Annotated in this window: 61 protein-coding genes, 1 pseudogene and 1 riboswitch (1 of these 63 running past the window's edge); of the genes and pseudogenes, 40 read left to right on the top strand and 22 right to left on the bottom strand. The window is 73.7% G+C overall.

Features of this window, described 5'->3' with window-relative positions:
* Positions 1–189 carry the 3' end of a hypothetical protein gene (locus tag ABT006_RS27010; RefSeq protein ID WP_350710828.1) on the top strand. Its footprint begins 252 nt before the window's first position, so only the last 189 of its 441 coding nucleotides appear in the window; the start codon falls outside the window, past its left edge; its stop codon occupies positions 187–189.
* Between the two features lie 192 nt (positions 190–381).
* Here the strand turns inward: ABT006_RS27010 and rpsT are convergent, their stop codons facing one another.
* Positions 382–648: a 30S ribosomal protein S20 gene (gene rpsT / locus ABT006_RS27005; RefSeq protein ID WP_091104033.1), complete on the bottom strand. Its 267-nt coding sequence runs from the start codon at positions 646–648 to the stop codon at positions 382–384.
* A gap of 326 nt (positions 649–974) precedes the next feature.
* A complete protein-coding gene (locus tag ABT006_RS27000; RefSeq protein WP_502891027.1) occupies positions 975–2186 on the bottom strand; it encodes a phosphotransferase in 1212 nt (403 codons plus the stop codon).
* On the opposite strand from ABT006_RS27000, the gene ABT006_RS26995 reads away from it, so the two are divergent.
* From ABT006_RS26995 to ABT006_RS26960, 8 genes are all read left to right on the top strand, one after another.
* On the top strand, positions 2068–2604 hold the full coding sequence (locus ABT006_RS26995) for a DUF4240 domain-containing protein (protein ID WP_350710824.1): 537 nt from the start codon (positions 2068–2070) through the stop codon (positions 2602–2604). The genes ABT006_RS27000 and ABT006_RS26995 overlap by 119 nt on opposite strands.
* A 178-nt stretch (positions 2605–2782) precedes the next feature.
* Positions 2783–4660 carry a translation elongation factor 4 gene (gene lepA / locus ABT006_RS26990; RefSeq protein ID WP_350710822.1) on the top strand — a complete coding sequence of 626 codons (1878 nt, stop codon included), beginning with the start codon at positions 2783–2785 and terminating at the stop codon, positions 4658–4660.
* A 330-nt stretch (positions 4661–4990) separates the two neighbouring features.
* Complete coding sequence (locus ABT006_RS26985; RefSeq protein WP_350710820.1) at positions 4991–5278, top strand: GlsB/YeaQ/YmgE family stress response membrane protein; 288 nt, start codon at positions 4991–4993, stop codon at positions 5276–5278.
* Between the two features lie 325 nt (positions 5279–5603).
* Positions 5604–5891 (top strand): GlsB/YeaQ/YmgE family stress response membrane protein, encoded by a 288-nt coding sequence (locus ABT006_RS26980; RefSeq protein WP_350710818.1) that lies wholly within the window; start codon positions 5604–5606, stop codon positions 5889–5891.
* A gap of 215 nt (positions 5892–6106) precedes the next feature.
* Positions 6107–7396, top strand: a complete 1290-nt coding sequence (locus ABT006_RS26975; RefSeq protein ID WP_350710816.1) for a sugar ABC transporter substrate-binding protein — start codon at positions 6107–6109, stop codon at positions 7394–7396.
* Positions 7393–8379: a carbohydrate ABC transporter permease gene (locus ABT006_RS26970; protein WP_350710815.1), complete on the top strand. Its 987-nt coding sequence runs from the start codon at positions 7393–7395 to the stop codon at positions 8377–8379. The genes ABT006_RS26975 and ABT006_RS26970 overlap by 4 nt, the downstream gene beginning before the upstream one ends.
* 23 nt (positions 8380–8402) lie before the next feature.
* Positions 8403–9233 (top strand): carbohydrate ABC transporter permease, encoded by an 831-nt coding sequence (locus ABT006_RS26965; RefSeq protein ID WP_350710906.1) that lies wholly within the window; start codon positions 8403–8405, stop codon positions 9231–9233.
* A 102-nt stretch (positions 9234–9335) separates the two neighbouring features.
* Entirely contained in the window at positions 9336–9977 is a 642-nt protein-coding gene (locus tag ABT006_RS26960; protein ID WP_350710813.1) for an MOSC domain-containing protein, read from the top strand.
* Positions 9978–10110: 133 nt separating this feature from the next.
* On the opposite strand, the gene ABT006_RS26955 is transcribed toward ABT006_RS26960, so the two are convergent.
* The 3 genes from ABT006_RS26955 to ABT006_RS26945 form a co-directional block, all read right to left on the bottom strand.
* The gene (locus ABT006_RS26955) at positions 10111–11046 is read right to left on the bottom strand and encodes a phytanoyl-CoA dioxygenase family protein (RefSeq protein ID WP_350710905.1); all 936 of its coding nucleotides are present in this window, start codon (positions 11044–11046) and stop codon (positions 10111–10113) included.
* Positions 11047–11234: 188 nt separating this feature from the next.
* Complete coding sequence (locus ABT006_RS26950; protein ID WP_350710811.1) at positions 11235–12098, bottom strand: hypothetical protein; 864 nt, start codon at positions 12096–12098, stop codon at positions 11235–11237.
* A 233-nt stretch (positions 12099–12331) separates the two neighbouring features.
* Positions 12332–13129 (bottom strand): enoyl-CoA hydratase family protein, encoded by a 798-nt coding sequence (locus ABT006_RS26945; protein WP_350710809.1) that lies wholly within the window; start codon positions 13127–13129, stop codon positions 12332–12334.
* Between the two features lie 19 nt (positions 13130–13148).
* Between ABT006_RS26945 and hemW the strand changes: the two genes are divergently transcribed.
* A complete protein-coding gene (gene hemW, locus ABT006_RS26940; protein WP_350710903.1) occupies positions 13149–14372 on the top strand; it encodes a radical SAM family heme chaperone HemW in 1224 nt (407 codons plus the stop codon).
* Between the two features lie 95 nt (positions 14373–14467).
* Here the strand turns inward: hemW and ABT006_RS26935 are convergent, their stop codons facing one another.
* Positions 14468–15130, bottom strand: coding sequence for a DUF4870 domain-containing protein (locus tag ABT006_RS26935; RefSeq protein ID WP_350710807.1), 663 nt, complete (start codon positions 15128–15130; stop codon positions 14468–14470).
* Positions 15131–15375: 245 nt separating this feature from the next.
* Here ABT006_RS26935 and hrcA point away from each other — a divergent pair, with 245 nt between their 5' ends.
* The 3 genes from hrcA to ABT006_RS26920 all read left to right on the top strand — a co-directional run bounded on the left by hrcA (position 15376) and on the right by ABT006_RS26920 (position 18448).
* Positions 15376–16398 (top strand): heat-inducible transcriptional repressor HrcA, encoded by a 1023-nt coding sequence (hrcA, locus tag ABT006_RS26930; RefSeq protein ID WP_350710805.1) that lies wholly within the window; start codon positions 15376–15378, stop codon positions 16396–16398.
* A gap of 73 nt (positions 16399–16471) precedes the next feature.
* Entirely contained in the window at positions 16472–17617 is a 1146-nt protein-coding gene (gene dnaJ, locus ABT006_RS26925; RefSeq protein WP_350710901.1) for a molecular chaperone DnaJ, read from the top strand.
* Positions 17618–17713: 96 nt separating this feature from the next.
* The gene (locus ABT006_RS26920; RefSeq protein WP_350710803.1) at positions 17714–18448 is read left to right on the top strand and encodes a 16S rRNA (uracil(1498)-N(3))-methyltransferase; all 735 of its coding nucleotides are present in this window, start codon (positions 17714–17716) and stop codon (positions 18446–18448) included.
* Between the two features lie 3 nt (positions 18449–18451).
* On the opposite strand, the gene ABT006_RS26915 is transcribed toward ABT006_RS26920, so the two are convergent.
* On the bottom strand, positions 18452–19213 hold the full coding sequence (locus tag ABT006_RS26915; RefSeq protein WP_350710802.1) for an SDR family NAD(P)-dependent oxidoreductase: 762 nt from the start codon (positions 19211–19213) through the stop codon (positions 18452–18454).
* A gap of 95 nt (positions 19214–19308) precedes the next feature.
* On the opposite strand from ABT006_RS26915, the gene ABT006_RS26910 reads away from it, so the two are divergent.
* The 8 genes from ABT006_RS26910 (at position 19309) to ABT006_RS26875 (ending at position 27002) form a co-directional block, all read left to right on the top strand.
* On the top strand, positions 19309–19668 hold the full coding sequence (locus ABT006_RS26910; RefSeq protein ID WP_350710800.1) for a histidine triad nucleotide-binding protein: 360 nt from the start codon (positions 19309–19311) through the stop codon (positions 19666–19668).
* Positions 19665–21041, top strand: a complete 1377-nt coding sequence (locus tag ABT006_RS26905; protein ID WP_350710798.1) for a serine hydrolase domain-containing protein — start codon at positions 19665–19667, stop codon at positions 21039–21041. The genes ABT006_RS26910 and ABT006_RS26905 overlap by 4 nt, the downstream gene beginning before the upstream one ends.
* Before the next feature lie 308 nt (positions 21042–21349).
* Entirely contained in the window at positions 21350–22408 is a 1059-nt protein-coding gene (locus ABT006_RS26900) for a PhoH family protein (RefSeq protein ID WP_350710796.1), read from the top strand.
* Between the two features lie 18 nt (positions 22409–22426).
* Complete coding sequence (ybeY, locus tag ABT006_RS26895; RefSeq protein ID WP_350710794.1) at positions 22427–22897, top strand: rRNA maturation RNase YbeY; 471 nt, start codon at positions 22427–22429, stop codon at positions 22895–22897.
* Positions 22873–24285, top strand: a complete 1413-nt coding sequence (locus tag ABT006_RS26890; RefSeq protein WP_466023965.1) for a hemolysin family protein — start codon at positions 22873–22875, stop codon at positions 24283–24285. Before ybeY ends, ABT006_RS26890 begins: the two co-directional genes overlap by 25 nt.
* Positions 24278–24664 carry a cytidine deaminase-like protein gene (locus tag ABT006_RS26885; protein ID WP_350710790.1) on the top strand — a complete coding sequence of 129 codons (387 nt, stop codon included), beginning with the start codon at positions 24278–24280 and terminating at the stop codon, positions 24662–24664. The genes ABT006_RS26890 and ABT006_RS26885 overlap by 8 nt, the downstream gene beginning before the upstream one ends.
* 40 nt (positions 24665–24704) lie before the next feature.
* On the top strand, positions 24705–25601 hold the full coding sequence (gene era / locus ABT006_RS26880) for a GTPase Era (RefSeq protein WP_350710789.1): 897 nt from the start codon (positions 24705–24707) through the stop codon (positions 25599–25601).
* 168 nt (positions 25602–25769) lie between these two features.
* On the top strand, positions 25770–27002 hold the full coding sequence (locus ABT006_RS26875) for an acyltransferase family protein (protein ID WP_350710787.1): 1233 nt from the start codon (positions 25770–25772) through the stop codon (positions 27000–27002).
* Here ABT006_RS26875 and ABT006_RS26870 read toward each other — a convergent pair.
* A complete protein-coding gene (locus tag ABT006_RS26870) occupies positions 26989–27819 on the bottom strand; it encodes a DUF4097 family beta strand repeat-containing protein (RefSeq protein ID WP_350710785.1) in 831 nt (276 codons plus the stop codon). The genes ABT006_RS26875 and ABT006_RS26870 overlap by 14 nt on opposite strands.
* Before the next feature lie 101 nt (positions 27820–27920).
* Here ABT006_RS26870 and recO point away from each other — a divergent pair, with 101 nt between their 5' ends.
* The 5 genes from recO (at position 27921) to ABT006_RS26845 (ending at position 31159) form a co-directional block, all read left to right on the top strand.
* Positions 27921–28763 (top strand): DNA repair protein RecO, encoded by an 843-nt coding sequence (recO, locus tag ABT006_RS26865; RefSeq protein WP_350710784.1) that lies wholly within the window; start codon positions 27921–27923, stop codon positions 28761–28763.
* 8 nt (positions 28764–28771) lie between these two features.
* Positions 28772–29572, top strand: coding sequence for an isoprenyl transferase (locus tag ABT006_RS26860; RefSeq protein ID WP_350710899.1), 801 nt, complete (start codon positions 28772–28774; stop codon positions 29570–29572).
* 64 nt (positions 29573–29636) lie between these two features.
* Positions 29637–29822, top strand: coding sequence for a hypothetical protein (locus ABT006_RS26855; RefSeq protein ID WP_350710782.1), 186 nt, complete (start codon positions 29637–29639; stop codon positions 29820–29822).
* A 283-nt stretch (positions 29823–30105) separates the two neighbouring features.
* Positions 30106–30327, top strand: coding sequence for a thioredoxin reductase (locus ABT006_RS26850; RefSeq protein WP_350710780.1), 222 nt, complete (start codon positions 30106–30108; stop codon positions 30325–30327).
* Positions 30328–30397: 70 nt separating this feature from the next.
* Positions 30398–31159, top strand: a complete 762-nt coding sequence (locus ABT006_RS26845; RefSeq protein WP_350710778.1) for a pirin family protein — start codon at positions 30398–30400, stop codon at positions 31157–31159.
* Positions 31160–31200: 41 nt separating this feature from the next.
* Here ABT006_RS26845 and gnd read toward each other — a convergent pair whose 3' ends face one another.
* Positions 31201–32643: an NADP-dependent phosphogluconate dehydrogenase gene (gene gnd / locus ABT006_RS26840; protein ID WP_350710776.1), complete on the bottom strand. Its 1443-nt coding sequence runs from the start codon at positions 32641–32643 to the stop codon at positions 31201–31203.
* Between the two features lie 403 nt (positions 32644–33046).
* Here gnd and ABT006_RS26835 point away from each other — a divergent pair, with 403 nt between their 5' ends.
* Complete coding sequence (locus ABT006_RS26835; protein WP_350710774.1) at positions 33047–33283, top strand: hypothetical protein; 237 nt, start codon at positions 33047–33049, stop codon at positions 33281–33283.
* A gap of 145 nt (positions 33284–33428) precedes the next feature.
* Here the strand turns inward: ABT006_RS26835 and ABT006_RS26830 are convergent, their stop codons facing one another.
* Positions 33429–34124, bottom strand: coding sequence for a hypothetical protein (locus ABT006_RS26830; RefSeq protein ID WP_350710772.1), 696 nt, complete (start codon positions 34122–34124; stop codon positions 33429–33431).
* A 156-nt stretch (positions 34125–34280) separates the two neighbouring features.
* Between ABT006_RS26830 and ABT006_RS26825 the strand changes: the two genes are divergently transcribed.
* Complete coding sequence (locus tag ABT006_RS26825; RefSeq protein ID WP_350710770.1) at positions 34281–35483, top strand: sensor histidine kinase; 1203 nt, start codon at positions 34281–34283, stop codon at positions 35481–35483.
* Complete coding sequence (locus tag ABT006_RS26820) at positions 35480–36139, top strand: response regulator (RefSeq protein ID WP_350684807.1); 660 nt, start codon at positions 35480–35482, stop codon at positions 36137–36139. The genes ABT006_RS26825 and ABT006_RS26820 overlap by 4 nt, the downstream gene beginning before the upstream one ends.
* Before the next feature lie 55 nt (positions 36140–36194).
* Here ABT006_RS26820 and ABT006_RS26815 read toward each other — a convergent pair whose 3' ends face one another.
* The 3 genes from ABT006_RS26815 to ABT006_RS26805 form a co-directional block, all read right to left on the bottom strand.
* Positions 36195–36995 carry an energy-coupling factor transporter transmembrane component T family protein gene (locus ABT006_RS26815; RefSeq protein ID WP_350710768.1) on the bottom strand — a complete coding sequence of 267 codons (801 nt, stop codon included), beginning with the start codon at positions 36993–36995 and terminating at the stop codon, positions 36195–36197.
* Positions 36996–37089: 94 nt separating this feature from the next.
* The gene (locus ABT006_RS26810) at positions 37090–38505 is read right to left on the bottom strand and encodes an ABC transporter ATP-binding protein (RefSeq protein ID WP_350710766.1); all 1416 of its coding nucleotides are present in this window, start codon (positions 38503–38505) and stop codon (positions 37090–37092) included.
* Positions 38506–38615: 110 nt separating this feature from the next.
* Positions 38616–39206, bottom strand: coding sequence for an ECF transporter S component (locus ABT006_RS26805; protein ID WP_350710764.1), 591 nt, complete (start codon positions 39204–39206; stop codon positions 38616–38618).
* Positions 39207–39278: 72 nt separating this feature from the next.
* Positions 39279–39384: riboswitch (TPP riboswitch) on the bottom strand.
* 131 nt (positions 39385–39515) lie between these two features.
* Here ABT006_RS26805 and ABT006_RS26800 point away from each other — a divergent pair.
* From ABT006_RS26800 to ABT006_RS26770, 7 genes are all read left to right on the top strand, one after another.
* Positions 39516–39779 (top strand): hypothetical protein, encoded by a 264-nt coding sequence (locus ABT006_RS26800; protein WP_350710762.1) that lies wholly within the window; start codon positions 39516–39518, stop codon positions 39777–39779.
* Between the two features lie 202 nt (positions 39780–39981).
* Positions 39982–40980: a permease gene (locus ABT006_RS26795; RefSeq protein ID WP_350710897.1), complete on the top strand. Its 999-nt coding sequence runs from the start codon at positions 39982–39984 to the stop codon at positions 40978–40980.
* Positions 40977–41705: a TIGR03943 family putative permease subunit gene (locus ABT006_RS26790; RefSeq protein ID WP_350710760.1), complete on the top strand. Its 729-nt coding sequence runs from the start codon at positions 40977–40979 to the stop codon at positions 41703–41705. Before ABT006_RS26795 ends, ABT006_RS26790 begins: the two co-directional genes overlap by 4 nt.
* Positions 41706–41734: 29 nt before the next feature.
* The gene (locus tag ABT006_RS26785) at positions 41735–42565 is read left to right on the top strand and encodes an alpha/beta fold hydrolase (RefSeq protein ID WP_350710758.1); all 831 of its coding nucleotides are present in this window, start codon (positions 41735–41737) and stop codon (positions 42563–42565) included.
* Positions 42566–42630: 65 nt separating this feature from the next.
* Entirely contained in the window at positions 42631–43380 is a 750-nt protein-coding gene (locus ABT006_RS26780; protein WP_350710756.1) for a sugar isomerase domain-containing protein, read from the top strand.
* A 157-nt stretch (positions 43381–43537) separates the two neighbouring features.
* Positions 43538–44041 (top strand): DUF6328 family protein, encoded by a 504-nt coding sequence (locus ABT006_RS26775; RefSeq protein ID WP_350710755.1) that lies wholly within the window; start codon positions 43538–43540, stop codon positions 44039–44041.
* Positions 44042–44155: 114 nt separating this feature from the next.
* A complete protein-coding gene (locus ABT006_RS26770; RefSeq protein WP_502891026.1) occupies positions 44156–46270 on the top strand; it encodes an acyl-CoA dehydrogenase family protein in 2115 nt (704 codons plus the stop codon).
* Positions 46271–46316: 46 nt separating this feature from the next.
* Here ABT006_RS26770 and ABT006_RS26765 read toward each other — a convergent pair whose 3' ends face one another.
* The 8 genes from ABT006_RS26765 to ABT006_RS26730 all read right to left on the bottom strand — a co-directional run bounded on the left by ABT006_RS26765 (position 46317) and on the right by ABT006_RS26730 (position 50835).
* The gene (locus tag ABT006_RS26765) at positions 46317–46484 is read right to left on the bottom strand and encodes a hypothetical protein (RefSeq protein WP_350710753.1); all 168 of its coding nucleotides are present in this window, start codon (positions 46482–46484) and stop codon (positions 46317–46319) included.
* Positions 46485–46493: 9 nt separating this feature from the next.
* The gene (locus tag ABT006_RS26760; protein ID WP_350710751.1) at positions 46494–47099 is read right to left on the bottom strand and encodes a hypothetical protein; all 606 of its coding nucleotides are present in this window, start codon (positions 47097–47099) and stop codon (positions 46494–46496) included.
* A 100-nt stretch (positions 47100–47199) separates the two neighbouring features.
* Positions 47200–47592: a Fur family transcriptional regulator gene (locus ABT006_RS26755; protein ID WP_350710749.1), complete on the bottom strand. Its 393-nt coding sequence runs from the start codon at positions 47590–47592 to the stop codon at positions 47200–47202.
* Positions 47589–47888, bottom strand: coding sequence for an ArsR/SmtB family transcription factor (locus ABT006_RS26750; protein ID WP_350710747.1), 300 nt, complete (start codon positions 47886–47888; stop codon positions 47589–47591). Before ABT006_RS26750 ends, ABT006_RS26755 begins: the two co-directional genes overlap by 4 nt.
* Before the next feature lie 43 nt (positions 47889–47931).
* Positions 47932–48798, bottom strand: coding sequence for a metal ABC transporter permease (locus ABT006_RS26745; protein ID WP_350710745.1), 867 nt, complete (start codon positions 48796–48798; stop codon positions 47932–47934).
* 1 nt (position 48799) lies between these two features.
* Positions 48800–49561, bottom strand: coding sequence for a metal ABC transporter ATP-binding protein (locus tag ABT006_RS26740; RefSeq protein ID WP_350710744.1), 762 nt, complete (start codon positions 49559–49561; stop codon positions 48800–48802).
* Complete coding sequence (locus ABT006_RS26735; protein WP_350710742.1) at positions 49558–50523, bottom strand: metal ABC transporter substrate-binding protein; 966 nt, start codon at positions 50521–50523, stop codon at positions 49558–49560. The genes ABT006_RS26740 and ABT006_RS26735 overlap by 4 nt, the downstream gene beginning before the upstream one ends.
* 54 nt (positions 50524–50577) lie before the next feature.
* Positions 50578–50835: a hypothetical protein gene (locus tag ABT006_RS26730; RefSeq protein WP_350710740.1), complete on the bottom strand. Its 258-nt coding sequence runs from the start codon at positions 50833–50835 to the stop codon at positions 50578–50580.
* A 26-nt stretch (positions 50836–50861) separates the two neighbouring features.
* Here ABT006_RS26730 and ABT006_RS26725 point away from each other — a divergent pair, with 26 nt between their 5' ends.
* From ABT006_RS26725 to dusB, 4 genes are all read left to right on the top strand, one after another.
* Positions 50862–51203 (top strand): antibiotic biosynthesis monooxygenase family protein, encoded by a 342-nt coding sequence (locus ABT006_RS26725; RefSeq protein ID WP_350710738.1) that lies wholly within the window; start codon positions 50862–50864, stop codon positions 51201–51203.
* Positions 51204–51329: 126 nt separating this feature from the next.
* The gene (locus tag ABT006_RS26720) at positions 51330–51803 is read left to right on the top strand and encodes an Rv0361 family membrane protein (protein ID WP_350710893.1); all 474 of its coding nucleotides are present in this window, start codon (positions 51330–51332) and stop codon (positions 51801–51803) included.
* A 116-nt stretch (positions 51804–51919) separates the two neighbouring features.
* Positions 51920–53299 carry a glycine--tRNA ligase gene (locus ABT006_RS26715; protein WP_350710736.1) on the top strand — a complete coding sequence of 460 codons (1380 nt, stop codon included), beginning with the start codon at positions 51920–51922 and terminating at the stop codon, positions 53297–53299.
* A gap of 63 nt (positions 53300–53362) precedes the next feature.
* A complete protein-coding gene (dusB, locus tag ABT006_RS26710) occupies positions 53363–54535 on the top strand; it encodes a tRNA dihydrouridine synthase DusB (RefSeq protein WP_350710734.1) in 1173 nt (390 codons plus the stop codon).
* Between the two features lie 183 nt (positions 54536–54718).
* On the opposite strand, the pseudogene ABT006_RS26705 reads toward dusB, so the two are convergent.
* Positions 54719–54806 (bottom strand): annotated as a pseudogene (locus ABT006_RS26705) (C39 family peptidase); the annotation flags it as partial.

Below are 54806 nucleotides of genomic sequence, written 5' to 3'. Positions count from 1 at the left end.
GTGGTCCGGTCCGCGGCCCTCGTGCCGGAGCAGGAGCGGGACCGCTTCCGCCAGCAGATGCAGCCCGTGGTCGGGCGGGCCAGGGTCGACTGGATCACGCACAGCGTGCCCGGCGTGGTCGTCACGGCCGAGCCGGTGGCGCGGGCGGCCGGTGACGGGACGGAGACCCGCCGGCCCGTCCAGCCGTGACCGTCCGCCTGTTTCGGCCGTGATCCGCAGCCCGCTCAGCCGTGATCGTCGGCATGCGCAGCCGTGATCCTCGGCACGCCGGAAGCCCGGCCGGTTTCTCCCGGCCGGGTGGCGGTGCGGAACGCAGAAGGGCAGACAGCCGGAAGCCCCGGGGAGTGCCCGGGGCTTCCGGTCGGGTCTGAGGTCGCCGCGTCAGGCGGAGAGCGACACCACGCGCTTGGCGATCGCGGACTTGCGGTTCGCGGCCTGGTTCGAGTGGATCACGCCCTTGCTGACTGCCTTGTCCAGCTTGCGCGAGGCGTCGCGCATGAGGATGGTGGCCTTCTCGACGTCACCAGCCTCCGCGGCCTCGTGGAACTTCCGGACGGCGGTCTTCAGCGACGACTTGACCGACTTGTTACGCAGCCGGCGCTTCTCGTTCTGCCGGTTGCGCTTGATCTGGGACTTGATGTTCGCCACGCGACAGCCTCGTCTTGATAGCTCGGGTTGGTCTGCTTTTGCGCGCGACGAGCAGGCGTCATCGCTGCGCGAAAAGCCAGGTTACCAGGTCGCCCGGGACGAGCCAAAACGGCTCCGCCCAGGCCCTGGTGGGGCGGCTCCGCTCGGGCGCGGGCCGGACAGGCACGGGCCGGACAGGCCGGTCGGGCGCGGGCCGGACAGGCCGGTCGGGCGCGGGCCGGACAGGCCGGTCGGGAGCCGGACACCGGCCGGGCACGGGCAGCCGGGGCGGGGAGTCCGGCCGGCGCGTGCGGAGAGGCCCGGGTGCCGGCCGAGGGCACCGGGGGTCAGGCCCAGCCCTGCCGGCGGGCGAGCCAGGCGAGTGACTGCTCGCCGCTCCACCGCTGGTGCGCCGGCAGGTGCGGCGACGCCGTCGCGGGCGCCGAGGCGGCCGTGGTGAGGAAGTAGCCGGACAGGGCGGCCAGCGTGACGTCCAGTGCGTCCGGGGGCGCGCCCGCCGCCGCCGGATGCCGGGCGAAGAGCGCGTCGGCGTCCAGGCCGCCGGCGTACGCGGTGAGGAGCAGGCTGGCCAGGTCGAACCAGGCGGGACCGTGGCAGAGCCAGGTCCAGTCGCAGAGCCAGGCCCGGCCGGTCCCGTCGATCAGCACGTTGTCCAGCCGGAGGTCGCCGTGGATCAGGCCGCTCGCCCCGGCGGCGTACCCGGGGAGGCGGGACTCCAGCGCGACCAGGTCGGGCAGGCGGTCGCGCACCTGCTCGGGCAGCGGTGGCGACGGCTCCCGGCCGGCGGCCACCTCGCCCCACCAGAGGATGTCCTCGCGGGCCAGGTCGGCGAGGTGGGGCAGCCCGAGCGCGGCCAGCGGGGCCGGGGGCGCGGCCAGCGCGGCGGCGACCTCGGCGTATCCGGCGAGGGTGGCGGTCAGCTCGGCCGGGTCCCAGGGCAGCCGGGGCGTGTGGCCGTCGACGGCGTCCAGGCAGAGCGCGAACCAGCCGGCCTCGTACAGCGTCCAGCGGGGGCGGGGAGCCGGCAGGCCGTCCGGCAGCCGGTCGAGGATCGCGGCCTCCCGGGCGTACCAGTCGACCAGGCGCGGTTGCTCGGCGGCGGACGCGGCCTTGACGAAGGCCCGGTCCCCGGCGGCGGTGGTGAGGACGGCGGCGAAGCCCCGGGTGAAGCCGGCGCCGGCCACGCGGGCGGCGACCACCGGGGCGCCGATCCGGGCGGCGATCGCGGTGCGCAGGGCCGCGGGCAGCGTCTCCCACGCCGGCCGGCGGGCGGTGGCGTGGTACGGCACCGGGGGCGGGAACGTCGGGGTCACGTCACCATGCTGCACGAGGCGCGGGGCACCGTGACCCGGGCCGCGACTCGTCGGGGTGTTCCCGCTGCGGCGGGACGGGCGGCGCGGTCTGCCAGACTGCCAGGCCATGAGGACCGACGACTTCTGGCAGTTGATCGACCGGGCCCGGGCGGGCGGCGGGGGAGAGCCGTACGCGGTCGCCGCGCGGGCCGTCGCCCTGCTCGCCGAGCGCGACCCGGACGACATCGTCGGGTACGCCCGCCACCAGGCCCGGGTGCTGTCGGCCTCGCACAAGGCCGACCTCTGGGGTGCGGCCTACCTGATCAACGGCGGGGTGTCCGACGAGGGCTTCCACCACTTCCGGGGCTGGCTGATGGCCCAGGGCCGCGAGGTCTTCGCCCGCGCCGTCGGCGACCCGGACTCGCTGGCCGGGCTGCCGCAGGTGCGGGCGGCGTCGGTCAGCGGCGAGGAGTTCTCGGCCGAGGAGATGCTGGCGGTGCCGTGGGACGCCTACCGCAGGGCCACCGCCACCGAACTGCCGGCGGACCGGGAGCCGGCGCCGGTGCCGGACCTCAACGACCTCTGGGACTTCGACGACGAGGAGGAGGCCAGGCGGCGGTTGCCCCGGCTCGCCGCCCTCTTCGTCGAGCCGCCCGCCGAGTGACGTCGGCCGGGGCGTCGGCGCAGTGACGCCGTGCGCCGGCGTGCCCGGCGTGGGGTCCGCAGGTGATCCTCGGCGGCGGGGATCGCCCGCGCAGTGGGCGCGCGGCGGGGACGTGGGAGCATAGAGGGGGCCGGCGTCGTGCCGGCCCGCTCACGTCAGCCGACCAGAACGGACCGCTGTGCCACCGACGCTCGATTCCGGCGCGAACGCTCCTGGTGCCACCGACCCGGCGCGCATCAGGAACTTCTGCATCATCGCCCACATCGACCACGGGAAGTCGACCCTGGCCGACCGGATGTTGCAGCTCACCGGCGTGGTCGACCCCCGGCAGATGCGTGCGCAGTACCTCGACCGGATGGACATCGAGCGCGAGCGCGGCATCACGATCAAGAGCCAGGCCGTCCGGATGCCCTGGACCGTCCGGGAGGGTGACCGGGCCGGCGAGACCGCCGTGCTCAACATGATCGACACTCCGGGCCACGTCGACTTCACCTACGAGGTGTCCCGGTCGCTGGCCGCCTGCGAGGGCGCGATCCTGCTGGTCGACGCCGCGCAGGGCATCGAGGCGCAGACCCTGGCGAACCTCTACCTGGCGCTCGAGAACGACCTGCACATCATCCCGGTGCTCAACAAGATCGACCTGCCGGCCGCCCAGCCGGAGAAGTACGCCGAGGAGCTGGCGCGCCTCATCGGCGGCGACCCGGCGGACTGCATCAGGGTCTCCGGCAAGACCGGCGAGGGCGTGCCGTACCTGCTCGACGAGATCGTCCGGCAGTTCAAGCCCCCGGTCGGCGACGCCGAAGCGCCCGCCCGCGCGATGATTTTCGACTCGGTCTACGACGTCTACCGGGGCGTGGTCACCTACGTCCGGGTCATCGACGGGCGGATCAGCGCGCGTGACCGGATCAAGATGATGTCCACCGCCGCCGTGCACGAGCTGCTGGAGATCGGCGTCATCTCGCCGGAGATGGTGAAGGCCGACGCGCTCGGCGTCGGCGAGGTGGGTTACCTGATCACCGGCGTGAAGGACGTCCGCCAGTCCCGGGTGGGTGACACGGTCACCATCAACTCCCGGCCGGCCGCCGAGGCCCTGGGCGGCTACAAGGACCCGAAGCCGATGGTCTACTCGGGCCTCTACCCGATCGACGGCTCCGACTACCCCAACCTGCGCGAGGCGCTCGACAAGCTCAAGCTCAACGACGCCGCGCTCGACTACGAGCCGGAGACGTCGGGTGCGCTCGGCTTCGGCTTCCGCTGCGGCTTCCTCGGCCTGCTGCACCTGGAGATCATCCGGGAGCGGCTGGAGCGCGAGTACAACCTCGACCTGATCTCGACCGCGCCGAACGTGGTCTACCGGGCCATCACGGAGGACGGCCAGGAGATCGTCGTGACGAACCCGAGCGAGTACCCCACGGGCAAGATCGCCGAGGTGTACGAGCCGGTCGTGCGCGCCACCGTGCTGACCCCGAACGACTACGTCGGCGCGGTGATGGAGCTCTGCCAGGGCCGCCGGGGGAGTCTGCTCGGCATGGACTACCTCTCCGCCGACCGGGTGGAGCTGCGCTACACGCTGCCCCTCGCGGAGATCATCTTCGACTTCTTCGACCAGTTGAAGAGCCGCACCAAGGGCTACGCCTCGCTGGACTACGAGCCCTCGGGCGAGCAGTCGTCCGACCTGGTCAAGGTCGACATCCTGCTGCACGGCGAGCCGGTGGACGCGTTCAGCGCGATCGTGCACAAGGACAAGGCGTACAACTACGGGGTCACCATCGCGGCGAAGCTGCGCAACCTGATCCCGCGCCAGCAGTTCGAGGTGCCGATCCAGGCGGCCATCGGCAGCCGCGTGATCGCGCGGGAGACCATCCGCGCGATCCGCAAGGACGTGCTCGCCAAGTGCTACGGCGGTGACATCAGCCGCAAGCGCAAGCTGCTGGAGAAGCAGAAGGAGGGCAAGAAGCGGATGAAGATGGTGGGCCGCGTGGAGGTCCCCCAGGAGGCCTTCATCGCCGCGCTCTCGTCCGACTCCGGGGACGGCAAGGCCCCCGGCAAGAAGTGACGCGCCGCCGGTCCGCCGGCGGATGACGACGTACGACGGCCGGCGCCCCGGCCGGGCAGCGGACCTCGGTGGTCCCGCCCGGGCCGGGGCGCCGGCCGTTCGCGTCCGAAGAGTTTCGCGGTCCGCCCCGAGGGCGGGCCGGCCCGCGACGGGACGGGCCGCCACCTGCGCGGACGGTTCCGCGGCGGTATTCACCGCGGCGCGCCATTGACGGCCGACGCCGCCTGTCCGGGTACGAGCCGGTTTGGCTTTTCGACGCTTCGGGCACATTGCGGTCACGACAGGAACACCACAGACCGTGGAATTGATTATCCGCAGAAGGAGGGCGACGTGGAGCTCACCGTTTGGGGCATCATCACTGCGCTCATCGTTGGTCTGATCGTCGGCGCTCTGGGTCGCCTGATCGTGCCGGGCCGCCAGAACATGCCGATGTGGCTGCACATGCTGATCGGTGTCGGCGCCGCGCTGCTGGGCACCGTCCTGGCTCGGGCGATGGGCATCGCCACCGAGACCGCCGGTATCGACTGGGGGGAGTTGCTGGTCCAGGTCGTGCTGGCCGCCATCGCCGTGGCGCTGGTCGCGGGTGTGGGTCGTCGCCGCAGCGTCACCCACCGGTAACCCCCGCACCGCGTTCGACGGGCGTCCGACCACCGGGTCGGGCGCCCGTTTCGCGTCCGCCGACGGTCCGGTCGGCCTCCCGTACGCCTGGGGTGGGGCCGACCGGCGGGGGCGCGGGCTGCGTGAGCAGGTGTCCGGACTCCGCATTCCGGGGCGTTGACGTCGCCCGCCCGGCCTTTTTCCGCGTCGGCGTCCCGTCTGGGCGGGCGGGCCATCCGGTGTCCCGGAAAGCCGGTTTGGGGCTGTGGCGGGCAGGGAACCTATCGGTCACGACAGGAACACCACAGATCGTGGAACTCATTTCTTTCATCCGAAGGAGGGCGACGTGGAGCTCACCGTTTGGGGCATCATCACTGCGCTCATCGTTGGTCTGATCGTCGGCGCTCTGGGTCGCCTGCTCGTGCCGGGCCGCCAGAACATGCCGATGTGGCTGCACATGCTGATCGGTGTCGGCGCCGCGCTGCTGGGCACCGTCTTGGCTCGGGCGGTGGGCATCGCCACCGAGACCGCCGGTATCGACTGGGGGGAGCTGCTGGTCCAGGTCGTGCTGGCCGCCATCGCCGTGGCGCTGGTCGCCGGCGTGGGTCGTCGCCGCAGCGTCACCCACCGGTAACAATCACAGCCTGAACTCGACGGGCGTCCGACCGGCAGGTCGGGCGCCCGTTCGCGTGGGTACGACCGGATTCGCCCCGGTGCCGACCCCCGCAGGATCCTGCCCTGCGGTACCGTCGCCTCTCTTCCGCCGAACCGCCCACTGTCGTAAAGGATTTTTTCCTACTAAGGTGCGGCGGAGAAGGTTAGTGCCAAGTGGCGCGAGGGAGATATGGCGTGAACAGGTGGAAGCGGCTGGCCCCGGTCACCGCCGTCGTGGCCTCGGCCGCGATGGTGCTGGCCGGCTGCGGTGGCTCCGATGACGAGAAGGCCGCAGACAACAGCAAGCTGACGGTCTGGATGATGGGCGAGGGAAGCGAGGCCCAGACCAAGTTCCTCGACGGCGTCGAGGCCGAGTTCCGGCAGAAGCACCCGGACACCGACGTGGTGGTCCAGTACATCCCCTGGCTCGAGGCGCCGAAGAAGTTCCAGGCCGCCCTCGCCGGCGGTGAGGGGCCGGACGTCACCGAGCTGGGCAACACCGAGACCCAGGGCTGGGCGGCGCAGGAGGCGCTGGCCGACGTCACCGACAAGATGAACGGTTGGGCCGAGGGCAAGGACATCCTCCCCGACCTGGTGAAGAACGCCCAGCTCGACGGCAAGCAGTACGGCGTGCCGTGGTACGCCGGCGTCCGGGCGATGTACTACCGCACCGACTGGTTCGCCGAGGCGGGCGTGAAGCCGCCGACGAACTGGGACGAGCTGGTGGCCGCCGCCAAGGCCGTGCAGGCCAAGAAGCCGGGCAAGTACGGCATCGCCCTGCCGGGCAACTCCGAGCTGCCGTTCTACTCGTTCCTCTGGGGCGCGGGCGCCGAGATCGCCACCCAGCAGGGCGACACCTGGAAGTCCGGCTACACCACGCCGGAGGCGCAGAAGGCCGTCAAGTTCTGGACCGACCTGGTGACGGTGCACAAGGTGGCACCGACGGCCGCCGCGGGCTGGAACGAGATCGACGCCCGGACCCAGTTCGCCACCGGCAACGCGGCGATGGCCTTCGGCGGCAGCTGGCAGCAGGGCGCCATCAAGAAGGACAACCCGGAGATCGAGAAGGTCTGGGGCACGTTCCCGATCCCCGGCCCGGACGGCAAGGCCGCGCCCGGCTTCGCCGGCGGCTCCGACATCGCGATCTGGAAGGACAGCGAGCGGCAGAGCCTCGCGTGGGACTACCTGACCGTGCTGCTGAGCAAGAAGAACGACCAGGCCTTCGCCGACAGCCTCGGCTTCTTCCCGGTCTACAAGGACCTGGTCGGTGGCGACAAGTACGCCAGCGACAAGATCATGGCGGCGTTCGCCACCACGATGCAGAACACCAAGCTCACGCCGCTCACCCCGAAGTGGGTGGAGGTCAGCCGCACCAAGACGGTGACCCAGGCGATGAACAGCTCGGTCATGAAGGGTCAGAAGACGGTCGAGAAGGCTACCGCCGACGCGGCCGCGGAGATGGAAAGCATCCTCAACGCCAAGTGACCACGCTGACCGAGGCGCCGGAGGCGGCCGCCGCGCGGGAGACCCCCGCGCGGCGGCGCCGCCGGGTGGACCGCCTGCCCTACCTGCTGCTCCTGCCCTGCCTGGTGATCATCGGCGTGCTGCTGCTCTGGCCGCTCGGCCAGGTGGTGGTGATGTCCTTCCACCAGCTCAACAACGTCCGCCAGCTGCGCGGTGACCGCGAGTGGCCGTGGGTGGGGCTCGGCAACTACACCGAGATCCTCGGCGACCCGTTCTTCCTGACGGTGCTGCGCAACACCGTCCTCTTCGCCGCCGCCAATGTCGTGCTCACCATGATCCTGGGCACCCTGGTCGGGCTGCTGCTCAACCGGCTCGGCAAGCGGATGGCCACCTTCGTCGCCAGTTGCGTGATGCTCGCCTGGGCCACCCCGGCGCTGACCGGCACGATCGTCTGGAAGTGGATCTTCGACGACACCAGTGGCCTGGTCACCTGGCTGTTCAACGCGCTGCCCGACGGGCTTTCGCAGAGCCTCTTCGGGCGCAGCGACTGGACCGGGTACGGCTGGTTCAACTCGCCCCTGTTGTTCTTCTCGATCCTGACCCTGGTGGTGGTCTGGCACTCGTTCCCGTTCATCGCTGTGAGCGTGCTGGCCGGGCTGAAGAGCGTGCCGAGCGAGCTGCACGAGGCGGCGCGGGTCGACGGCGCCGGGCCGTGGCGGGTGTTCTGGAAGATCACCTTCCCGCTGCTGCGGCCGGTGTTCGGGATCCTGATCGTGCTCTCCACCATCTGGGACTTCAAGGTCTTCACCCAGCAGTTCGTGCTGGCCGGCGGCACGCAGGACCGGCCGACGTTCATGCTCTCCATCTACTCGTACGCGGAGGCGTTCTCGCCCCCGCCCAAGTACGGCCTCGGCGCGGCGATCGCGGTGATCCTCACCCTGATCCTGCTGGTGGTGACCGGCCTCTACGTCCGCATGGTGCTCAAGCAGGAGGAGGACGCGTGACGCGACGTGGAGGCGGTGCAGGCGTGAAGCGGATCGCCCTCAACGGCGCGGGGCTGCTGGTCGCGCTCTTCGCCGCGTTCCCGGTCTACTGGATGATCGCCACCTCGCTGAAGCCGAGTTCGGAGATCTTCTCGTCCACGCCCCGGCCGGTGCCGTCCGAGCCGACGCTGGAGCACTACCGGCAGATCCTCACCGGCAACCTGATCCCGGGCGTGACCTTCGCCGACTTCTTCCTCAACAGCGCGCTGGTCGCGGTCTCCACTGTGCTGCTCAGCGGCCTGGTCGCGCTGCTCGCCGCCACCGCCGTGGCCCGGTTCCGGTTCAAGCTGCGGACGTCGTTCCTGATCATGCTGCTGGTGGTGCAGATGATCCCGCTGGAGGCGCTGGTCATCCCGCTGTTCCTGATGATCCAGCGGCTCGGGCTCTACAACACCCTGCCCAGCCTGATCCTCACCTACCTCGGCTTCTCGCTGCCGTTCGCGGTCTGGATGCTGCGGGGCTTCGTCGCCGCCGTGCCGAAGGAGCTGGAGGAGGCCGCCGCCATCGACGGGGCGAGCCGGGCGCAGACCTTCCGGAAGGTCCTCTTCCCGCTGGTGGCCCCCGGCCTGGTGGCGACGAGCATCTTCTCGTTCATCACCGCCTGGAACGAGCTGATCTTCGCGCTGACCTTCATCAACGACCAGGAGAGCTACACCCTGCCGGTCGCGATGACGTTCTTCTTCGGCCGCGACGACACCGCCTGGGGCCCCGTGATGGCCGCCTCCACGCTGTTCACCCTGCCGGTGATCATCTTCTTCCTGCTGGTGCAGCGGCGGATGGTCTCGGGCCTGGTGGCCGGCGCCGTCAAGGGCTGACGCCCGCGTGAGGAAGGGTCCCTGGTCAACGCACAGCGTCGACCAGGGATCCTTGTTTTGCCCCCTCCGGGCGCGTCCGCGGGGCGGGCTAGGCTGACCGCCATGACGGGCAGGCTGGCAGCGGTGAATCTCGGCGGTGTGACCGAGGCGGAGTGGGCGGGCGACGCGAGCGGGCGCACCGGCATCGACAAGCGGCCGGTGAACGGCCCGGTGCTGCTGCGTGCCGACGGGGTGGCCGGCGACTTCATCGGCGAGCGCGCCCACCACGGCGGCCCGGACCAGGCGGTCTACGCGTACGCCGAGGAGGACGCCGGCTGGTGGGCGACCGAGCTGGGCCGCGCCATCCGTCCCGGCGGGTTCGGCGAGAACCTGACCACGTACGCGGTCGACGTGACCGGAGCGGTGATCGGCGAGCAGTGGGCGATCGGGTCGGCGCTGCTCCAGGTGACCAAGCCCCGGACGCCGTGCACCACCTTCGCCGGCTTCTGGGGCGTACCGGACCTGATCAAGCGGTTCACGGTGCGGGCGAAGCCCGGGGCGTACCTGCGGGTGCTGCGCGAGGGAGAGGTCGGCGCGGGTGACCCGGTCGAGGTGGTCGACCGGCCCGCGCACGGGGTGACGATCGGCGAGGTGTTCCGGGCGTTGAACCTGGAGCCCGACCTGCTGCCCCGGCTGCTCGACGCGCCGGAACTGCCCGAGCCGATCCGGGAGAAGGTGCGCCGCCGCCTCGCCCGCCGCCGCTGACCCGCCGCCTCGGCGGCTGACCCGCCGCCTCGCCGGCGGGACGGGTGCCGGAGGGGTGGGAACGCGGAACGGGCCCCGTCCCGTGGGGGAGGGGCCCGTCCGGTGTCGCCTCGGCGGGAGCCGGGTTACCGGCTCAGCGGAGCCAGGGGATGCTGCGGTCGAGCAGGCCGCGCTGCTTGAGCTCCTTGCGCAGCGGGATCTCGTCGTCGATGTACCCGTCCCAGTTGATGCCCCAGTAGTTGGCGGTGTGGGTGCCCTCGCCGCAGAGCTGGCGCTGCACCGGCGTGCGGTTGGCCCACCACTCGCCGTCCTTGTCGATGTGCAGCTCGTCCAGGGGGCGGATCCACCGGTAGGTGTAGCCGACGAAGAGCATCTTGCGCGTGATGGTCGACAGGTTGGTCGACCGGGAGTGCCACTGGCGGCGGTCGAAGATGAAGGCGTCACCGGGGTTCGCGGTGATCTCCACCGTGCCCTCCGGGTCCGGGTTGTGCACGGAGGTGTCCTCCGGGCGCGGCAGCGAGTTCCACAGGTGGCTGCCCGGGATCACCTTGGTGGCGCCCCGGCCGTTCTCCGACAGGTCGGAGAGCACGTAGGCCACCTTGAGGGAGAACATCGGCCGGGGGAGGTTCGGGTCCATCGTCTCCGGGTCGGAGTTCTGCCGGTACCCGTCCTGGTGCCAGCCCCAGTACGGCTTCTCCGGCTCCAGCGCCGGCGGGGTGACGTCCAGGTGGTTGTGGTGGGTGTAGATGTTCCAGCCGGCGAGGCCCCACATGTACGGGAAGGCGATCGGGTGGGTCAGCAGGTCGCCGAAGAGCTCGTCCCGCTCCAGGAAGCCCAGCAGGTGCAGGGTGCCGTCCTTGGTGGTGTTGCCCTTGGCCTTCTCCTCGGCGTAGACGCGGTCGACCGCCGCCTCCAGCGCCGCCCGGTGGTCCTCCGTCAGGACGTTGCGCAGCAGGAGGAAGCCCTGCTCGTGGAACTCCTTGCGGTCGGTGTCACTGATCGGTTCGTAACCGGTCCGGTCGCCGTAGTCGAACACCTCGACGTCCCCTCCCCATCGGGCGAAAACCATTGCTGGCACAGGCCGCCGATCGTAACGCGCTGGTTCCGGTGCGAGGTACTACCCCGCGTGATATGCGACCGTTGCCCGAACCGTGAGGAGTTGAGCCGCTACAATCCGTTGCCCTGAGGGGGATCGCCGGGCCTTCTGTCCTGGAATGACGGATTGTGCGGTGACTGCCGGTAAGGAGATGGGAGTCCCTACGCCTCGGCGAAGACCTCGGCGACCACCCGGTCGCCGGTGGCCGCATCGTCGCCGACCTGGTTCCAGGTGCCGTCGCGGGCGGTCCACTCCAGGCCGCCGAAGCGCACCCGCTTCACCCCGTGGTCGTGCGCGTGGGAGACGAGCCAGTGCGCGTAGCGCCAGCCCCGGCGCTCGTCGGCGGCGGGGACCGTGAGGCCGGTCAGGTCCGCCGCGGAGGTGGCGGCGGCCAGGCCCCAGTCCAGCGACAGCCCGCGGGTCAGCGCGGTCGCCGCAGCCGCCCCGCGCATCGCCGGGTCGCGGCCCACCGTGCAGGCCACCGCGCCGGTGGCGTGCCCGAGCAGGGCCCGCGTCAGCACCTCCGACTCGTCCGCCCACTTCTGGTACGCCTCCGGGAAGGCGGAGCGCTGCACCTTCTGCGCCGCGTCGGTGACCCGCATCCGCTCCCAGCCGCGCACCTTCTTCAGCGCGGCGTAGAACCGGTTCGCCGCGTACCGGGGGTCGCGGATCTCCTCCGGGCTGCCCCAGCCCTGGCTCGGGCGCTGCTGGAACAGCCCCACGGAGTCGCGGTCGCCCCCGGCGAGGTTGCGCAGGCCGGATTCCTGGTACGCGGTGGCCAGCGCCACCACGACGGCCCGCTCGGGCATCTTCCGCTGGATGCCGATCGCCGCGATCGTCGCCGCGTTGGCCATCTGGTCGGCGTCCAGGGCCACCCGGCCGTCCGCCTGCACCGTGCACGTCCGGCTGGACAGCGGCAGGCGCAACTGCCCACCCACCTGCCGGATGACGAGCCAGATTCCGACCACGGCGACGAGGACGAGGACGACGCCGCCCGCCACGACTGCCCGAGTTCGCACCCACACCCCCTGTTCGACAGTCCGACAAGCGTACGTCCCCCGTGGTGCCTGCCGGGTCGTCCGACCGGTTCCCACCGGCCCGCCGCGCGTGGCACCGCCCGGCGGGGCGCGCCCGCGAGCGCCGAACGGCCCCGGGGGCGGGCCCGGATGTTCCCGTTTCCCGCGCGGCCTCACCTATCCCGAACGGCCGCGGCCGACGGCGTTCCCCACCGCCTACCGGCCGACGGCGTCCCGCCCGCCTACCGGTCGACGGCGTCGTCGGCGGGAACCCAGCGGGCCGGCCGCTTCTCCCGGAACGCCAGCACGCCCTCGCGGCCCTCCTCGGAGAGGAAGTACCCGGTCGAGAGGGTGGACAGCCCGGCGATCTCCTCCCGCAGATCGGTCGCGGGCGGGCGGCGCAGCAGTTGCTTCGCCCCGGCCAGCGCGCCCGGCGCGCCCCGGACCAGCGAGTCGCAGTAGGTGGCGACGGCGGCGTCCAGCCCGTCGGCCGGCACGGCGGCGGTGACCAGGCCGATCTCCGCGGCACGCCGGCCGTCGAAGGTGTCCCCGGTCAGGTAGAGCTCGGCCGCCGCGCGGGGGTGCAGCCGGGGCAGCACGGTCGCGGAGATCACCGCCGGGATCACCCCGATCCGCACCTCCGTGAAGGCGAACGTCGCCTCCTGCGCGCACACCGCCAGGTCGGCCGCCGCGATCAGGCCCAGCCCGCCGGCCCGCGCCGGGCCGGCCACCCTCGCCACCACCGGCTTCGGGCACTCCCAGACCGCCGCGAGCACGTCACCCAGCATCCCGGCCGGCACGCTCCCGCTGGCGTACGCGGCGGCGGTCTCCTTGAGATCCGCGCCCGAGCAGAAGACCGGCCCGGTGTGGTCCAGCACGACCACGCGTACGGCGTCGTCGGCGACCGCCTCGGACAGGCCGGCCAGCAGCTGGGTCATCAGCGGCGTGGAGAGCGCGTTGCGGTTGTGCGGGCTGTCCAGGGTGAGGGTGGTCACCCCACGGGCCGTGGCGGCCCGCACGAGCACGTCGGGAGAGGTCATGCCGGGCACACTAGTGGCCATGCCCGGCGTCCTTCCAGAAGGCGAATCCGTTCCCGTCGACGGCTCGCTGCCCGCCGCCGCCACCCGCGCGGTCGGCGCGCGCGGCTTCGGCGTGTACGTGCACGTCCCGTTCTGCGCCAGCCGCTGCGGCTACTGCGACTTCAACACGTACACCGCGGCCGAGCTGGGCGGTGGGGCGAGCCGGGAGGGCTACGCCGACACCGTGCTGGCCGAGCTGGCGCTCGCCGGCCGGGTGCTGGGCGACGCCCCGCCGCCCCGGGTCGACACGGTCTTCGTCGGCGGCGGCACCCCGACCCTGCTTCCCGCCGACGACCTGGCCCGGATCCTCGACGGCATCGACCGCACCTGGGGGCTCGCGCCCGACGCCGAGGTGACCACCGAGGCCAACCCGGAGTCGGTGACCCCGGAGTCCCTGCGGGCCCTGCGGGCGGCCGGCTACACCCGGATCTCGCTGGGCATGCAGTCCGCCGCGCCGGGGGTGCTGGCGATCCTCGACCGCACGCACAGCGCCGGCCGGGCCACCGCCGCCGCCCGGGAGGCCCGCGACGCCGGGTTCGCGCACGTCAACCTCGACCTCATCTACGGCACGCCGGGGGAGAGCGAGGACGACTTCGCCGCCTCCCTCGACCAGGTCGTCGCCGCCGGGGTGGACCACGTCAGCGCGTACGCCCTGATCGTGGAGGACGGCACCCGGCTCGCCGCCCGGATGCGGCGCGGCGAGCTGGCGTACCCCTCCGACGACGTCGCCGCGGACCGCTACCTGGCCGCGGAGGCCGCCCTCGACGCGGCCGGTTTCTCCTGGTACGAGGTGTCGAACTGGGCCCGCGGCGACGCGGCCCGGTGCCGGCACAACCTGCTCTACTGGACCGGCGCCGACTGGTGGGGGCTCGGCCCGGGGGCGCACAGCCACGTCGGCGGCGTGCGCTGGTGGAACGTGAAGCATCCCACGACGTACGCGAAGCGGCTGGCCGGCGGCGAGTCGCCCGGCCTGGCCCGGGAGGTGCTCACCGCCGACGAGGCGCACATGGAGGACGTCATGCTCCGGCTGCGGCTCGCCTCCGGGCTGCCGCTGGACGCCTTGGACGACGCCGGCCGGGCCGGCGCCGAGCGGGCGCTCGCCGACGGCCTGCTGGCCGGCCCCGACCACGCGGCGGGCCGGGCCGTGCTGACCCTGCGGGGGCGGCTGCTCGCCGACGCGGTCGTCCGCGACCTGCTGCCCTGAGGCGCGGAGGCCCCGCCGTGCGGTGGCGCGGGCGGGGAGGCCCCGCCGTGTGGCGGCGCGTGGCCGGGCCCGGCCGGGGGAGCGGCCGGCCCGGCTCACCTGGTGAAGCTGTAGGCCATCGGGTAGCGGTAGAGCAGGCCCTCGTTGGCCTTGACCCCGGCGACGATCCCGAAGATCAGCGGCACCAGCCAGACGAGCATCGGGACGAAGAACAGGATCCCGCAGGTGATCAGGGTGAGCACCCAGCTCAGCACGCCCACGATCGCCCAGGTGATCTGGAAGTTCAGCGCCGCGACGGCGTGCGCCCGGACGGTCGGCGACTGTTGCCCCCGGGCCATCAACGCGATGAGCGGCGCGACCCAGCCGAGCAGGCCGCCGCCGACGATCACCCCGGCCGCGCCGCCGAAGTGGGCGATCAGGGCCCAGTTCTTGTCCTCGTTGTTGGCGTAGCCGCCGGTGGGCGCGCCGTAGCCGCCGCCGGTCGGATAGCCGGCCCCCGGCGGGGGGTAGCCGCCCGGCGGGGGATAGCCCCCGGGCGGCGGGTAGCCACCCGGCGGAGGGTAGCCGCCCGACGGCGGTTGGTCACCGGTGGGCGGCGGATAGCCGCCGGGCGGGGGATAGCCGCCCGGGCCCGGTGCCCCGGACAGTGGTGCGGTGGGTTCGTCGGAGCCGGCCGGCCCGGGAACCCCCGACGGAGCGGCCGGGTCCGGCCGGTCGCCGGGGTCCCCCGCTCCGGGAGGGCGAGGTGGTTCAGTCATGGACGTCACGGTAGGGGCCGCGGGCAAGGTCGCACCAGAGCGACTCCGACCGGGATGTCCGGATGATCGGCTCTGGCGCCGCCGCCTCCGCGGGCCGTGTGGCGCCGGTCGGATCGCCGTCCCAGGTTGATCATCGCGTCGGCGGGCGCGCCGACGTAGACTGGCACTCGTCCGTAGCGAGTGCCAGCAACCCGCCCGCCCCTCGGGGCGCGGGGGGTCCGACGTGCGACAGGAGGTGGGGAACGATGGGTCTCGACGACCGCAAGCTCGCCGTGCTGCGCGCGATCGTCGAGGACTACGTCGCCACGCAGGAGCCCGTCGGCAGCAAGTCGCTGGTCGAGCGGCACCAGCTCGGGGTCTCCCCGGCGACCGTCCGCAACGACATGGCCGTGCTGGAGGAGGAGGGCTACATCCGCCAGCCGCACACCAGCGCCGGCCGGGTGCCCACCGACCGTGGCTACCGGCTCTTCGTGGACCGGCTGTCCCGGGTCAAGCCGCTCAGCCCGGCCGAGCGCCGCGCGATCGAGCGCTTCCTGGTCGGCGCGGTCGACCTCGACGACGTGGTGCACCGCACCGTACGACTGCTGGCGCAGCTGACCCGGCAGGTCGCCGTGGTGCAGTACCCGAGCCTGGCCCGCTCCTCCGTCCGCCACCTGGAGCTGGTGCCGATCTCCACGACCCGGCTGATGCTGGTCATGATCGCCGACACCGGCCGGGTCGAGCAGCGGCTGGTCGAACTGCCCGGGCCGATCCCCGCCGACGACGTCACGGACCTGCGTCGGCTGGTCAACGAGAAGCTGGTCGGCACCCGGCTGTCCGAGACCCCGCCGCTGGTGCAGGCGCTGGTCGACGAGTCGGTGCCGCACCTGCGGCCGGCCATGACCACCCTCTCCACCGTGCTGCTGGAGACGCTGGTCGAGCGGCACGAGGAGCGGATCGCGTTGGCCGGTACGGCCAACCTCACCCGCGGCGGCCTGCTCGACTTCCAGGGCTCGCTGCGCCCCATCCTGGAGGCGCTGGAGGAGGAGGTCGTGCTGCTCAAGCTCATCGGCGAGGCGGAGCCGAGCACGACCCGGGTGCTGATCGGCGACGAGAACGAGATCGACAACCTGCGCGCCGCCTCGGTGGTCAGCACCGGCTACGGGCCGGGCGCGACGATCGTGGGCGGGCTCGGCGTGCTCGGGCCGACCCGGATGGACTACCCCGGCACCATCGCCACGGTGAGGGCCGTGGCACGCTACGTGGGCGAGCTGCTGGCCCAGAACTGACCAGTCAGGGCCGACGGCCGGCTCCGGCCGACGACCGGCGCAACGCGAGACGAACATGAGGACACGGAACGCAGTGGCCAGGGACTACTACGGCATTCTCGGGGTGAGCCGGGAAGCCTCCGACGACGAGATCAAGCGCGCCTACCGGAAGCTGGCGCGGCAGTTCCACCCGGACGTCAATCCGGACCCGGAGGCACAGGAGAAGTTCAAGGACATCAACGCCGCGTACGAGGTCCTCTCGGACGACCGGAAACGGCAGATCGTCGACCTGGGCGGCGACCCGCTCGCCCCCGGCGGCGGGGGCGCGGGCGGTCCGGGCGGTCCCGGCGGCGCCGGCCCGTTCGTCGGCTTCCAGGACATCATGGACGCGTTCTTCGGTGGCGCGGCCGGCGGGTCGCGGGGCCCGCGACCGCGGACCCGGCCGGGCGCCGACGCGATCCTGCGGCTGGAGCTGGACCTGAACGAGACCGCGTTCGGCGTCGAGGCGCCGATCACCGTCGACACCGCCGTGCTCTGCACCACCTGCTCCGGCGCCGGCACCGCGGCCGGCACCCACCTGGCCACCTGCGAGGCGTGCGGCGGCCGTGGCGAGGTGCAGTCGGTGCAGCGCACCTTCCTCGGTCAGGTGGTCTCCGCCCGCCCGTGCACCGTCTGCCAGGGCTACGGCACCACCATCCCGCACCCCTGCCCGACGTGCGCCGGCGACGGCCGCGTCCGCACCCGGCGTTCGCTGACCGTCAAGATCCCCGCCGGGGTCGAGGACGGCATGCGCATCCGGCTGGCCCAGCAGGGCGAGGTCGGCCCGGGCGGCGGCACCGCCGGCGACCTCTACGTCGAGATCCACGAGCGGCCGCACGACGTCTACTCCCGCAAGGGCGACGACCTGCACTGCCGGGTCACCGTGCCGATGACCGCCGCCGCCCTCGGCACCCGGCTGACCATCAAGACGCTGGACAGCGAGGAGACGGTCGACGTCAAGGCCGGCACCCAGCCGGGCAGCACGCTGCGGCTGCGCGCCCGAGGCGTGCCGCACCTGCGCGGCACCGGCCGGGGCGACCTCTACGTCCACCTCGACGTGCGCACCCCGACGAAGCTCGACGCCGACCAGGAGCGGATGCTGCGCGACTTCGCCAAGACCCGGGGCGAGGAGGTCGCCGAGCTGACCAAGCAGGGTGGCTTCTTCTCCCGGATGCGCGACGCCTTCAACGGCCACGCCTGACGCCCACGCCCCCGGGCCGCCGCGCTCCGCGGCGGCCCGGTCGGCTCCACCGCCCTCGCCGCCCCGGCGGTCGCCGGGGCGGCTAGCCTGATCGTCGTGTCCGCGCCGCTGTTCCTGGTCGAGTCGCTGCCCACCGCCGACCGGCTGACCCTCGACGGCCCCGAGGGGCATCACGCCGCCACCGTGCAGCGGCTCCGCGTCGGCGAGGAACTGCTGCTCGCCGACGGGCGGGGCGGCACCGCCGCCGCCGTGGTCACCGCCGTCGGCCGCGGCACCCTCGACCTGGAGATCACCTCCCGGGGGTACGTCGACGCCTCCGTCCCGCGCCTGGTGGTGGTGCAGGGCATCGCCAAGGGCGACCGGGGCGAGCTGGCCGTGCAGGCGATGACCGAGGTCGGGGTGGACGAGATCGTGCCCTGGGCGGCGGCCCGCTCGGTCACCCAGTGGCGCGGCGACCGGGGCGTACGGGCGCGGGAGAAGTGGGCGGCGACCGCCCGGGAGGCGGCCAAGCAGGCCCGCCGCGCCTGGCTGCCCGTGGTGGCGGGGACGCCGGACGAGTCCACCGCCCGGGTCACGCGCCGCATCGGCGGGGCCGCCGCGGCGTTCGTGCTGCACGAGGAGGCGCAGGAGCGGCTGACCACCGCCGAGCTGCCCGCCACGGGCGAGATCGTGCTGGTCGTCGGGCCGGAGGGCGGGATCGCCGACAGCGAGCTGGACACCTTCACCGGGGCCGGGGCCCGCGCCGTCCGCCTGGGCCCGTCGGTGCTGCGCACCTCGACGGCCGGCGTGGCCGCCCTCGCGGTGCTCGCCACCCGCCTCGCCCGCTGGTGACGCTCAGCTGCGCAGGTAGGAGGCGCCGTTCAGGTCGACGATGGTGCCGGAGGCCCACTCCGACTGCGGGGAGGCGAGCCAGTGCACGGCGGCGGCGATCTCCTCGGGGCGGGCCACCCGGTTGAACGGGCTCTGCGCCCGGATGGCGGCGCCCCGCTCCCCGCGCAGGTGCTCCGTGGTCATTTCGGTCTCCACGAAGCCCGGGGCCACCGTGGCGACGGTGATGCCGTACGGGGCCAGGGCCACCGCCAGCGACTGCCCCAGCGCGTTCAGCCCCGCCTTGCTCGCCCCGTACGCCGGCTGCTCCGGCTCGCCCCGGAAGGCGCCCCGGGAGGAGACGTTGACGATCCGGCCGCCCCGGTCGCGCATGTGCTGGGCGGCGCACCAGATGACGTTGCCCGCGCCGGTCAGGTTGGTCTCCAGCACCTGCCGCCACTGCGCGCGCCACTGCGCGTAGGAGGCGCCGAAGACCGGGTGGGGGGCGTTCCGGTCGCCGTACACCCCGGCGTTGTTGACCAGCACGTCCAGCCCGCCCAGCAGGCCGGCCGCCTCGTCCACCATGGCCCGTACGGCGTCCGGGTCGGTCAGGTCGGCGCGGACCACCACGTGCCCCTCGCCGGGCAGTTCGGCGCGCAGCCGCCCGGCCGCCTCCGCCGAGTCGCGGTGGTGGATCGCCACCCGGTCCCCGCTCGCCGCGAACGCCGTCGCCACCGCCCGCCCGATGCCGCCCGAGGCCCCCGTCACCAGTACCGCCCGTGAAGTCACGCCGGCCATCATGCCGCGCCGCCCCGTCCGCCGTGCTGACGGGCCCCCTCGTCCACGGCGGGCGTGGGCAGGGGGCCCTTCCTTACACTGCCCCGATGGGAACCGACTGCCTGTTCTGCCGCATCGTCGCCGGGGAGATCCCGGCCACCGTCGTGCGGGAAACCGCCACCACGCTCGCCTTCCGCGACATCGGCCCGAAGGCGCCGGTGCACGTGCTGGTCATCCCGAAGGAGCACTACGCCGACGTGGCGACGCTCGCCCAGGGCGACCCGGCGCTGGCCGGCGAGGTGCTCGCCACGGCCGCCGCGGTGGCCGAGGACGAGGGGCTGCTCGGCGACGGCTTCCGGCTGATGTTCAACACCGGCGCGTACGGCGGCCAGGAGGTCTTCCACGTGCACGCGCACGTGCTCGGCGGGGCGCCGCTGGGCCCGATGCTGGCCCGGGACCTCGCGTGACGGCGGTCGACGACCGCCTGGCCCGGCTGGTGCGCACGGTCCAGGCGCAGGCCCGGGTGCCGGCGGTCTCGGCGGCCCTGCACCGGGCCGACCGCCCGCTGTGGACGTGCACGGCCGGCGGCACCGGCAACGACACCGAGCTGGGGCCGGGCACCCGGTTCCGGATCGGCTCGGTCACGAAGACGTTCACCGCCGTGCTGGCGCTCCAGTGCCGCGACGACGGCCTGCTCGACCTGGACGACCCGCTGGGCCGCCACCTGGACCTGCCGGCCCACGGCGAGCTGACCGTGCGCCGGCTGCTGTCGCACACCGCCGGCCTGCAACGGGAGCCGTACGGCGACGTCTGGGACAGCTTGCGCGCGCCCGACGTCGACGAGTTGGTCGCCGACCTCGCCCGGGCCGAGCGGGTGCTGCCGCCGGGCCGCCGCTACCACTACTCCAACCTCGGCATGGCGCTGCTCGGCCGGCTCGTCGGCCACCTGCGGGGCGGCACCTGGGCGGAGGTGCTCGCCGAGCGGGTGCTGACCCCGCTGGGGCTGGCCGACACCTCGGTGACGCCGGGTCCGCACGCCGCGACCGGTTTCCTGGTCGACGCGTACTCCGACGAGGCGCACCCGGAGCCGCCCACGGACTTCGGCGCGGTGGGGCCGGCGGCCCAGCTCTGGAGCACCGCCACCGACATGGCCCGCTGGGCGGCCTTCCTCGCCGACCCGGCGGCGCTGGACCCGGCGGGCGCGGTGCTCGCCCCGGCCACGCTCGACGAGATGCGCTGGCCGGCGACGGTCACCGACGAGACGCTCTGGTCCGGCGGCTTCGGGCTGGGGCTGATCCTGGTGCCGCAGGGCAAGCGGATCATGCACGTCGGGCACGACGGCGCGATGCCCGGCTTCCTGGCCGGCGTCTACGGCCGGCGCGGCGGCGAGGGGACTCCGGGCGCGATGGGCGTCGCCGTGCTCGGCTCCTCCGGCACGGCCGGCGAGGTCCTCGACCTGCCGCACCGGTTGCTGGCCGCCGCCGTCGAGCACGACCCGGCCGACGTCGCGCCGTGGCGGCCGGGCCCGCCCGCCCCCGAGGGCGTACGCGGGCTGCTCGGCCGCTGGTGGGGCGAGGGCTTCGAGTACGTCTTCTCGTGGCACGACGGCGCGCTGCGGGCCCGGGGCGCCGACGACCCGGCGGGGAAGCCGCCGGCGGTCTTCGCGCCGCTGCCCGACCAGCCGGACGTGTACCGCACGGTCTCCGGGCGCGAGGTGGGCGAGCTGCTGCGGCTCACCCGGGACGAGCACGGCGCGGTGGTCCGGATGCACTGGGCGACCTACCGGTTCACCCGTACCCAGGAGACCTTCGACCGGTACGACTTCCGCGCCAGCTCCTGACGGCGGCGCGCACGGGCGGGGCGGGGCCGACGCGGGCCGCGTCCCGTCCGTGCCGTCGTGTGCCGTTCCGGCGTCGAACGGCAGCGTCCCGCACAGGATCGCGGCGCGTGCCCGGCCGGCCGGTGTCGTCGTGCCCCGGCGTGCCCGGTCCGGGGCGGTCACGGCGGGCGGGCCGTCCCGTGCGCGCGGAAATGGGCGCGGTGCCGCCGCTGTTGAGCAGATACGATGGGAGCAACGTCAGCGCGCCGCGCCAGCAGGCCCGGCGCCGAGATCGAGAGCAGGTGGCGCAGGGCCCCTCGGCCCGACCTATGACCGGCACCCCACCTCCCGGCCCGCCCCGGGTGCAGACCAGGATCACCGTTCCGGATTCCAAGATCATGGTCAACCTGCTCGGCGCGGGCGACGAGATCCTGCGACTGGTCGAGCGCTCGGTCAACAGTGACGTGCACGTCCGGGGCAACGAGATCACCATCACCGGCGCCCCCGCCGACAACGCCCTCGCCGAGCGGATCTTCAGCGAGCTGCTCGAACTCATCGAGAAAGGCGAGACCCTGACCACTGACGCCGTCCGGCGTACCGTCGGCATGCTCGAGCAGGGCGGCGCCGAGCGGCCCGCCGAGGTCCTGACGCTCAACATCCTCTCCCGGCGCGGGCGCACCATCCGCCCCAAGACGCTGGGGCAGAAGCGCTACGTCGACGCGATCGACGCGCACACCATCGTCTTCGGCATCGGCCCCGCCGGCACCGGCAAGACCTACCTGGCCATGGCCAAGGCCGTCCAGGCCCTGCAGGCCAAGCAGGTCAACCGGATCATCCTCACCCGGCCGGCGGTCGAGGCGGGGGAGCGGCTCGGCTTCCTGCCCGGCACGCTCAACGAGAAGATCGACCCCTACCTGCGCCCGCTCTACGACGCGCTGCACGACATGCTCGACCCCGACACCATCCCCAAGCTGATGGCGGCGGGCACGATCGAGGTCGCCCCGCTGGCGTACATGCGGGGGCGTACCCTCAACGACGCGTTCATCATCCTCGACGAGGCACAGAACACCACGCCCGAGCAGATGAAGATGTTCCTCACCCGGCTCGGCTTCGGTTCCAAGATCGTCGTCACCGGTGACGTCACCCAGGTCGACCTCCCCGGCGGCACGACCAGCGGCCTGCGGGTGGTCCGGGAGATCCTGGAGAACGTCGAGGACGTGCACTTCGCCCAGCTCTCCAGCTCGGACGTGGTCCGCCACCGGCTGGTCGGGGAGATCGTCGACGCGTACGCCCGCTGGGACGCCGAGCGGGAGAACCAGCAGGCGCAGAGCGTGCACGCCGTGCCCGGGCGGACAGCCCAGGGCGGCCGGGCCGGCCGGCGCCGCTAGACCACCGAGGGAAGACTGTTGTCCATCGAGATCGCCAACGAGTCCGGCGTCGACGTCGACACCGACGCCGTGCTCGCCGTCGCCCGGCACGCCCTCGACGAGATGGGGGTCAACCCCCTCGCCGAGCTGTCCGTGCTGCTGGTCGACATCGACTACATGACCGAGCTGAACCACCGCTGGATGGGCGGCGACGGCCCGACCGACGTGCTCGCCTTCCCCATGGACGAGGGCAGCGTCGACCACGGGCCCGGCGAGTCGAACGCCGCCGGCGAGCCGGCGCTGCTCGGCGACATCGTGCTCTGCCCGGAGGTGGCGGCCAAGCAGGCGGCCACCGCCGGCCACTCCGCCGCCGACGAGCTGCACCTGCTCACCGTGCACGGCGTGCTGCACCTGCTCGGCTACGACCACGCCGAGCCGGAGGAGGAGCGGGAGATGTTCGCGCTCCAGGCCCGACTGCTGGCGAGCTGGCGGTCGACCCGGTCCCGGTGATGGACACCCCGACACTGGCGGCCGGCGCCACCGGCCTGCCCGACCTGCAACTGCTGGTCTCCGCGGCCGGCCTGGTGGTGCTGGCCGGCCTGATCGCGATGACCGAGGCGGCCCTCGCCGCGGTCTCGCCCGCCCGCGCCGCCGAGCTGGCCCGCGACGGCGTACGGGGCGCGCGCACGCTCCAGGCCGTCGCCGGGGACGTGGTCCGCCACCTCAACCTGCTCCTGCTGCTGCGGCTGCTCGCCGAGCTGACCGCCACCACGCTGGTGGCGCTCGTCGCGGTGGACACCTTCGGCGCGGGCTGGCGCGCGGCGCTGGTCACCGCCGGCGCGATGACCGTGATCAGCTTCGTGGTGGTCGGAGTCGGTCCGCGCACCCTCGGCCGGCAGCACGCGTACGTGGTCGGGCGGTCCGTCGCGCCCCTGGTCCGCTGGCTGGGCCGGGCGCTGAACCCGCTCGCCTCGCTGCTGATCCTGATCGGCAACGCGGTCACCCCGGGGCGCGGCTTCCGGGAGGGGCCGTTCGCCACCCAGGTGGAGCTGCGCGAGCTGGTCGACCTCGCCGAGCAGCGCGGCGTCGTGGAGCACGGCGAGCGCCAGATGATCCACTCCGTCTTCGCGCTCGGCGACACGATCGCCCGCGAGGTGATGGTGCCGCGCACCGAGATGGTGTGGATCGAGGAGCGCAAGACGCTCTCCCAGGCGCTGGCGCTCTTCCTGCGCTCCGGGTTCTCCCGGATCCCGGTCATCGGCGAGAGCGTCGACGACGTGCTCGGCGTGCTCTACCTCAAGGACCTGATCCGGCGCACCCAGGGCGGCGCCCCGGAGGACCGCCAGCTCCCGGTCGCCGAGCTGATGCGCCCCGCCACCTTCGTGCCGGAGTCCAAGCCGGTCGACGACCTGCTCTCGGAGATGCAGGCCGCCCGCAACCACCTGGTCATCGTCGTCGACGAGTACGGCGGCACCGGGGGGCTGGTCACCATCGAGGACATCCTGGAGGAGATCGTCGGCGAGATCACCGACGAGTACGATGTCGAGCGCCCGCCGGTCGAGCACCTCGACGACGGGGCGGTGCGGGTCACCGCGCGGCTCCCGGTGGAGGACCTGGGCGAGCTGTTCGACACCGAGCTGCCCACCGACGAGGTGGAGACCGTCGGCGGCCTGCTCGCCCAGTCCCTGGGCCGCGTCCCGATCCCGGGGGCGCAGGTCGAGGTCGCCGGGCTCCGGCTGGTCGCCGAGGGCACCACCGGCCGACGCAACCGGATCGACACCGTGCTGGTGAGCCGGGTGGAGTCGACCGACACGCAGGACGGCCCGGGCCGCGGCGAGCACGCCGAGCCCCGGGGCGACACGAACCGATCCGAGGAGAGGCAACCCGCCGATGCCTGAGTCACCCGCCGTACCGGCCGCCCGGCCCACCCCGTCCGACCCGATCGAGCTGAGCGCCGAGGACGGCAAGCTGGTCGTCCTGGCCCGGGGCGCGCGCGGCCGGGTGGGCGCCGTGGAGGGCGCGGCGGTACGCGACCAGGACGGGCGGACGTACGCCGCGGCCAGCGTCTCGCTGCCCTCGCTGACGATCACCGCGCTCCAGCTCGCGGTGGCCTCGGCGGCGGCGGCCGGCGCGAGCCGGCTGGAGGCCGCCGTGGTGGTGACCGAGGCGTCGACGCTGGACGGCGCCGGGCACGCGGCGGTGCGGGACCTCGCGGTCGACGCGCCGATCCACGTGGCCGCGCCGGACGGCACCGTCCTGGGCACGGTGGTCGAGTGAGCGGGCGGACGGCGGCCGGCGAGCGGGGCGGGGCCGCGGCGTGAGCGACCTGGAGCAGCGCCCCTACCGGGCCGGTTTCGCCTGTTTCGTCGGCCGCCCGAACGCCGGGAAGTCGACGCTGACCAACGCGATCGTCGGGCAGAAGATCGCCATCACCTCGAACAAGCCGCAGACCACCCGGCACGTCATCCGGGCCGTCCTGCACCGCCCGGACTCCCAGCTCGTGCTGGTCGACACCCCGGGCCTGCACCGCCCCCGCACGCTGCTCGGCGAGCGCCTCAACGACCTGGTCCGACAGACCTGGAGCGAGGTCGACGTGATCGGCCTCTGCATCCCTGCGGACGAGCCGATCGGGCGCGGCGACCGGTTCATCACCGGCGAGCTGGCCGAGCTGAAGGCCACGGTGCTGGCGGTGGTCACCAAGACCGACCTGGTGGACCGCAGGCGGCTGGCCGAGCAGTTGCTCGCCGTCAGCGAGCTGGGCGAGTTCGCCGAGGTGGTGCCGGTCAGCGCGGTCTCCGGGCACCAGGTGGACACCCTCGTCGAGGTGATGACCCGCTACCTGCCCGAGTCGCCGCAGCTCTACCCGGACGACATGCTCACCGACGACCCGGAGCAGGTGCTGGTCGCCGAGCTGATCCGGGAGGCGGCCCTGGAGGGCGTCCGTGACGAGCTGCCGCACTCCATCGCGGTGGTCGTCGAGGAGATGGTCCCCGAGGGCAAGCTCATGAAGATCTACGCCGACGTGTACGTCGAGCGGCCCAGCCAGAAGGCGATCGTGATCGGCCACCGGGCCAGCCGGCTCAAGGAGGTCGGCACGACCGCGCGGCGGCAGATCGAGGAGCTGCTCGGCACCCGGGTCTACCTCGACCTGCACGTCCGGGTGGCGAAGGACTGGCAGCGGGACCCGAAGCAGCTGCGCAAGCTGGGATTCTGACCGGTCGCCGGGCCGGGTGCATCCCGGCCCGGCGACCCGGGCATGATCGATGTCGGTCGGCCGGGTGGAAGATGTCACGTTCACGTGGGGTGCTGACGGTTTGCCGGGGCCGCTCCGGAGGGTAGGGGAAGGACCAGCCCCCGTGCCCCCGGACATAGATGCAGGCTGATGCGAAACCGATACCTTGACCTGCTCCGCTTCCTGGCCATCGTTCGAGTCGTGGTCTACCACGTCACCGGATGGGCCACCCTGACCCTCGTCTTCCCGGCGATGTCGGTGATGTTCGCGCTCGCCGGCTCGCTGATGGCCGCCTCGCTGCAACGGTGGGGGCCGGGGGCGGTCGTACGCCGGCTGCGTCGCCTGCTGCCGTCACTCTGGGTGGTCGCCGCGGTCTTCGTACCCGCCATGCTGCTCACCGGGCTGCCGCTGAGCCCGAAGGTGCTGCTCTGGCTCTTCCCCGTCGCCGATCCGCCGGCCAACGGCTGGGGGGCGATCGCGCTGAGCGTGATCTGGTACCTGCGCGACTACCTCTGGTTCGTGCTCGCCTCCCCGGTCGCCCTCTGGCTGTTCCGGCGCGCCCCGGTGCCCACGCTGGTCGCCCCGTACGCCATGCTCGCCGCGGCCGAGCTGGGCCTGCTGCCGGCGCTGCCGGGGGCGCTGCACCACTTCGGGCTCTACTTCGGCGCCTGGCTGCTCGGCTTCGCCCACCAGGCCGGCATGCTGCGTCGCCTGGCCACCCGGGTGCTGGTGCCCGTCGCGCTGGCCCTCGCCGCCGCCGGGGCCGCCTGGATCGTCACCCACCCCGGACCCCGCGGGTACGACCTGAACGACAACCCCCTGGGCAACGCCCTCTGGTCGGCGGCCTTCATCCTCGTCCTGCTCGGGCGGGCGCCGGCGGGCGCGCGATGGGTGGACCGCAGGGCCGTGTTCGGTCGGGTCGTGACCGTGTTCAACCGGCGGGCGCTCACCGTCTACCTGTGGCACATGCCGTTCGTGGCGGTGCTCACCCCGCTGGTGGACGTGGTGGGCTGGTCGCACCAGGATCCGCTCGGCCTGGCGGTCCGGGTGGTCCTGGTCTTCGCCCTGGTCGCGGTGGTGACCGCCCTGGTCGGCTGGGTGGAGGACGTGGCGGCCCGCCGGCCGCCGGAGCTGTTTCCCGGCGGCTCCCGCCCCGCACCGGCCCGCACCGGGCCATCCGCCCCGACCGGTGCCGGTTCACCCGCCCCGACCGGCGCCGGTACACCCGCCCCGACCGGCGCCGGTACACCCGCCCCGACCGGCGCCGGGGCGCCGCCCGCCCCGGCCCCCGCCGCGCGGTCCGTTCCGGCCACCGGGCGGGCCGGCGTGCCGTCGCCGCGCGCCGCCCGGGATCCGCAGACCGTCGAGATCAGCGCTGGGTGACCGTCTGGTCGCCGCCGCCGGTGGAGATGTCGAGCACCAGCGAGGCGGTCGGATCGTGGGTCACGCCCAGCCGGGTCTCGCCGCCGCCGGCCGCGGAACGGATCTGGTAGCGGGCCGTGGGTACGACGAGCTTGATGTCGCCGCTGGAGGTGTGCGTACGCGCCGAGGCGGGCGCGGCCAGGTCGACGGTGATGTTGCCGGAGCCCGCCTCGGCGTCCACCCCGGCGCCGAGGCGGCGCCCGGTGATGTCGCCGGAGCCGGCGCGCAGGGTCACGGCGCCCGGGGCGCCGTCCACGTCGATGTTGCCGGAGCCGGTCGTGACGGTGACCGCGCCGGCGGCGCCGGTCACCCTGACGTCACCCGAGCCGGTCTCCGCCACGACGGGGCCGTCGGCGCCGGTCACCCGGACGTTGCCGGAACCGAGCCGGATCTCCACCGCGCCGACCTTGGTCAGGTGGACGTCACCGGAGCCGGTCTCGCCCGTCACGCTCACCCCCTCCGGGGCGGTGACGTCGTAGGAGACGCTGCAGTCCTTGCCGCAGTCGGTGTCCAGCATCAGTTCGGTGCCGTTGATCTCGTACGTGGTGTCGGGCTGGCCGCCGTGGTAGCGCACCACCCGCTTGATCCGCACCTCGTCGTCCGTGCCGGTGGTGCGGACGGTCACGTCGCCGGACCCCGGAAGCACCCGGATGGCGGTGATCCGGGCCGCTTCGGTGTTGTCGTAGTCGAGCCGACGGGAGGCCAGGTTGTCGCACCCGGCGACGACGATCAGGGTGGCGGCCGCGGCGAGCGCCGCGGCGGTCCGGTGGAGAGCCATGCGAGCACGCTACGAGGCACGGCGCGCGCCGCGCATCGGGGGTTCTTCGCGCGTCCACCCCGAGCCGACCCTGATTTCGCACCCCGAGGGAGAATGGTCCGATGGCCGGGTACCGCCGACAGCTCTACCGCGACGACGCGGTGGTCCTGCGCGTGCAGAAGCTCGGCGAGTCCGACCGGATCATCACCCTGCTCACCCGCCGGCACGGCCGGCTGCGGGCGGTGGCCCGCGGGATCCGCCGCACCACCAGCAAGTTCGGCGCCCGGCTGGAGCCGTTCGGGCACGTCGACCTCCAGCTCGCCGGCGACCCGAAGGGCAACCAGGGCAGCTCGCTGCACACGGTCAGCCAGGTCGAGGGCATCGACCTCTACGGCAAGCGGTTCCTCGGCGACTACCCCCGCTACACGGCCGCCAGCGCGATCGCCGAGACCGCCGAGCGGCTCACCCCGGTGGAGCGGGAGCCGTCGCTGCGGCTGTTCCAGCTCACCCTCGGCGCGCTGCGGGCGCTCGCCGAGGGCAGCCACGACACCACCCTGGTGCTCGACGCGTACCTGCTGCGCGGGATGGCCCTCGCGGGCTGGGCGCCGGCGCTGACCGCCTGCGCCGTCTGCGGCACGCCCGGGCGGCACCGGGCGTTCTCCGTACCGGCCGGGGGCGCGGTCTGCCCGGACTGCCGGCCCCCCGGCGCGGCCCATCCCGCCCCGGCCACCATCGACCTGATGTCCGCGCTGACCAGCGGCGACTGGCGGGTCGCCGACGCCACCGAGACCGGCGTACGCCGGGAGTGCAGCGGCCTCGTCGCGGCGCACCTGCAGTGGCACCTGGAGCGCGCGCTACGCTCGCTGCCGCTGGTCGACCGGGGTGCCCCGGCGGCCGGCCCGGTCCCGCCGCCGCGGGGCGTGGGGGCCGGAGCGGATGGCGTGAGCAGGGAGAGAGCCGAGTGATCCGATCGATGAGGGCCGGCCGGCGCGAGCCGGTGCCGCCGACACCGCACCCCTCGGGCGCCCGGCCGCCGGCGTTGCCCGCCGAGGCGGTGCCCCGGCACGTCGCCGTGGTGATGGACGGCAACGGCCGGTGGGCCAAGGAGCGCGGGCTGCCTCGCACCAAGGGCCACGAGGCGGGGGAGCACTCCCTGTTCGACACCATCGAGGGCGCCATCGAGCTTGGCATTCCCTACCTGTCGGCGTACGCCTTCTCCACCGAGAACTGGCGGCGCTCGCCGGACGAGGTCCGGTTCCTGATGGGCTTCAACCGGGACGTCATCCGCCGCCGCCGCGACCAGCTGGTCGACCTGGGGGTGCGGGTGGTCTGGTCCGGCCGGGCCGGCCGGCTCTGGAAGAGCGTCATCTCCGAGCTGCAGACGGCGGAGGAGATGTCCCGGGGCAACTCCACCCTGACCCTCCAGTTCTGCGTCAACTACGGCGGGCAGGCCGAGATCGCCGACGCCGCCGCCGCGATCGCCCGGGACGCGGCCGCGGGCAGGCTCGACCCGGCGAAGGTCACCGAGAAGACGGTGACGAAGTACCTCTACCACCCGGAGGTCCCCGAGGTGGACCTCTTCCTCCGCCCCTCCGGCGAGCAGCGGATCTCCAACTACCTGCTCTGGCAGACCGCGTACGCCGAACTGGTGTTCCTCGACACGCTGTGGCCCGACTTCGACCGCCGGCACCTCTGGTACGCCTGCGAGCTGTACGCCCAGCGGGACCGCCGCTTCGGCGGCGCGCTGCCCAACCCGGTCGCCCCGCCGTCCTGAGGCTTACCGCTCCGCCGCGCGGGGTACCTCTCCGGTCAGCAGCCACTGACGGAGGTGAACCCACATGATCCAGAAGCGTATTGCCCAGTGGGCGTTGATGGCGGTCGCGGTGCCGCTGGCGGCGGCCGGCGCGCGTCGGCTCAGTCACACGCTGGAGGCCCGCCGCGGCCCGTCCGGGGTGAGCCGCCTGCTCACCAAGGGTGCCGACATGCTCCGCCCGCGGAAGGCGAAGCGCCGCCGCTTCTTCTGACCCGGCCGGTCAGCGTCGCTCCCCGCGACGCTGACCTCCCCTCCCCGTCCGCCCGTCCCCGCCGCCACCCCGCCTGGCGACCACGCGCTTGTGGTGCCTCGCGAAAGCGTCCTACCGGGCCGTCGCCTGGGTGCGATCTTCGCCTTCGCCGTGGAGGCGGCCACCGGAACCGCATGCCCGGCTGGGGGCGGGTTCGGGGGTTTCGGGGTGGGTGAGGGGTGGGGGTGCCTAGGATCGGGGACGGGGTGGGTGCCCCGGACCGCGTCGAGCCTCGGGGGTGGGGATGCGGGATCTCCGGTACAAGATGATCATGGCGCTGAACGCCGCCGACCTCGGTGACCCGATCTGCGCGCAGGTGGCCGAGATCTGCGCCGAGATCGCCGAGCAGCACTGCCACGAGCTCGGCCACGCGCCGCAGCCGCGCTCCGGCGAGATCGGCGAGCTGGCCACGGGTGAACCGGCGCTCACCTGGGCGCCGACCGAGACCGGGCAGCGTGCCTGGTGACGCCTCCCGCCGACCCACCGGCCGCGCCGGTCGATCCCGGGGCGGCGTCGGGCCGCCGACCGGTGACGCGGTGACCGCCCCCGCTCCGGCCGTCGACGTCCGGCGGGCCGACGACCGCTTCGCCACCCGGATCTCCTGGCTCGACTCGAAGCACTCGTTCTCGTTCTCCCGGCACTACGACCCGGCCAACACCCACCACGGTCTGCTGCTGGTCAACAACGACGACGTGGTCCGGCCGGGCGCCGGCTTCGAGACCCACCCGCACCAGGACATGGAGATCGTGACCTGGGTGTTGCGCGGGTCGCTGGTGCACCAGGACTCCACCGGTCACTCCGGCGTGATCTACCCGGGGCTGGCGCAGCGGATGAGCGCCGGCACCGGCATCCTGCACTCGGAGAAGAACGACTCCTGGCGGCTCGACGGCCGCGACCCGCACACCGATCCCGTCCACTTCGTGCAGATGTGGGTGCTCCCGGACGAGCAGGGCATCGACCCCGGCTACGAACAGCTCGAGATCCACGACGAGCTGCTGCGCGGCGGCCTGGTGCCCGTCGCCTCCGGGATGGACCGCCACGACGGTGCCGCGGCGATCCGGATCCGGAACCGCTTCGCCGCCCTGCACGCCGCCCGGCTGCGCCCCGGCGACGAGGTCGATCTCCCGGACGCGCCCTTCGTCCATCTCTACGTGCCGACCGGCGCGGTCACCCTGGAGGGCGCCGGCCTGCTCGGCACCGGCGACGCCGCCCGGCTCACCATGACGGGCGGGCGACGGGTCACCGCCACCGAGCCGGCCGAGATCCTGGTCTGGGAGATGCACGCCACCATCGCCTGACCGGCCACCTCCGCCACCCCTTCTCGCCGGGGTGGGGTGGGTCAGGCCTGGATTTCGGAGCGGTCGCCGGACCAGAGGGTGTGGAAGGTGCCGTCGCGGTCCACGCGGTGGTAGGTGTGCGCGCCGAAGTTGTCCCGCAGCCCCTGGATCAGCGCCGCCGGGAGGCGCTCGGCGCGCAGCGCGTCGAAGTACGCCAGCGACGAGGCGAACGCCGGCGCCGGCACCCCGGCCCGGGCCGCCTCGGCAACCACCCTCCGCCAGCTCGGCACGCCGTCGTTGACGGTGTCGGCGAACCACGGCGCGACCAGCAGCGTCGGCAGCTCCGGCCGCTCGTCGTACGCCTGCCGGATGTGGTCGAGGAAGCGGGCGCGGATGATGCAGCCGCCCCGCCAGATCGTCGCGGTGCCGCCCAGGTCGATGCCCCAGTCGTACTCCCGGGAGCCGGCCCGGATGTGGTCGAAGCCCTGCGCGTACGCGACGATCTTGGAGGCGAGCAGCGCGCGGCGGACGTCCTCGACGAAGGTGTCCCGGTCGCCGACCTGCCACGTGCCGCCCGCGTCCGGGAACGCCCCGCGCGCCGCCGCCCGCTGGTCGGCGTGCCCGGACAACGACCGGGCGAACGTCGCCTCGGCGATGCCGGTGATGGGGATGCCCAGATCGAGGGCGCTCTGCACCGTCCAGCGGCCGGTGCCCTTCTGCTCGGCACGGTCCAGCACGACGTCCACGAACGCCCGCCCGGTGGCGGAATCGGTGTGCGCCAGCACGTCCGCGGTGATCTCGATGAGGAAGGACTCCAGCTCGCCGGAGTTCCAGTCGCGGAAGATCTCCGCGATCTCCGCCGGCTCCGCGCCCGGCCCGGCCCGCAGCAGGTCGTACGCCTCGGCGATGAGCTGCATGTCGGCGTACTCGATGCCGTTGTGCACCATCTTGACGAAGTGCCCGGCGCCGTCCGGCCCGATGTGCCGGCAGCACGGCACCCCGTCCACCTGCGCGGCGATCCTCTCGAAGATCGGGCCGAGCGTGCGGTAGGACTCCGCCGACCCGCCGGGCATGATGCTCGGGCCGCGCAGCGCACCCTCCTCGCCGCCGGAGACGCCGGTGCCGACGAAGTGCAGCCCGTGGGCCCGCAGCGCCTCCTCCCGCCGGCGGGTGTCGGCGAAGTGCGCGTTGCCGCAGTCCACGACGATGTCGCCGGGGTCGAGCAGTGGCATCAGTTCGTCGATCACGGCGTCGGTGGGCCCGCCCGCCTTGACCATCACGATCACCGCCCTCGGCCGCTCCAGCGAGGCGACGAAGTCCGCCATCGACTCGGCGGGCAGGAAGGTCCCCTCGTCGCCGTGCTCCGCGACGAGGCTGCGGGTGCGCTCCGGCGAGCGGTTGTGCAGCGCCACGGTGAAGCCGTTGCGGGCCAGGTTCCGGGCCAGGTTCCGGCCCATCACCGCCAGCCCGGTCACGCCGATCCGCGCCGCCGCCCCCTCGGCCATCCGTCTGCCGCCTTCCGCCGTTCACAGCCGCCGCTGCGACCGTATCGCGGCGGGAGGCGGGCGCGGTGCGGATGTGCGACAGCCCGACACCTCCGCGTCGCGGTGCGTCACCGGGCGAGCATGCCGCTCGTGCCGGTAATTCGGATGCGCGGGGCCGTGCCGTGGGGTTAGCGTGTGGGCATGCGCAACTGACGCCCCATCTCCGAGCCGGCCCGCCGCCCTGCTGCCGCGGGTCCGCGTGCTCCCGGGCGTCCGCATTCCCACCCTGCCGCCGAGGCGGCGGTGTCCTTCGTGGTCGCACCCGGGGAGCAGTCCCGATTCCGCCCGACCGTCGCGCGACGGTCACCGACCCGCGGCCCGTCCGATCAGACGACGGGACGGTCCGCAGACCGAGGAGGCCCGGATGCCCGCCAAGCGCAACCCGAAGAAGTCCCGCACCGTCACGCCGAAGCCGACCGTCGCGGACCTGACGCCGATCGAGATGGACGCGATCGCGGTCGCCCCGGCGTCGGTCCCGGCGCTGCCCGCGACGCCGCCGACGAAGGCCGGTCCGCCCGCGCGGGGTGCCGGGGCCCGCAACCCCGGGGGCCGGAGCCAGCAGGCACCCCAGGCCCGCCGGTACGCCTTCCGGCGCAGCTGACGAGCAGGCCCACCGCCAGGACGACGTCCAGAAACCAGCAGGCGGAGCCGGATCCTGCCGTTGGCGCGGCCGACGACGGCGGGCCGGGAAACCCGGGGGCGGGGCCGCGGATGACGCCGCGACCCCGCCCCGTCACCCCGGCCGGTCAGGAGTGCGCGGCCACCGGTGCCTCCGTCCGGCCCGCCGCGTCGGCCGGGCGCTGCCGGCCGACGCCGAACGCCAGGCCGGACAACCCGACCGCCATCAGCACGCTCACCACGATCTTGAGCGGAACCCCGTCGCTGACGAATTCGAGGACCTGCCCGCCGGTGAGGACGAGCGGCACCCACAGCGACACCAGGCCGGCCCGCCAGGCCCCGAAGGCCAGCACCAGGAGGCCGATCATCCAGCCCAGCAGCCACATGGCGAACGACGCCATCACGAACGGGTCGTTGTCGAGGGCGTCGACGACCGGTCGGACGGCCTCGGCGTCGACGTCGGCGGCGGCGAGGGCTCCGAGGAAGGCGTTGTAGTGCCAGAGGTGGACGGTGGAGAAGTAGAGGCCGAGCAGGGTGATGCTGCCGCCGACCGTGGCGACCAGCGGCCTGTGTCGGCCGAGCGCCACGGCCAGGCCGGCCATCGCCGGCAGCAGCAGCAGGTGCGCCAGGGCGAACAGGACGGTCTCCACCCGCCACGCGCCGAGGTTCCCGGCGGCCACCGCCACGTTGCCGGCGGTTTCGGACACGTCGTCCGGGAACATCACCCAGTAGAACGCATTCGCGACGCCGTAGAGGACGCCGGCCGCGGCCAGCGCGACCGCCGTCAGCCGCCGGCCGTACCGTCGCCCGGTCCTGTCATCCATCGTGTCTCCCCTCGGAAAGTGTGTGGTGGACGGTAGGAGCCGGCCCGGGGCCCGATCGTCGGCCGACGGGTTGAGCCGAGGGTGGAGCGTTCTGCCAGGCCTTCTACACCCGTGGGTGGACGCCCGGCCTCGGGCGCCGCCGATACCCTTCGCACCATGTCCGCCGTCCTCGACAACCGACGTCTCCCGCGGGGTCTCGTCGTCGCCACGGTCGCCGGTCTCGCGCTGTTCGGGTTCGGCCTGGCCGAGCTGTACGTTCCGATCGCCGGCTACGTCGAAGGCCAGGGGCCCGACCTCGCGGCGCTGCCGGCCGGCTGGCTCGCCGTGCTCACCGTGCTGCTCGCCGGCTACGGCCTCGCGGTGGCGGTCTGCACGACGTACCCGCGAGCGGCGGCCGTCCTCGCCGGCGCCTGTTTCACCGCGCAGAGCTTCACGCCCGTCCTCCCGGAATGGCCCGTCGTGCCGCTCCTGGCGCTGCTCCTCGCCTGCTTCGGCTGCGTCGCCGTGGGGGGACGCGCCGCACCGACCGTCGCCACGGTCAGCTACTTCGTCGCACTCGGCGTCGAGAACACCGCCGCCGGGGACTCGGACTGGGTGTTCATCGTGTTCGTCGCGCTCGCGGTGCTGGGTCCGGGCTACGCGGTCCGGATGCGCCGCGCGCAGGCGGTGCGTCTGGTCGCGTTGGCCGCCGAGCGGGAGGCCGCCGCGCGGACGGACGAACGGCTGCGGGTGGCCCGGGAACTGCACGACATCGTCTCGCACGGCGTCTCGGCGATGGTGCTGCAGGCCGGCGCGGCCGAGGCCGTGCTCGACTCGGACACGCGCCAGGCCCGCGAGTCACTGGAGGCGGTGCAGGACGTGGGGCGCGATGTGGTCACCGAACTGCGCCGGCTGCTGGTCATCCTGCGCGGCTCGGAACCGGTGCCGGAGGGACTGCCCTCGCTGCGGCAGCTCGACGCGTTGACCACCGCGGTACGGGTCGCCGGCGGGCGGGTCGAGGTCACCGTCACGGGCGATCTCGGCCCGGTCCCGGTCGCCGCCGACGTCAACGCCTACCGGATCCTCCAGGAGGCGCTGACGAACGCCGCCAGGCACGCCCCCGGCGCGACCGTCGACGTCTCGATCGACGTGGGCGACACCCGGCTCCGGCTGCACGTCGTCGACGACGGGCCCGGTCCCACCCGCCGTGGCGTCGGCACCGGCCACGGGCTGACCGGCATCCGGGAACGGGCCGAGCTGTTCGGCGGCACGGTCGTCGCGGGCCCGCGCGAGCAGGGCGGCTTCGAGGTCCGTGTGGAGCTTCCGTTGGGTCTCGACGGCTCGGCGCCCGCGCTCTCTCCGACGGGCACGACGGCGTGACCCGGGTGCTCATCGCCGATGACGAGGCCCTCGTCCGCGGCGGACTCCGGATGATCCTCGGCGCGCAGCCCGACATCGAGGTGGTCGCCGACGCGGCCGACGGCGAGGACGCCGTGCTGCTCGCGGCACGCCTCAAGCCCGACGTCGTCCTGATGGACATCCACATGCCGCGGCTGGACGGCATCGCCGCGACGGAGCGGATCCTGGCGGAGTGCGCCGACATCCGGATCATCGTGCTGACCACCTTCGACCTGGACGAGTACGTCTACCGGGCGCTGCGGGCCGGCGCGTCCGGATTCATGCTCAAGACCACCCCGCCGAAGGATCTCGCGGGCGCCCTGCAGGCCGCCGCGCGTGGCGACGCGCTGCTGTCCCCGTCGATCACCCGCAGGCTGATCGACCACTACACGGCGACGGCGCCTGCGGCGACCGCGGGCAGCCCGGGCCTGGCGGAGCTGACCGCCCGGGAGACGGAGGTGCTGCGGATGATGGCCGACGGCCTGTCCAACCGGGAGATCGCCCACCAGCTCTTCCTCGGCGAGGCGACGGTGAAGACGCACGTCAACCGCATCTTCGCCAAGCTCGGGGTGCGCGACCGGGTGCAGGCCGTCGTGTTGGCGTACCAGACCGGCGTGGCCCAGCTCCGGCGCCGGTAGGGCGACAGAACGCTGGGCCTCGCCACCGTGGCCGTGGCGCCGGCAGCCGCCGCCCTCAGCCGATCAGCGGCCGGAAGGTGCCCGCCAGGACGCTGACCGCCAGCGCCGCGCCGGCCAGCAGCGCCGCCCCGGCGATCAGCAGCCCGTCGGCGGCGACGAAGCGTTGCCGCCGGGCGACCGTACGCGGGGTGCCGGCGTCGAAGCCGCGGGCGTCCATCGCCACGGCCAGCCGGGTGCCCCGGCGGATCGCCCCGACCAGCAGGGCGAAGGCGGTGGAGACGAACAGCCGCAGCTTCGCCAGCGGGTTGCGTCCCGCCGCCACCCCGCGGGCGCGGCGGGCCATGGCGATCATCTGCCACTCCTGCCCGAGCAGCGGCACCAGCCGGAACGCCGCCAACGCCCCGATGGCGAACCGGGCCGGCGCCTTCGCGTTCTGGATCAGGGCGTCCGCCAGGTCGGTGGGGTCGGTGGTGGCGAACACGATCACGCCGGGCAGCGCCACGGCGAACATGCGCAGCACCAGGCCGAGCGCGGTGAGCAGCACCCCGGAGGTGACCACCGCGGGGCCGGCCTCGACCAGCACCCGGCCGGAGCGCTCGGCCGCGAAGAGCACCAGCGTCACCACGATGCCGACCGCGCCGACCAGCAGCGGCCAGGCACGCCGGGCCAGCACCCGGAAGCGGACCCCGAACAGCGGCAGCACGGCCAGCTCGACGGCGATGGCGATCGCCGGGGCCACCGGGTCCAGGGTGGCGACGAGGATGAACGAGAACACCAGCGCCGCGGCGAGCTTGGCCACGGGGTTGCGCCGGGCCAGCGGCGCGTCGGGTGCGGCGACCGGTTCGAGGGTGATCACGGCCGCTCCGGGACGGGACGGGCGGGGCGCGCGGCCCGCGCCGGCACGGCCGGGCGACGCTGCGGGTGGGCGGCCGGCGCGGTAGGTGAGCTGGTCACGGCCGCTCCAGGGTGACGCGCCGGTCGGCCAGGGCGGCGACGAACTCCGGGTCGTGGGTGACGGCGACCACGCCGTGCCCGGCGTCGCGCAGCTCGGCGAAGAGGTCCACCAGCTCCAGCCAGGTCCGCCGGTCCTGACCGAAGGTGGGTTCGTCGCAGACGAGCAGGCGGGGCGCGGTGGCCAGGGCCGTCGCCACGCTCAGCCGCCGCGCCTCCCCACCGGAGAGGGTGTACGGGTTGGCCGCGGCGAGCTTCGTCAACCGCAGCCGGGACAGCAGGTCGTCCACGGTGGACCGGACCGCCGTCTCGTGCTGGCCGGTGCGGCGCGGGCCGAGGGCCAGCTCGTCGAAGACGGTGGTGGCGACGAACTGGTGCTCCGGGTCCTGGAAGACCGAGCCGATCCGCCGGGCCAGCGCCGGGGCGCGCCAGCGGTGCGGGGGAGTGCGGGCGTCGGAGCCGGCCAGTGCCGCCGTCGCCACGACCTGGCCGGTTCCCGGCTTGAGCAGCCCGCCGAGCAGCAGCGCGAGGGTCGACTTCCCGGCCCCGTTCGGGCCGAGCACGGCGAGCGCCTCGCCGGCGCGTACCGCCAGGTCGACGGCGGCCAGCCGGGGCGGCAGGCCGAGCCGGTCGGCGGTGACCAGCAGGTCGCCGGCCGGCGCGGTGGCGTGGCGGGGCGGCACGGGCCGGCCGGGCACCCAGACGCCCGCGGCGGCGAGCGCGTCGCCGTGGGCGCCGAAGACGGCCCGGGGCGTGCCGTCCGCGCGGACGCCGCCGCCCGGTTCGAGCACGACCACCCGGTCGACCAGCGGCAGCGCCTCGGCGACCCGGTGCTCGACCAGGATCAGGGTGGTGTCGGCGTCCAGCGCGCCGGCCACCGCTGCGCGGACGAGCGCGGCGCCGGTCGGGTCCAGGTTGGCGGTCGGTTCGTCGAGCAGCAGCAGCCCGGGCCGCAGGGCCAGCACCCCGGCCAGCGCGAGGCGTTGCTGCTCGCCGCCGGAGAGGGCTGCGGTGGGCCGGTCCCGGTGGTACGGGAAGCCGACCCGGGCCAGCGCCTCGTCGACGCGGGGCCAGATCTCCTCGGCGGGGACCCCCCGGTTCTCCAGGCCGAACGCCACGTCGTCGCCGCTGCGGGCCATCACGAGCTGGGTCTCCGGGTCCTGGAAGACGATGCCGACCCGTTCCCGGCCCTTGCGGGGGTCGAGCCCGTCGATCTCGACGGTGCCCTCCTGCTCGCCCGAGTCCTCGGGCAGCAGCCCGGCCAGCGCGGCGAGCAGGGTGCTCTTGCCGGCGCCCGACGGCCCGAGCAGCAGCACCCGCTCGCCCGCCTCGACGCGCAGGTCCACCCCGCGCACGGCCCACGCCCGGCGCCCGGCGTGCCGCCACCCGAACCCCCGCAGCGTCACCGCCCCCACGTCGTCCCCCTTCCGGCCCACGTGCGGGCGTCGATCATGAGGTTGGCGGCACCCACGGAGATCCACGTCGCCGTTCCCCTCATGATCAACCCCGATTCCGGTGGTGCGGGTCAGACGGCGGCGCGTTCGCGGCCGGCGGGGAAGCGGTCCAGGACGCCGGTGCCCGCCAGGGCGCGGGTGAGGGCCCAGCCGCCGGCACCGGCGACGGCGGCGGCGCTGACGACGGTGAGCAGGGCGTACGGGACCCGGTAGCTGCCGAGCGCGTAGTCGACGTTCCAGACGAAGAAGTCGAACAGCGCCGCGCCGAGGCCGGTCAGCGCGCCGGCGAGCAGCGCGGTGGGCAGCCGGAACGAGCGGTACCGGAACGCGGCGAAGGCCACCTCGGCGCCGAGCCCCTGGATGAGGCCCTGGACGATGGTGATGCCGCCCCACTCCGAGCCGAGCAGCGCGGAGACCGTCGCCGCCACCGCCTCGCAGAAGAGCGCCGCGCCGGGCTTGCGGATCACCAGGCCGCCGAGCACGGCCGGGACCAGCCAGACGCCGTACATGATCGCCTGGCCGGCCGGGAAGAACGCGAACGCCGGGTCGACGGCCCGCCACAGCAGGCCCCAGGCCCAGAAGATGACGCCGAACGCCACCGCGATCACCGCGGCGATGACGACGTCGAGTGTGCGCCACCGGGTGGTCGTGTTGTCTCGCATGATTGCTCCCAGTCCTGAACGCGAACCAGGAGAGGACGCACGCCGCGCCCGGTGTGCCCGGACGGCGGCGCGGCTGGAGGTCGACCGAACTCCCTGCGCTGGCATTACCCAGATCAGGTTCGAGGGTCTGCGGGCGGTGCCCGCACTCTCAGCGCTGTGCGCTCCCCTGTCGGATGTGAAGTTGTCGCGCCGACGCTAACACCTTTGAAGATCATCGGGCAAAGTGATCTTTCCGCAGGTCATCCCGGACGCGGCCGGCGACCGGCTTGCCCACCGTCCGTGCTTGCGCCCTCGTGCGAGGCTCCGCTCGTGGCCACCCCTGAGAAGCCGGAGCGCACCCTCGCCCTGACCCTGGCGGGAACGGTGGTCGGCGTGCTGCCGATCGCAGTGATCGTGATCGTGTCCGCGGCGGGTCGGGGCGACCTCGGCACCGTGCTCTGGTTCTTCCTCGTCGTGCTGGGCCTCGGCGCCTCGGCGTCGCTGGCTCTCTACGCCAAGCTGCGGGCCCGGGCGGCCTGGGGCCGGGACTTCCCGGACGGGCGGGCGCCCTGGTGGCGGCGGCCACGACCGTGACGCCGGCGGCGCGACCGTCACCGGCGCCAGGAGAACACCCCAGGGTCGATGGATACGGCGGGGAGCCCGCCGTATCCATCGAGACATCCCAGTCGGCAGGTAGTCTCAGGCGGCCAGTCGGGACGGGCGGAGGGACGGGTGCGTGACGGGGCGGACCGACCACCACACCGCGCCGGCGGCCGGGCCGCGGCGACGGGAGCGCGTGGCCGCGTCGGGCGTACCCCCGCAGGAGCCGGCGGGTGGCGGGAGCGCCTGGCGGGTCGGGTCGGTCGAGGTGCTCGCGGGCCTGCTGGTCCTGCTGGTCGTCTTCCGTGAGCCGCTCGCCGGGGCCCTGTCCGCGCCCCGGCTGCAGACCTGGACCACCGTCTTCGTCTCGATCATGGTGCAGGCGGTGCCGTTCCTGGTCTTCGGGGTGGTCCTCTCCGCCGTGATCGCGGTCTTCGTGCCCCGGTCGTTCTGGGCCCGGGCGCTGCCCCGGCACCCCGCGCTCGCGGTGCCCGTGGCGAGCGCGGCCGGCGTGGTGCTGCCCGGCTGCGAGTGCGGGTCCGTGCCGATCGCCGGGTCGCTGATCCGGCGCGGGGTCACCCCGGCCGCCGCGCTGGCCTTCCTGCTCGCCGCCCCGGCCATCAACCCGATCGTGCTCACCGCCACCGCGGTGGCCTTCCCCGACGCCCCGGAGATGGTCCTCGGCCGCGGCGTCGCGAGCCTGGTCGTCGCGATGGTGATGGGGTGGCTGTGGCTGCGCCTCGGCCGGGCCGACTGGATCCGGCTGCCGCGCCGGCCGGAGCTGGACGACGGCCCGCGCGGGCGGGCGTTCTGGGCGGCGGTCCGGCACGACGTCACCCACGCCGGCGGGTTCCTGGTGGTCGGCGCGGCGGCCGCCGCCACCATCAACGTCGTCGTGCCCGAGCGCTGGTTGCAGACGCTCGCCGAGCACCCGGTGCTCTCGGTGCTCGCGCTGGCCGTGCTCGCGGTGCTGCTCTCCCTCTGCTCGGAGGCCGACGCCTTCGTGGCCGCCTCGCTGTCGCAGTTCTCGCTGACCGCCCGACTGGTCTTCCTGGTGGTGGGGCCGATGGTCGACCTCAAGCTCATCGCGATGCAGACCGGCGTCTTCGGCCGCCGGTTCGCGCTGCGGTTCGCCCCGGCCACCTTCGCGGTGGCCGTCGCGGTCGCCGCCGCGACCGGGGCGGTGCTGCTGTGAACCGGCAGGCGCAGGCCGTCGTCCTGCTGCTGCTCGGGGGCGCCGTGGTCCGGGCCAGCCTCACCGACCTCTACCTGCGCTACGTCAAGGAGGGGCTGCGTCCCTTCCTGGTCGCCGCGGGCCTGCTGCTGGTCGTCGCCGCGGTCATGACCCTCTGGTACGAGCTGCGTCCCGCCCTCCGTCGCGCCGGCTTGGACGACGCCGCCGACCACGGGCACGGCCACCACGAGCCGCGGATCGGCTGGTTGCTGATCCTGCCGGCGCTGGGTCTGCTCCTGGTCGCCCCGCCCGCCCTCGGCTCGTACGCGGCCGGGCAGGCCGGCACCGCGCTCTCCGCCCGGCAACAGCCGTCCGACTACCCGCCCCTGCCCGACGGCGACCCGGCGCAGGTCGGCGTGCTCGACTACGCCTCGCGGGCGCTGTTCGACCGGGGCGCGTCGCTCGGCGGGCGCCGGGTCCGGCTGACCGGTTTCGTCACCACCGGCCCCGACGGCCGACCGCTCCTGGCCCGGATGGTGCTCTCCTGCTGCGCGGCCGACGGGCGGCCGGTCAAGCTGGGCCTGACCGGCGCCGTCCCCGAAGGGCTCGCCGACGACACCTGGATCGAGGTGACCGGCCGCTACAGCGACCGCATCGCCCGGGACCCGGTCAACGACGCCGAGATCCCCTACCTCGACGTGGAGTCCTGGCGGCAGGTGCCCACCCCCAAACGCCCGTACGAGTGACCCCGCCCGCCCTGGGTAGGCTGGCGATCATGCGGATCGAGGCGCGCGGGCTCACGTTCGACGTACGCGTCGGCGGTCCCGAGGGCGGCGTGCCCGTCCTGCTGCTGCACGGCTTTCCCCAACACGGCGGGGAGTGGGACGACGTCGTCCCGCCGCTGCACGCCGCCGGCCTGCGCACGTACGCGCCGGACCAGCGCGGTTACTCGCCGGGCGCGCGGCCCGAGGCGGTCGAGGCGTACCGGATGCCGGAGCTGGTGGCCGACGCGGTGGCCCTGCTGGACGCGCTGGGCGTCGACGCGGCGCACCTCGTGGGGCACGACTGGGGCGCGCTGGTGGCCTGGGACCTGGCCGCCCGCCACCCGGAGCGGGTCCGGACGCTGACCGCGGTCTCCGTGCCGCACCCCGCCGCGATGGCGCACGCGCTGGCCGAGGACCCGGGGCAGCAGGCGCGTTCGGCGTACATCGTGCTGTTCCGCAAGCCGGGCCGGGCGGAGAAGGCGCTGCTGGCGCTGGGCGCGACCGGGTTGCGCCGGATGCTGCACGGGGTCGGCGACGCCGAGCGGGTGGCCGCGTACGCGGACCCGATGCGCGAAGCCGGCGCGCTGACGGCGGCGCTGAACTGGTACCGGGCGATGTCCCGGCGGGAGATGGCGGCCACCGGGCCGGTGCCGGTGCCGACCACCTTCGTGTGGAGCGACCGCGACATCGCGATCGGCCGGACCGCGGCCGAGGCGTGCGCCGGCCACGTGAGCGCCGACTACCGCTTCGTCGAGCTGCCCGGGGTGAGCCACTGGATCCCCGACGAGGCGCCCGCCCCGCTGGCCGAGGCGATCCTGGCCCGGGTGCGGGGCCCGGTCTGACCGGTGCGGCGTCGCCCCGCCGGGGGGCGTTCCCGACGGACGTACGACATGGACGGAGGAGAGACATGACGGTGAGCGCCGAGGACTACCTGGCCGTGGTGACCGAGACGATGCGGCGGGTGGCCACGAGCCAGCGCGGGGCGGTGGGGCGGGCCGCCGACCTGATCGCCGACGCGGTGCGCGCCGACGGGGTGGTCCACGCGTTCGGCACCGGCCACTCGGAGGCGTTGGCGATGGAGATCGCGGGCCGGGCCGGCGGGCTGGTGCCCACCAACCGGATCGCCCTGCGGGACCTGGTGCTGGTCGGCGGCGCGCCGGCCGACGTGCTCGGGCCGCTGCTCGAACGCGATCCGTCGGTGGCGCACCGCCTCTACGAGCTGGCCCCCGTCAGCCCCGGGGACGTCTTCGTGCTGGCCTCCAACTCCGGCGTCAACGGCGCGATGGTGGAGTTCGCGTCCCTGGTCAAGGAGAAGGGGCACGGGCTGGTCGCGATCACCTCGGCGCAGCACTCCGGGCAGATGACCTCGCGCCACCCGTCGGGGCGCAAGCTCGCCGACGTCGCCGACGTGGTGCTCGACAACGGCGCCCCGTACGGCGACGCGACGCTGCCGCTGCCCGGCGGCGGCGCGGTCGGCGCGGTCTCGTCGATCACCGCGGCGCTGCTGGCGCAGCAGATCACGGTCGAGGTGGTGGCGCGGCTGCTCGCCGCGGGGCAGCGGCCTCCGGTCTACCTGTCGGCCAACATCGCCGGCGGCGACGAGCACAACAACGCCCTGGAGGCCCGGTACGCCGGCCGGATCCGCCGCGGCTCCTGAGCGGAGCGGGCCGGCGTCCGCCGGGCACTCCCGGGCGTCCGCTCGTCCAGCTCGCGCGGGCGACGTGAGCCGGTTTCGCGGCTCCGTCGGTGGGGCATCAGCGTTGCTGCCGACGGGCGCACCCCCGTCGGCAGTACCGTCTGACCGGAGGTAGCCCGTGTCCAAGGAAACCGAGCGGCAGCGCTGGCAGCGCAACTTCGCCGACCTGTTGCAGGAACTGCGGGTCGCGCAGACCGGTGTGCAGATCCTCTTCGCCTTCCTGCTGACCCTGCCGTTCAGCAACGGGTTCACCAGGACGAGCGGTTTCCAGAAGGACGTCTACATCGTCTCGTTGCTCGCGGCCGCCGCCGCGACCGCGATGATCATTTCCCCGGTGGCGTTCCACCGCGCGCTGTTCCGGCAGGGCCGCAAGCCGGAGCTGGTCCGGTTCGCCCATCGGATGGCCAGCGCCGGCCTCGCCTTCATGCTGATCTCGATGGTCAGCGCGGTGCTGCTGATCACCGACTTCGTGCTGGACCGGGGTGTCGCCCTGCTGCTCAGCGGCGCCACGGCGATCTGGTTCCTCACCTTCTGGGTGTTCCTGCCGTTCGCCCGGCGCAACTGGGGCGAGGACGACATCGACGACGAGGACGACGACCCGCGGCACCTACCCGGCGACTGACCCGGGTCGACGAAACTCGATCTTTACCGAACGCTACCCCTGGGTAACACCCGGGGGTAGCGTGCTGTTTGTCGAGCACGTCGAACAGCCGGACCGAGGTTCGAGGGGGCAGCCGTGACCACGACGCAGAACAGCCGACCCACGCCGGACGGATCCGGCGCCGACCAGCCCGCGGCGAAGGACACCGCAGGCGTGCCGGCGGCCGCCGTCGACCGGCCCGCACCGTCCGGGGGCGCGGCGGCCGGCCCCGGGCAGGCCGCGACGGCCGCAGCCGAAGGCAGGTCGACGGCCGGCGTGGCCGGGCCGCTGCCGAAGGAGGCGGGACAGGTCTCCGAGAAGGAGGCCCGCCAGGTCGCCGAGGCGGCCCGCGAGTCCTCGTGGGACCGACCCAGCTTCGGCAAGGAACTCTTCCTCGGCCGCCTCCGACTCGACCTGATCGACCCCTGGCCGCGCCCGGACGCGGCGGACGTCGCCCGGGCCGACGAGTTCCTCGGCCGGTTCCGCGAGTTCCTCACCGCCGAGGTGGACGGGGCGGCCATCGAACGGGACGCGTCCATCCCGGACGACGTGTTCCACGGCCTGGCCCGGCTCGGCGCGTTCGGCATGAAGGTCGACCGGTCGTACGGCGGGCTCGGGCTGAGCAACCTGCACTACTGCCGCGCGCTCATGCTGGCCGGCTCGGTCAGCCCGGCGATCGGCGCGCTGCTGTCGGCGCACCAGTCCATCGGGGTGCCGCAGCCGCTGAAGATGTTCGGCACCGCCGAGCAGAAGCAGCGCTTCCTGCCCCGCCTCGCCGCCGGCGAGGTGTCCGCGTTCCTGCTCACCGAGCCGGACGTCGGCTCCGACCCGGCCCGGCTGGCCACCACCGCCGAGCCGACCCCCGACGGCACCGGCTACCGGCTCAACGGGGTGAAGCTCTGGGCCACCAACGGCACCGTCGCCACCCTGCTCGTGGTGATGGCCCGGGTCCCCGCCGCCGAGGGGCGGCGTGGCGGCATCACCGCCTTCGTCGTCGAGGGCGACGCCGAGGGCATCACGATCGAGCGGCGCAACGCCTTCGTCGGCCTGCGCGGCCTGGAGAACAGCCTCACCCGCTTCCACGACGTCTTCGTGCCGAAGGAGAACGTCATCGGCGGCGAGGGCAAGGGCCTGAAGATCGCGCTGACCACCCTGAACACCGGGCGGTTGTCGCTGCCGGCCATGTGTGTGGGCGCCGGCAAGTGGGCGTTGAACGTGGCCCGGGAGTGGGCCGCCGACCGGGTGCAGTGGGGCCGGCCCGTCGGCGAGCACGAGGCGGTGGCCCAGAAGCTCTCCTTCATCGCCGCGACGACGTACGGCATGGAGACCATGCTCGACCTGTGCTGCCTGCTGGCCGACGACGACCGCAACGACATCCGGATCGAGGCGGCGCTGGTCAAGCTCTACGCCAGCGAGATGGCCTGGAAGATCGCCGACGAGCTGATCCAGATCCGGGGCGGTCGCGGCTACGAGACGGCCGACTCGCTGGCGGCGCGGGGCGAGCGCCCGGCCGCGGTCGAGCAGTTGCTGCGCGACCTGCGGATCAACCGGATCTTCGAGGGCTCGACCGAGATCATGCACCTGCTGATCGCCCGGGAGGCGGTCGACGCGCACCTGTCCGTCGCCGGCGACATCATCGACCCGGACGCCGGGCTCGGCCGCAAGGCGAAGGCCGGCGCGCGGGCCGGCGTCTTCTACGCGAAGTGGCTGCCCACCCTGGCCGTCGGCAAGGGCCAGCGCCCGTCGGCGTACGGCGAGTTCGGCCCGCTCGCCGGCCACCTGCGGCAGGTCGAGCGCGCCTCGCGCAAGCTGGCCCGGTCGACGTTCTACGCGATGTCCCGGTGGCAGGGGAAGATGGAGCGCAAGCAGGCGTTCCTCGGCCGGGTGGTGGACATCGGCGCGGAGCTGTTCGCGATGTCCGCGGTCTGCGTGCGCGCCTACGCCGAGCGGGACACCCGGCCGGAGAACGTCGAGCTGGCCGACCTGTTCTGCCGGCAGGCCCGGGTCCGGGTCGACGCGCTCTTCACCGCCCTGTGGGACAACACCGACTCGGTCGACACGGCCGCCGCGAAGCGGATCCTGGCCGGGCGCTACGCCGGCCTGGAGGAGGGGGTGGTCACCCCGGCCGACGACCTGCCCTGGGTGGCGCGCTGGTCGCCCGGCCCGTCCGCCGCCCCCGACGTCCGCCGCCGCATCCCGCCCTCGGCGTGACACCCGCCCGGGTGCCGGGCCGGTCGGACCCCGGCACCCGGGCGGGTCAGCGGGCGATCGCCCAGGCCAGGATCGCCGCGAGGATCAGCCCGTTGAGCACGGCCAGCCCCAGGTACGCCGCCGGTGGGATCTTGCGGCCCTTGCGGACGAAGTTGACCAGGACGGCGGCGTAGCCGAGCAGCAGGATGGCGATGACGACCAGGAAGTAGAACACCCGACGACCTTAACGGCTGGCCCGCAGGCCGAGTTGGCGCAGCTCCAGTGCGGCGAGCGCGTCGACGGTGGCGTCGTCGCCGCGCCGCCACGCCTCGGCCACGTCGGGCGCGATCCGGGTCAGCCGCCCGAGCGGCTGGGTGGCCAACGCCCGCAGGGCGAGCAGGTCCCGGCCGGCCGGCACGGCGGCCAGCCGGGCCGCCGAGGCGGCCCGGCGCATCCAGCGCACCCGCAGCGGCAGCCAGCCGAAGAGCACCAGGCCGAGCGGGAAGACCAGCACGGCGACGGCCAGCGCGAGGGCGAGCTGGTCGACCAGCTCCTGCTGGTCCCGTCCGGCCTCGGCCAGCGACCGGGCGGCGCCGGCGGCCCGCTCGAAGGGTGCGGTCAGCTCGTCGCCCACCAGCGGCACCCGGCCGACCTTGCCGCCCGCCTCGGCCAGGTTGTCGGCCAGGCCGCCGCCGGCCCCCTCCAGCTTCTGCCCGGGTACGGCCAGCTTCTGGACGAGGTCGTGCAGCCACAGCGCGCCGCGGACCGCGCCGTACACCCAGGCGACGACGAGCAGGTCGGTGATCAACTGTCGGACGGCGGTCGGGAAGCGATCGGCGTAGATCTTCACGCCGGACAGCGTGCCACGCGCGACCGTTCCGGGCATCCGGCGCGGCCGGCCGGCACCGCCGTGCCCGTCCGGCCCCGCTACGGCTTCTGCCTGGCGGGTCTCAGCGGGCGCAGGCCGGGCAGGTGCCGAAGATCTCCAGGGTGTGGCTGACGTCGGCGTAGCCGTGCTGCGCCGCCACCCGCTCCGCCCAGCTCTCCACCGCCGGCCCGGCCACCTCCACGGTGCGGCCGCAGCCGCGGCAGACCAGGTGGTGGTGGTGCCCCTCGCTGCACCGGCGGTAGAGGTGCTCGCCGCCCGGCGGGCGCATCACGTCGATCTCGCCCGCGTCGGCGAGCCCCTGGAGGGTGCGGTAGACCGTGGTCAGCCCGACCCGCTCGCCGCGCTCGCGCAGCATCGCGTGCAGCTCCTGCGCGCTGTGGAAGCCCTCCACCTCGGCGAGCAGCGCGCTGACCGCCGAGCGCTGCCGGGTGTTGCGGACCGCCGAACTCGTCATGACCCCTCCCCGGCGTGGCTGACCGCGTCGGCCACGATGTGCGCGACGTGCTCGTCGACGAGGGCGTACGCGATCTCGCGCCCCCGCCGCGAGCCGCGCACCACGCCGGCACCCCGCAGCACCCGCAGGTGCTGGGAGACCAGCGGCTGCGCGGCGCCGAGCTTGTCCACCAGCTCGTGCACGCAGCGTTCGCCCTCGGCGAGCTCGCTGACGATGGCCAGCCGGATCGGCGCCGACAGGGCACGCAGCAGCTCGCTCGCCCCCTCGAAGGCGTCGTAGCCTGATCCGCTGGTCACCCTGTAACGGTAACCAATCCCATCGGCACCTCGCCGACCAGGATCAGCGGAGCACGACCTCGTGCGGCTCGGGGGCCGGGGCGGCGGCCGGCACGCGCCGCCGGCGCACCGCCCGCCAGCCCGCGCCGAGCATCGCGACGACCGCGAACGAGGCGATCGCCATCAGCACCACCGACGCGCCGGGGGCGGTGTCGGCGTTGGCGGCGACCCAGACCCCGGAACCGGCGGCGAAGAGGCCGAGCGTCATGGCCGCCGCCATCGTGCTGCGGAACCCGCGCGTGACCTGCTGCGCCGTGGCCACCGGCACGACCATCAGCGCGCTGATCAGCAGCACGCCGACCGCCCGCATGGCGATCGTCACGGTGACCGCGGTGGCCACCGCGAGCAGCAGGTTGAGCGTGCGCACCGGCAGCCCGGAGACCCGCGCGTACTCCTCGTCGTGGCAGACCGCGAAGAGCGCGGGACGCAGCCCCAGCATGGTGACCAGGATCGCGCCGCCGAGCACCGCGATGGTGACCAGGTCGCCCGTGGGGATGGTGCTCAGCGATCCGAAGAGGTAGGAGTTGAGGCTGGAGCTGGTGCTGTCGGAGAGCCCCACCAGCATCACGCCGCCGGCTATGCCGCCGTAGAAGAGCAGGGCCAACGCCAGGTCGCCGGAGGTGCGCCCGCGCGAGCGGACCACCTCGATGGTGATCGCGCCGACGGTCGCCACGACCACCGCGACCAGCACGGGGGACCGGTTGAGCAGCAGGCCCGCGCCGACGCCGGTGAGCGCCACGTGCCCGACCCCGTCGCCGATCAGCGCGAGCCGCCGCTGCACCAGGTAGATGCCGAGCGCCGGCGCCGCCAGGCCGATGACCAGCGCGCCGATCAGGGCGCGCTGCATGTAGGGGTACTGGAAGAGTTCCATCTCAGCTGCTCCACAGCCCGGCGGGCTCGTCGGGACCGTGCGGGTGCACGTGGTCGTGGTCGGGCTCCGCGTGGTGGCCGGCGGGTTCGGGCACCGCGCCGTCGTGGCAGATCCCACCCTGGTGCACGACGACCGCCCGGCTGATCAGCGGCCGCAGCGGCCCGAGCTCGTGGGCCACCAGCAGCACCGTGCCGCCGCCGCCCACGAAGTCGTGCAGCGCCCCGGCGAACGCCTCCTGGCTGGCCGCGTCCACCCCGGCGGTCGGCTCGTCGAGGACGAGCAGCTCCGGCTGGCCGGCCAGCGCCCGGGCGATCAGGGTGCGCTGCTGCTGCCCACCGGAGAGCGTGGCGACCGGGTCGCGGGCCCGGTCGGCGAGCCCGACCGCCGCCAGCGCCGCGTCGACGGCGGCCCGGTCGGCGCGACCGGGCGGGCGCAGGACGCCCCGGCGGGCCAGCCGGCCGGAGGCCACCACCTCGCGGACGGTGGCCGGTACGCCGCTGCCGGCGCCGAGGCGCTGCGGGACGTACCCGACGCGGTGCCACTGCCGGAACCGGCGCAACGGGCGGTCGAAGAGGGTGACCGACCCGGAGCTGAGCGGCACCAGGCCGAGCACGGCGCGGATCAGGGTGGACTTGCCGGAGCCGTTGGCGCCGAGCACCGCGACCACCTCGCCGGCGGTCACGGTCAGCGAGACGTCGCGCAGCACGGGGCGGCCGTCGTAGCCGACCACCCCGTGCGTGACGGTGATGACTGGGGATGTCACGAGCAGCTCAACGCCGTCCTGAGGGTCTGCAGGTTGGTGCGCATCACCGAAAGGTAGTCGCCGTCGTCGGTCGACAGCCCTTCCAGCGGGTCCAGTACCGCGGTCTTCGCGCCGACCTGGTCGGCGATGGTCTGGGCCACCTTCGGGCTCACCAGCGTCTCGAAGAAGATCGTCGTGGCCTTGTGCTCCCGGGCCTCCTCGATCACCTCGGCGAGGCGCTGCGGGGACGGCTCGTTCTCCGGGCTCAGCCCGGTGATGCCGATCTGCTCCAACTGGTAGCGCTCGGTCAGGTAGCCGAACGCGGTGTGGCTGACCACGATCTCCCGCCGCTGGCAGGTCTTCAGGCCGGCGGTGAAGTCGGCGTCCAGCTTCGCCAGCTCGGTGCGCAGCGTCGCGGCGCGGGCGGTGTAGTCGGCGGCCCGCTCCGGGTCGGCCTTGCCGAGCCGCTCGGCGAGCCTGTCGCCGACGGTGGCCAGGCGGGTCGGGTCGAGCCAGAGGTGCGGGTCCTTGCCGCCGCCCTTCTCCTCGGCGTGGGGCTCCCCGGTGGCCTCGCCCTCGTGCCCGTGGTCGTGGTCGTGCCCGCCGGCCGCCGCGTCGCGCAGCGGCTGCACGGTGGCCACGTCGAACGCGCGCTCCCCGGCGTTCTGCTCGACGGCCTCGTCCACGTTCGGCTGGAAGCCCTTCAGGTAGACGACCAGCTCCGCCTGGCTGACGTCGCCGACCTGCCCCGGGTTGAGCTCCAGGTCGTGCGGCTCGGCACCGGGCTTGGCCAGGTTGGTCACCTTCACCGCGTCGCCGCCGATCCGCTCGGCGAGGAACTGCAGCGGGTAGAAGGCGGCCACCACGTCGACCCGCTGCGGGTCGGTGCCGGCCGCGTCGTCGGAGCAGGCCGCGACGCCACCGAGGGCGAGCAGGGCGGTGGTGGCGGCGGCCAGGGTGCGCGGGGCGGAGCGGATGTTCATGACATGAACTCTCCGCGACAACGACAATGATTGTCAAAAACGCATGCTTGCATGTCAGAGCAGCTTCACCAGGCCCGCGGTGACCAGCAGGGTGAGCACCACCAGCCGGATCACCCGGGTCGGCGCCGTCTGCACCGACCAGGTGGTGACCAGCAGCGCGGCGACGGCCGCGGCGAGCAGCAGGGTGAGCAGCCCGCCCACCACCCCCGGGGTGAAGAACGCGACCAGCGCCAGCACCAGGGTGACCAGGAACACCGTCGTCGGGTTCGCCCGCGCCAACCGGGCCGGCAGGAAGCTCTGCGTACGCTGCATCCCACAGACTCTACGAGGAGGAACCCGTGCTGGTGACGAACCGGTTCGTGGTGGACGTCGATGTCGCCGACGACTTCACCGAGCGGGCGCACGCCGCCCTCGCCGCGCTCGCGGCCCGTCCCGGTTACCTGCGCGGGCAGCTCGTCCGGGCGCTGGACGACCCGCGCCACTGGTGCCTGGTCACCGAGTGGGAGTCCGTCGGCACCTACCGGCGTGCCCTCGGCGGCTTCGACGTCAAGGTGACCGCAGTGCCGCTGCTCGCCGAGTCGGTCGACGAGCCGTCCGCGTACGAGGCGCTCGCCACCGCGGCGCCGGGCGGGGACGTGGTCGTGGCGGCCAGCGATCGGGCCGCTGGTCCGTACCGCTGAGCCCGCGGGCACTAGATTGCTCTCATGACCGCTCCCGGATCGGCGGCACCGCCGCCGTACTCTTCGCTGCCCGGCCAGGAGGGGGCGCAGCCGCCCGTCGTGCCCGGCCCGCCGGCGGATCCGGGCGTGCCCGCCCCGCCGCCCGGCCCCGGGGTGGCCCCGCCGTTCGCGGCGCCGCCCACCGAGGGGCGCAACACCCGGCTCTGGCTCGGGCTGGGCGCCGGGGCGCTCGCCGTGCTGCTCTGCTGCGGTGGCGGCGGCGCGGCCGTGGTGGGCCTGGCGGTGACCGGGGTGCAGGCCGTGCGGGAGCAGGGGCGCACCGTCTCCACCGACTACTACCAGGCGCTGGTCGAGCGGAAGTACGGTGCCGCGTACGACCAGCTCTGCGACGACGCGCAGCGGCGCGAGTCGCGGCGGGAGTTCGAGCGCCGGGTCGCCGCCGAGCCGCAGATCGCCGCCTTCCGGGTGGGCGACGTGGACGCCACCACCCTGACCGTGCCGGTGGACGTGACCTACACCGGCGGCCGGCAGGACCGGCAGGAGGTCGTCCTGGGGCAGGACCGGCAGACCGGCGGCATGGAGGTGTGCGGGGTCAACTGACCCGCCCCCGGTATTCTGCTGGGCTCGGGCTGGTGCTGGTCGTACCGTTGTCCCGAACTGCTCGTTCCGTCCTTCACCGCGTCCCCGCCGACCGCCAGTCGGCGTAGGAGGAAAACATGCCAGCCGACCGTATCGACGCCGTCGTCAGCCTCGCCAAGCGCCGAGGCTTCGTCTTCCCCTCCAGCGAGATCTACGGAGGCACCCGGTCGGCGTGGGACTACGGTCCGCTCGGCGTGGAGCTGAAGGAGAACGTCCGCCGACAGTGGTGGAAGACCATGGTCCAGCAGCGCGACGACGTGGTCGGCCTCGACTCCGCCGTCATCCTGGCCCGGGACGTCTGGGCCGCCTCCGGCCACCTCGACGCCTTCGTCGACCCGCTGACCGAGTGTCAGTCCTGCCACAAGCGGTTCCGGGCCGACCACCTGGAGGAGGCGTACGAGGCCAAGCACGGCAAGCCGCCGGCCTCGCTGACCGAGCTGAACTGCCCGAACTGCGGCAACAAGGGCACCTTCACCGAGCCGAAGATGTTCAACGGTCTGATGAAGACCTTCCTGGGCCCGGTGGAGAGCGAAGAGGGCATGCACTACCTGCGCCCGGAGACCGCGCAGGGCATCTTCGTCAACTACAAGAACGTCGAGACGGTCGCCCGCAAGAAGCCGCCGTTCGGCATCGCGCAGACCGGCAAGTCGTTCCGCAACGAGATCACCCCGGGCAACTTCATCTTCCGCACCCGCGAGTTCGAGCAGATGGAGATGGAGTTCTTCGTCGAGCCGGGCTCCGACGAGCAGTGGCACGAGTACTGGCTCCAGGAGCGCTGGAACTGGTACCTCGACCTGGGCCTGTCGGAGGACAACCTGCGCTTCTACGAGCACCCCAAGGAGAAGCTCTCCCACTACTCGAAGCGCACCGTCGACATCGAGTACCGCTTCCAGTTCGGCGGCACGGAGTTCGCGGAGCTGGAGGGCATCGCCAACCGCACCGACTTCGACCTGTCCACGCACAGCAAGCACTCCGGCGTCGACCTGTCCTACTTCGACCAGACGAAGCAGGAGCGCTGGGTGCCGTACGTCATCGAGCCGGCCGCCGGCCTCACCCGGGCGGTGCTGGCCTTCCTGCTCGAGGCGTACGACGAGGACGAGGCGCCGAACACCAAGGGCGGCGTGGACAAGCGCACGGTGATGCGGTTCGACCCGCGGCTGGCACCGGTCAAGGTGGCGGTGCTGCCGCTGTCGCGCAACGAGGCGCTCTCGCCCAAGGCGAAGGGCCTCGCCGCGGACCTGCGCAAGCGCTGGGTGGTGGAGTTCGACGACTCGCAGGCGATCGGCCGCCGCTACCGTCGTCAGGACGAGATCGGCACGCCGTTCTGCGTGACGGTCGACTTCGACACCCTGGACGACAACGCGGTGACCGTGCGGAACCGGGACACCATGGCCCAGGAGCGCATCTCCCTGGACCAGGTCGAGCGCTACCTGATCGAGCGCCTCCCCGGCTGCTGAGCCGCGTGGCGGGGCCCCGGTCGGCGCGGAAGAGCGCCGGTCGGGGCCCCGTACACTTGTGCGGTGACCGTGCCGACCGTTCCCGCACCGCGCCCGCTGACCCTCGGGCGGCACCAGGTGTGGCCGCCGGTGGTGCTCGCCCCGATGGCGGGCATCACCAACGTCGGCTTCCGGCAGCTCTGCCGGGAACAGGGCGGCGGCATCTACGTCTGCGAGATGATCACCACCATCGCGCTGGTGGAGCGGAACCCGAAGACGCTGCGCATGATCGCCTTCGGCGAGGACGAGCGCCCCCGCAGCCTCCAGCTCTACGGCACCGACCCCGAGATCACCGCCGCCGCCGTGCGGATCGTGGTCGAGAAGGACCTCGCCGACCACATCGACCTCAACTTCGGCTGCCCCGTGCCCAAGGTCACCCGCAAGGGCGGCGGATCCGCGCTGCCGTGGCGGCGCCGGCTCTTCGCCCGCCTGGTCAGGGCCGCGGTGGACGCCGCGTCGCCCGCCGGGGTGCCGGTCACGGTCAAGATGCGCAAGGGCATCGACGACGACCACCTGACGTACGTCGAGGCGGGCCTCGCCGCGCAGGACGCCGGCGTGGCGGCGGTCGCCCTGCACGGTCGTACGGCGGCGCAGCGTTACTCGGGCACCGCCGACTGGGACGCCATCGCCACGCTCAAGCAGGCGCTCGACGTGCCGGTGCTCGGCAACGGCGACATCTGGGAGGCCGACGACGCGCTGCGGATGGTGGCGCACACCGGCGTCGACGGGGTGGTGATCGGCCGGGGCTGCCTGGGTCGCCCCTGGCTCTTCGCCGACCTGGAGGCCGCGTTCAACGGCAGCCCCGAGCGCCGGCTGCCCAGCCTGGGTGAGGTCGCGCAGACCATGCGCCGCCACGCCGAGCTGCTGGTCGACCAGTTCACCGCGGGCGCGCGCAACCCCGCGCGGGGCGAACGGGACGGCTGCACCGACTTCCGCAAGCACGTCGCCTGGTACCTCAAGGGCTTCCCGGTGGGCAGCGAGCTGCGCCGCGAGCTGGCGATGATCGAGAGCCTGGCCCAGCTCGACGACCTGCTCGGCAAGCTCGACCCCGCCGAGCCCTTCCCGGTCGCCACGCTCGGCCAGCCGCGCGGGCGCACCAACTCGCCCGGCAAGGTCTTCCTGCCCGACGGCTGGCTCGCCAGCCGCGACGACGACACCGTGCCCGAGGGCGCCGAGCTGGCCGACTCCGGCGGCTGACCGGACCGGTACGACAAGCCGCGCGGCTGCGGCTCTACTGAGGTCTGCTGCTGGTCAGGCATCGCGCTGCCGTGTCTGCCCGGGCGGTACCCGGGCCGCCGGCCGTGTTCCGCGTGCCGGGTACGGAGACGACGACAAGGGCCGGCCCCGTTCGGGGCCGGCCCTTGTCGTTGGTGGTGTGGATCAGGCGGCGTAGCCGCGGGTGGCGATCCAGTCGGCGAGGGCCTCGGTGGTGATCCAGTAGGAGGCCTGGGCGGGGTTGGCGGAGTCG

The organism is Micromonospora sp. NPDC002717, assembly GCF_040295705.1.
GTDB lineage: Bacteria > Actinomycetota > Actinomycetes > Mycobacteriales > Micromonosporaceae > Micromonospora.
Note: the sequence above shows the minus strand (reverse complement) of the source record. Positions and strands in the feature narration are given on the sequence as shown.

Excerpts from the sequence above, each read along its gene's own strand:
- ABT006_RS26755 (WP_350710749.1), bottom strand. The coding sequence starts at position 47,592 with ATGACGAGTTCGGCGGTCCGCAACACCCGGCAGCGCTCGGCGGTCAGC.
- ABT006_RS26825 (WP_350710770.1), top strand. The coding sequence starts at position 34,281 with ATGTCCGCCGTCCTCGACAACCGACGTCTCCCGCGGGGTCTCGTCGTC.
- hrcA (WP_350710805.1), top strand. The coding sequence starts at position 15,376 with ATGGGTCTCGACGACCGCAAGCTCGCCGTGCTGCGCGCGATCGTCGAG.
- ABT006_RS26780 (WP_350710756.1), top strand. The coding sequence starts at position 42,631 with ATGACGGTGAGCGCCGAGGACTACCTGGCCGTGGTGACCGAGACGATG.
- ABT006_RS26910 (WP_350710800.1), top strand. The coding sequence starts at position 19,309 with ATGGGAACCGACTGCCTGTTCTGCCGCATCGTCGCCGGGGAGATCCCG.
- ABT006_RS26935 (WP_350710807.1), bottom strand. The coding sequence starts at position 15,130 with ATGACTGAACCACCTCGCCCTCCCGGAGCGGGGGACCCCGGCGACCGG.
- ABT006_RS26785 (WP_350710758.1), top strand. The coding sequence starts at position 41,735 with ATGCGGATCGAGGCGCGCGGGCTCACGTTCGACGTACGCGTCGGCGGT.
- ABT006_RS26805 (WP_350710764.1), bottom strand. The coding sequence starts at position 39,206 with ATGCGAGACAACACGACCACCCGGTGGCGCACACTCGACGTCGTCATC.
- hemW (WP_350710903.1), top strand. The coding sequence starts at position 13,149 with ATGCCCGGCGTCCTTCCAGAAGGCGAATCCGTTCCCGTCGACGGCTCG.
- ABT006_RS26835 (WP_350710774.1), top strand. The coding sequence starts at position 33,047 with ATGCCCGCCAAGCGCAACCCGAAGAAGTCCCGCACCGTCACGCCGAAG.
- ABT006_RS26715 (WP_350710736.1), top strand. The coding sequence starts at position 51,920 with ATGCCAGCCGACCGTATCGACGCCGTCGTCAGCCTCGCCAAGCGCCGA.
- ABT006_RS26745 (WP_350710745.1), bottom strand. The coding sequence starts at position 48,798 with ATGGAACTCTTCCAGTACCCCTACATGCAGCGCGCCCTGATCGGCGCG.
- ABT006_RS26875 (WP_350710787.1), top strand. The coding sequence starts at position 25,770 with ATGCGAAACCGATACCTTGACCTGCTCCGCTTCCTGGCCATCGTTCGA.
- ABT006_RS26955 (WP_350710905.1), bottom strand. The coding sequence starts at position 11,046 with ATGGTTTTCGCCCGATGGGGAGGGGACGTCGAGGTGTTCGACTACGGC.
- gnd (WP_350710776.1), bottom strand. The coding sequence starts at position 32,643 with ATGGCCGAGGGGGCGGCGGCGCGGATCGGCGTGACCGGGCTGGCGGTG.
- ABT006_RS26995 (WP_350710824.1), top strand. The coding sequence starts at position 2,068 with ATGAGGACCGACGACTTCTGGCAGTTGATCGACCGGGCCCGGGCGGGC.
- ABT006_RS26860 (WP_350710899.1), top strand. The coding sequence starts at position 28,772 with ATGAGGGCCGGCCGGCGCGAGCCGGTGCCGCCGACACCGCACCCCTCG.
- ABT006_RS26855 (WP_350710782.1), top strand. The coding sequence starts at position 29,637 with ATGATCCAGAAGCGTATTGCCCAGTGGGCGTTGATGGCGGTCGCGGTG.
- ABT006_RS26850 (WP_350710780.1), top strand. The coding sequence starts at position 30,106 with ATGCGGGATCTCCGGTACAAGATGATCATGGCGCTGAACGCCGCCGAC.
- ABT006_RS26730 (WP_350710740.1), bottom strand. The coding sequence starts at position 50,835 with ATGCAGCGTACGCAGAGCTTCCTGCCGGCCCGGTTGGCGCGGGCGAAC.
- ABT006_RS26830 (WP_350710772.1), bottom strand. The coding sequence starts at position 34,124 with ATGGATGACAGGACCGGGCGACGGTACGGCCGGCGGCTGACGGCGGTC.
- ABT006_RS26870 (WP_350710785.1), bottom strand. The coding sequence starts at position 27,819 with ATGGCTCTCCACCGGACCGCCGCGGCGCTCGCCGCGGCCGCCACCCTG.
- ABT006_RS26960 (WP_350710813.1), top strand. The coding sequence starts at position 9,336 with ATGACGGGCAGGCTGGCAGCGGTGAATCTCGGCGGTGTGACCGAGGCG.
- ABT006_RS26900 (WP_350710796.1), top strand. The coding sequence starts at position 21,350 with ATGACCGGCACCCCACCTCCCGGCCCGCCCCGGGTGCAGACCAGGATC.
- recO (WP_350710784.1), top strand. The coding sequence starts at position 27,921 with ATGGCCGGGTACCGCCGACAGCTCTACCGCGACGACGCGGTGGTCCTG.
- ABT006_RS26945 (WP_350710809.1), bottom strand. The coding sequence starts at position 13,129 with ATGACCTCTCCCGACGTGCTCGTGCGGGCCGCCACGGCCCGTGGGGTG.
- ABT006_RS26735 (WP_350710742.1), bottom strand. The coding sequence starts at position 50,523 with ATGAACATCCGCTCCGCCCCGCGCACCCTGGCCGCCGCCACCACCGCC.
- ABT006_RS26885 (WP_350710790.1), top strand. The coding sequence starts at position 24,278 with ATGCCTGAGTCACCCGCCGTACCGGCCGCCCGGCCCACCCCGTCCGAC.
- ABT006_RS27000 (WP_502891027.1), bottom strand. The coding sequence starts at position 2,186 with ATGTCGTCCGGGTCGCGCTCGGCGAGCAGGGCGACGGCCCGCGCGGCG.